This is a genomic window from Streptomyces sp. NPDC127084 (assembly GCF_042724175.1).
In the GTDB taxonomy this organism is placed as follows: Bacteria; Actinomycetota; Actinomycetes; order Streptomycetales; family Streptomycetaceae; genus Streptomyces.
Genome location: NZ_JBHXFA010000002.1, coordinates 1 through 47,606 on the forward strand (window position 1 = coordinate 1; position 47,606 = coordinate 47,606).

Below are 47,606 nucleotides of genomic sequence, written 5' to 3' on the forward strand. Positions count from 1 at the left end.
GTCCATGTCCATGGACCGCGCACCGCCCCCTTGTGACGGCAGGCGCCCGTCAGTGGTGCTTCTCGCCGCCCAGGTGGTGCACCCGCACCATGTTGGTGGTGCCCGGGACGCCGGGAGGGGAGCCGGCGGTGATGATCATGGTGTCGCCCTGGTTGAAGCGCTGGAGCTTCAGCAGGGCCGCGTCGACCAGATCGACCATCGCGTCGGTGGTCTCCACGAACGGGGCGATGAAGGGCTCCACGCCCCAGCTCAGGGTGAGCTGGTTGCGGGTGTTCTCGTCCGTCGTGAAGGCGAGGATCGCCTGCTCGGCGCGGTAGCGGGAGAGGCGGCGGGCCGTGTCGCCGGACTGGGTGAAGGCGACCAGGGCGCGGCCGCCGAGGAAGTCGGCGATCTCGCAGGCGGCGCGGGCCACCGAACCGCCCTGGGTGCGGGGCTTCTTGCCGGGGACCAGGGGCTGGAGGCCCTTGGAGAGGAGCTCCTCCTCGGCGGCGGAGACGATCTTGGACATGGTCTTGACCGTCTCGATCGGGTACGCGCCCACGCTGGACTCGGCCGAGAGCATCACCGCGTCCGTGCCGTCCAGGATCGCGTTGGCGACATCGGACGCCTCGGCGCGGGTCGGACGGGAGTTGGTGATCATCGACTCCATCATCTGGGTCGCCACGATCACCGGCTTGGCATTGCGGCGGCACAGTTCGATGAGCCGCTTCTGCACCATCGGGACCCTTTCGAGCGGGTACTCGACGGCCAGGTCGCCGCGGGCCACCATCACGCCGTCGAAGGCCATCACGACGGCGTCCATGTTCTCGACCGCCTGCGGCTTCTCCACCTTGGCGATGACCGGGACCCGGCGGCCCTCGTCGTCCATCACCTTGTGGACGTCCTTGACATCGTCGGCGTCCCGTACGAAGGACAGCGCGACCAGGTCGCAGCCCATCCGCAGCGCGAACCGGAGGTCCTCCACGTCCTTCCCGGACAGGGCCGGGACGTTGACCGCGGCGCCGGGCAGGTTGATGCCCTTGTGGTCGGAGATGACACCGCCCTCGACGACGATCGTCTTCACCCGCGGGCCCTCGACCTCGACCACCCGCAGCTCGACGTTTCCGTCGTTGATCAGGATCTGGTCGCCCTTGGAGACATCGCCGGGCAGGCCCTTGTACGTGGTGCCGCAGATGGACTTGTCGCCGGGGACGTCCTCGGTGGTGATGGTGAACTCGTCACCGCGTACCAGTTCGACCGGTCCTTCGGCGAAGGTCTCCAGACGGATCTTGGGGCCCTGGAGGTCGGCGAGCACACCTACGGGGCGGCCGGTCTCGGCCGCCGCCCTGCGGAGGCGGTCGTACCGCTCCTGGTGCTCTGCCTGGGTCCCGTGGCTCATGTTGAAACGGGCCACGTTCATGCCGGCCTCGATGAGCGCTTTCAGCTGCTCGTAGGAGTCGACGGCGGGGCCCAGTGTGCAGACGATTTTGGAACGGCGCATAAGGCGATCCTATCGGTTTGTTTCTAGCCGGAATATTCCGTCTGGTGAAAAGTACAAATGGGCACTGTGCCGCTCAGGCGTGAAACTCTCCAGTAGCTGTGTTCCCGGTGGCTGAGTTCCTGGTGGACGTGTTCCCGATAGACGTGTTCCCGATCAGGGCGAAGGTCTGCCGGGCGATTTCCAGCTCCTCGTCCGTCGGCACCACCGCGACCGCGACCCGTGCGTGGGCCGGCGAGACAAGCCTCGGCTCACCGGACCGTAGGGCGTTCAGCTCCGCGTCCAGCACAAGCCCCAGCTCCTCCAGGCCGGCGATGGCAGCCTCCCGCACCTCGGCCGCGTTCTCACCGACCCCCGCCGTGAACACCACCGCGTCCACCCGGCCGAGTACCGCGTAATAGGCGCCGATGTATTTCCGCAGCCGGTGCGCGTAGATCTCGAAGGCGAGCAGCGCGGCCCGGTCCCCTTCGCCGATCCGGCGGCGGATCTCCCGCATGTCGTTGTCGCCGCACAGCCCGACCAGACCGCTCTTCTTGTTGAGCAGGGTGTCGATCTCGTCCAGGGACATTCCGGCGACCCGGCCCAGATGGAAGATCACGGCCGGATCGAGATCACCCGAGCGGGTGCCCATGACCAGCCCCTCCAGTGGGGTCAGCCCCATCGAGGTGTCCACGCAGCGACCGCCCGAGACCGCCGAGGCCGAGGCACCGTTGCCCAGGTGCAGCACGATGACGTTGACGTCTTCCGGGGCCCTGCCGAGCAGCTCGGCGGCCTTGCGCGAGACATAGGCGTGTGAGGTGCCGTGGAAGCCGTAGCGGCGGATCCGGTACGCGTCCGCTGTCGCTACGTCGATGGCGTACCGCGCCGCGTGCTCCGGCATCGTCGTGTGGAAGGCGGTGTCGAACACCGCGACCTGCGGCAGATCCGGGCGCAGCGCCCGGGCGGTGCGGATGCCGGTGATGTTCGCCGGGTTGTGCAGTGGAGCAACGGGTACGAGGCGCTCGATCTCGGCCAGCACCTCGTCGTCCACCACGGTGGGGGTGGTGAACCGCTGTCCGCCGTGCACCACCCGGTGGCCGATGGCGGCGAGCTTGGGGGAATCCAGGCCGAGGCCGTCCTGCGCCAGCTCCGCGCCCATGGCCTTCAGCGCCGCACCGTGGTCCGGGACCGGGTCGGTACGCTCGCGAGTCCCGGCGTTCGGGCCCGCGGGCACGGTGTGGACCAGCCGGGAGGTCCGCTCGCCGATGCGCTCGACCAGGCCGACGGCGAGCCGGGAGCCGTCGCGCATGTCGAGCAGCTGGTACTTGACCGAGGAGGAGCCGGAGTTGAGGACCAGGACATGGGAGGCGCGGTCGAGGGTCATACGGGCAGCTCCTGGGCCTGGGCCTGGATCGCGGTGATCGCGACCGTGTTGACGATGTCGCTGACCAGAGCGCCACGGGAGAGGTCGTTGACCGGCTTGCGCAGCCCCTGGAGCACCGGTCCGACGGCCACCGCCCCGGCCGAACGCTGCACCGCCTTGTACGTGTTGTTCCCGGTGTTCAGGTCGGGGAAGATCAGCACCGTGGCCTGGCCGGCCACTTCGGATCCGGGCAGCTTGGTGGCGGCGACGGACGGTGCCACCGCGGCGTCGTACTGGATGGGGCCCTCGATCTTCAGTTCGGGATGCCGCTCGCGCACCAGCTTGGTGGCCTTGCGCACCTTGTCCACATCGGCTCCCGAACCCGAGCTGCCGGTGGAGTACGACAGCATGGCGATCCGCGGTTCGACGCCGAAGCGCGCCGCGGTGGCCGCCGACTGCACCGCGATGTCCGCGAGTTGTTCGGCGTCCGGGTCCGGGTTGACCGCACAGTCCCCGTACACGAGCACCTTGTCGGCGAGGCACATGAAGAAGACGGAGGACACGATCCCGGCCCCCGGCTCTGTCTTGATGATCTCGAAGGCGGGCCGGATCGTCGCCGCCGTGGAGTGCACCGAGCCAGACACCATGCCGTCGGCCAGGCCCTCCTGGACCATCAGCGTGCCGAAGTAGTTGACGTCCGACACGAGGTCGTACGCCAGTTCCACGGAGATTCCGCGGTGGGCGCGCAGCTCCGCGTACCGCTCGGCGAAACGCTCGCGCAACTCGGAGTGCAGCGGATCGACGATCTGGACGTCGCCGAGGTCGATACCGAGGTCCGCCGCCTTCTTGCGGATCGCCTCGGCGTCGCCGAGCAGGGTGAGGTCGCAGACATCGCGGCGCGACAGCACGTCGGCGGCGCGCAGCACGCGCTCCTCGGTGCCCTCGGGCAGCACGACCCGGCGCCGGATGGCGCGGGCCTGCTCCAGCAGATCGTGCTCGAACATCATCGGGGTGACCCGCCCGGTGCGTGCGACCTCCACCCGGGCGAGCAGGCCCGCCGAGTCGACATGGCGCTCGAACAGCCCGATCGCGGTCTCCGCCTTGCGGGGGGTGGCCGCGCTCAACCTGGCCTCCATCGCGAAGAGTTCGGCAGCGGTGGGGAAGGAGCCGCCGGGAACCGAGATCACCGGGGTGCCGGGCGCCAGCCGGGAGGCCAGGGTCAGGATCGAGTCGGCGGGCCGCTCGTCCAGGGTGAGCAGCAGACCCGCGATCGGCGGGGTGCCGGCGGAGTGTGCCGCGAGCGCGCCGACCACCAGGTCGGCGCGGTCACCCGGGGTGACGACCATGCACCCGGGGGTCAGGGCCTTCAGCAGGTTCGGCAGCATCGCGCCGCCGAACACGAAGCCGAGCGCGTCCCGGGCGAGTCCGGAATCGTCCCCGAGCAGCACCTTCGCACCCAGGGCCTGGGAGACCTGGGCGACCGTGGGGGCCGCCAGAGCCGGTTCGTCGGGGATCGCATAGCAGGGGACGGGTACGCGGGCGGCGAGTCGCTCGGCGATGACCTCGCGGTCCTGCGGCGCCACCCGGTTCACCACCATCGCGAGGACGTCGCAGCCCAGCACCTCGTAGGCGCGGTGGGCATTGCGGGTCTCGGCGCGGACTGACTCGGCGTTCTGGCCCTTGCCGCCCACCACGACGATCACGGACGCGCCGAACTCGTTGGCCAGCCGGGCGTTCAGCGCCAGCTCATCGGGGAGTTGGGTCTCGTGGAAGTCCGTGCCGAGCACGAGCACGACCTCGTACTCCCGCGCCACTGCGAGGAACCGCTCGACCAGCCGGGACACCAGCTCGTCGGGACCCTTCTCGGCCTGGAGCGCGGCGGCCTCGGCGTATGTCATGCCGTACACGGACGCCGGATCCTGGGACAGCCGGTAGCGGACACGCAGCAGATCGAACAGCCGGTCGGGACCGTCGTGCATCAGGGGCCGGAACACACCCACCCGGTCCACCTGCCGGGTCAGGAGCTCCATCACCCCCAGCTCCACCACCTGGCGGCCGTCGCCGCGGTCGATCCCGGTCACGTACACGCTGCGCGTCACGCGTGGTCTCCTGTTCCTGCTTCGAGCGCGGTGGTCGTCCAGGGCGTGTGCCACCGGCAATCTGGCGTGCAGAATTACCCCCGATAGGGTGGCATTGCCCTCTTGACAGTACCCCCGGGGGTGGGTAGAGCGCCTGCCGCATGCCACTGAAGTGCGCCGGGGGCCCCGCGTCGCGGAACGTGGAAGAATCGGCAGTGGCGCTATGTGGCCCTATAGCCGTATGCACGAGTGATGCCGCGTGTACCGGCGATATGTACCGGCGATCGGAAGGTCGGAAGGGCCGGAAGGTCGGGAGATCGGGAGACACGGCACGATGCGTATCGGAGTCCTCACCGCCGGCGGCGACTGTCCGGGCCTGAACGCAGTGATCCGGTCCGTCGTACACCGCGCCATGGCCGGGTACGGCGATGAAGTCATCGGATTCGAAGACGGGTTCAAGGGCCTGCTCGACGGCCACTGCCGCCCCCTCGACCTCGACGCCGTCAGCGGCATCCTGGCCCGCGGCGGCACCATACTCGGCTCGGCCCGCCTCGAACGCGCCCGACTCCGCGAAGCCGCTGAGAACTGCGCCGAGTTGGCACTGCGGTACGGCATCGACGTGCTGATCCCGATCGGCGGCGAAGGCACCCTCACAGCCGCCCGGATGCTGTCCGAGGCAGGGATGCCCGTCGTCGGTGTGCCGAAGACCATCGACAACGACATCTCGGCCACCGACCGCACCTTCGGCTTCGACACCGCTGTCACGGTCGCCACCGAGGCGATCGACCGCCTCAAGACCACCGCCGAATCCCACCAGCGGGTCATGGTGGTCGAGGTGATGGGACGGCACGCCGGCTGGATCGCCCTGGAGTCCGGAATGGCGGGCGGCGCCCACGGGATCTGCCTGCCCGAACGCCCTTTCGAGGTCGACGACCTGGTGAAGATGGTCGAGGAACGCTTCGCCCGCGGCAAGAAGTTCGCCGTCATCTGCGTCGCCGAGGGCGCCCACCCCGTCCAGGGCTCCATGGACTACCGCAGGGGCGAGATCGACCAGTACGGCCATGAGCGCTTCCTGGGCATCGGCGGACGCCTCGCGATGGAACTGGAACACAGGCTCGGCAAGGAGGCCAAGCCCGTCATCCTGGGGCATGTCCAGCGCGGCGGTGTGCCGACCGCGTACGACAGGGTGCTCGCGACCCGCTTCGGCTGGCACGCCGTGGAGGCGGCGCACCAGGGCGAGTTCGGCAAGATGACGGCGCTGCGCGGCACCCAGGTGGTGCTGGTGCCGCTGGCGGAAGCGGTCACCCGGCTGAAGACGGTGCCGCACGACAGGGTGTACGAAGCAGAATCGGTCTTCTGAGCGGTCCGCCCGCCCTTTGACGTGCCGATCTCCACCTTTTCTCGGCGTTCCCGGCCAGGCCCCGGCCGGGCAAGCGTGTCAGCGGCCGGACGGGAGCCAGCGGTACTGGAGCTCGGGGCGGCCGATCTGCCCGTACTGGGGACTGCGGTCAGCCCGCCCGGTCGACACCAGATGCTCCAGATAGCGGCGTGCGGTGATCCGGGAGATCCCCAGCGCCGCCCCTGCTTCGGCGGCCGTGAGCCCGTCAGGGGAGCCGCGCAGCGCACGGGTCACCGCCTCCAGCGTGGGGCCGCTCAACCCCTTCGGGAGTGCGGCGGGTTGCGGTGTACGGAGAGTCGCGAGTGCCCGGTCCACGTCGTCCTGGCCTGATGCCTCGCCCGCGGTGGCGTGGAACTCGGCGTATCGGACGAGGCGGTCGCGCAGGGTGGCGAAGGTGAACGGCTTGAGCACGTACTGCACCACCCCGAGCGACACGCCTTCGCGCACGATGGCCAGATCACGGGCCGAGGTGACGGCGATGACATCCGCCGCATGCCCGCCCGCGCGCAGCGACCGCAGCAGCCGGAGCCCGTGCCCGTCGGGCAGGTACAGGTCCAGCAGGATCAGGTCGACGGGTGTCCGCTCAAGCAGCCGGTGTGCCTCGGCGAGCGAGTGCGCCACCCCGGCGACACCGAAGCCGTGGACGCGTCCGACATAGAGCGCGTGCGCGTCGGCCGCGACCGGATCGTCCTCCACAACGAGCACACGCACGTGCTGGGCACTCATCCGCGCACCCTTTCGCCCGCCCCTTTGGCCGTCTCTTCGGACGGTTCTTCCGTACGCAGCGGCAGCCGCACGGTGAACCGGGCACCGCCGTCCGGCGCCTGGGCGAGTTCCACGGCGCCATGGGCCCGGTGCACGGCCTGCCGTACGAGGGCGAGGCCGAGGCCCCTGCCGGGACCACGGGTCGACCAACCGCGCTCGAACACGGCGTCCACGTCCTCCGGGCGCACCCCCGGGCCGCTGTCGCCGACGCACAGGACGAGGTCGCGGCCGACGACGCGGGCGGAGACGGTGACCCGCGACCGTGCCGGCGGAGACGTGCCCGCGCCGGTCATGGTCGCCGCCTCTACCGCGTTGTCGATGAGATTGCCCAGGATCGTCACCAGATCGCGCGCGGGCAGCCACGGCGGCAGTACTCCGTCGTCGATCCGGCTGTCACCGGTCAGGACCAGCTCCACACCGCTCTCATTGGCCTGAGCGGCCTTGCCCAGCAGCAGCGCGGCCAGCACCGGTTCGCCGACCGCGCTCACCACCCGGTCCGTGAGCGCCTGCGCCAGCTCCAGTTCGGCGGTGGCGAACCGGACCGCCTCGTCCGTACGGTCCAGTTCGATCAGCGAGACCACGGTGTGCAGACGGTTCGCGGCCTCATGGGCCTGGGCGCGCAGCGCCTGGCTGAAGCCGCGCTCCGAGTCCAGCTCGCCGGTGAGCGACTGGAGTTCGGTGTGGTCCCGCAGGGTCACCACCGTGCCCCGGCGCTCTCCGCCGACCACCGGCTGGGTCGACACGACCAGCACGCGGTCCGCGGTCAGATGCAGTTCGTCCACCCGCGGCTCACTGGCCAGCAGGGCGCCCGTGAGCCCCGGCGGCAGGCCGAGTTCGGCCGCGCCGCGCCCCACGGCGTCGGGACCGAGCCCCAGCAGCTCCCGTGCGCCGTCGTTGATCAGCGCGATCCGCCGCTGACCGTCCAGCATCAGCAGCCCCTCGCGCAGCGCGTGCAGGGTTGCCTCGTGGTAGGCGTGCATCCGGCTGAGCTCGGCCGCGTTCATCCCGTGCGTATGCCGCCGCAGCCGGGCGTTGACCACGTACGTGCCCGCGCCACCGAGCACCAGCGCGGCTCCCGCCATCCCCAGCAGCGCGGTGAGCTGCTGCCGAACCTGCGCGCTGATCCGGTCGATGGTGATGCCCGCGCTGACCAGGGCGACGATCCGGTCGCCGTCCCGCACCGGAGTGATCGTCCGCACCGAAAGTCCGAGCACGCCCTTGTGCGTCTCGGAGAAGGTCCGGCCGCGCAGCGCCTCGCCGGTGTGCCCGATATAGGTGCGGCCGATCTGCTGCGGCTCCGGATGGGTCCAGCGGGTCCCGTTCGGCGCCATGATCACCACGAAGTCGACGCCGGAGTCCTGGCGTACCCGTTCCGCGTAGGGCTGGAGGACCGCACTGGTCCGCGTGATCCCGTTGGCGGCGCGGCCTGCCGCCCCGTCCGCCGTCCGCCCGCCACCGCTGGTCCCCGCCGCCGTGCCCGTGCGCGCCGCCTCGATGACCGACGGCGAGTCGGCCACCGCCGTGGCGGTCGCCACCGTCTGCCGCCGGGCGGTCTCCTCCGCCTGGTCCCGGTCGGTGAGGTACGCGAAGACCGCGCACCCGGCCACGACCGCGGCGACCAGCACGACCTGCATCGCGAAGAGCTGGCCGGCGAGGCTCCGGGGCCGGGGGCGCCTTATGTGCATGCCGTCAGTCTGCACGTCCGCTTTCGTATGAACGAAACGTACGCAAGGGTGACCGGCGTCACAGCGTGGTGGATAGTCGCGGCAGTCCAACGGGACGTGGACGACATGGACGTTTCACCAGGCCGAGGAGGAATCCCCGTGGCAACCGCACCAGCAGCAGCCGCACGGCGGGACCGTACGCACTATCTGTATCTCGCCGTCATCGGTGCCGTCGCCCTCGGTATCGCCGTGGGCTTCGCGGCCCCCGGTGTCGCCGTCGAGCTCAAGCCACTGGGCACCGGCTTTGTGAACCTGATCAAGATGATGATCTCGCCGATCATCTTCTGCACGATCGTGCTCGGCGTGGGCTCGGTCCGCAAAGCCGCCAAGGTCGGTGCGGTCGGCGGGCTCGCCCTCGGCTACTTCCTGGTGATGTCCACCATCGCCCTCGGGATCGGCCTGGTCGTCGGCAACATCCTGGAGCCCGGTTCCGGCCTCCATCTCACGGAGGCCGCGAAGGCGGCGGGCGAGAAGCAGGCGGCCGGGGCCAGCGAGGGCACCGTGGACTTCCTGCTGGGGGTCATCCCCAAGACCCTGGTGTCGGCCTTCACCGAGGGCGAGGTCCTCCAGACGCTGCTGGTCGCCCTGCTGGCGGGCTTCGCGCTCCAGGCCATGGGCAGCGCCGGGGAGCCGGTCCTGCGCGGAATCGGCCACATCCAGCGCCTGGTCTTCCGCATCCTCGCGATGATCATGTGGGCCGCTCCGGTCGGCGCCTTCGGCGCGATCGCCGCCGTGGTGGGCGAGACCGGTGTCGACGCGCTCAAGTCGCTCGCGGTCATCATGATCGGCTTCTATGTCACCTGCGCGCTGTTCGTCCTGGTGGTTCTGGGCACGCTGCTGCGGCTGGCCGCCGGCGTGAACCTGTTCGCGTTGCTCAGGTACCTGGGCCGGGAGTTCCTGCTGATCCTCTCCACCTCGTCGTCGGAGTCCGCGCTGCCGCGGCTGATCGCGAAGATGGAGCACCTGGGCGTCTCGAAGCCCGTGGTCGGCATCACCGTACCGACCGGCTACTCCTTCAACCTGGACGGCACCGCGATCTATCTGACGATGGGCTCCCTGTTCGTAGCCGAGGCGATGGGCACCCCGCTGTCGGTGGGCGAGCAGATCTCGCTGCTGATCTTCATGATCATCGCGTCCAAGGGCGCGGCGGGTGTCACCGGAGCCGGACTCGCGACGCTCGCCGGTGGCCTCCAGTCGCACAAGCCCGCGCTGGTGGACGGGGTCGGTCTGATCGTCGGCATCGACCGCTTCATGAGCGAGGCCCGGGCCCTGACCAACTTCGCGGGCAACGCCGTCGCGACCGTGCTCATCGGCACCTGGACCAAGGAGATCGACAGGGAGCGGGTCGCCGAGGTCCTTGCCGGGCGGGTCCCGTTCGACGAGCGGACCCTGCTCGACGAGGCGGACGAGCATGTGCCCGCGAGGGCCGGGAGCGACGTACCGGAACCGCGGGAGCAGCCCGTGAAGGTCTGATCCCCGCTGGCTCCGCACGGGCCCCGGCGCCATCCGCGCCGGGGCCCGCAGAGCTTTGTCCGTCCCTTCCGCTGAATCTCACGTCATGGAAAATATCGACGGAAACGCAAGGGGTCCGAGCAACCTGGCTGGTATGCCGCGAAGACCGCCGTGTCCACCTCCCCTCGGGTATGGAAGAGGACGCGATTCTCGTCCCCGAGATCACCCCTGCGTCGCTCGACGCAGCTACCTCGCAGCGATAGGGAGCCCCCTCCCGCCCCCGGTCATCGCTCCCCGCGTGGGGTACGCGCCCACTGCTGCGCACCCGCGGCGCCGGCACCACGGCCACCCGTCTGCGCGGCCGAGCCTGAGTGGCCGGCCGGCCACTCGTGCCCGAAGGTGAATCCGAGGTCACGCCGCCCAGCGCGGTACCGGACAACAGGAGTGTCGGATGCCCAAGTACCTGATCCAGTCGAGCTACACCGCCGAAGGCGCCAAGGGTCTGATGGCCGAGGGCGGCACAGGCCGGAAGGAGGCTGTGGAGCGGACCCTCAGATCCTGCGGCGGCAGCCTCGAATGGATGTACTACGCCATCGGTACCGACGATCTGTACGTCGTCGCCGACATGCCCGACGAGATCTCCTTGGTCGCCACCTCCATGGCCGCCCGCGCCTCGGGCGCCGTGACCTCCCGGGCGGTGCCTCTGCTGAGTCCCGAGGACATGGACGCGGCCGTGAGGAAGACCGTGGACTTCCGCGCACCGGGTGCCTGATTCGCGGTGCTGTCCGCATGCTCGGGATCGCTCGGTCGGATGGCCACCCGACCGACGCGGATCGGCTGAGGACCGGCCCGTAAAGGACACCCAGCCGATCCCGTCCTCGGACGACTCACGGCCGACACCTTGCCCGGGGGCAGCGGGCCTTGCCGCGTCGGCAGCCCTGGTCACCGCACTGGCTGTGGGTGAGTATCTGTCGCAGGGGGTGCCCGAGTGTGTTCGTGAGGGAGGCCAGTTCCTCGTCGGTCAGCCACCCCCGGTTCGGATACAGGACCTCGATCCTGAATCGGGCGAACCCCGTCGGCCAGTCGTACACCAGCTCGTTGAGCGACGTCTCGGCATCACAACAGGGCACCGCCACCATGAGCGTGGAGAAGCCCCCGTCGTAGCGCGCCGAGACGACGTCACCCCACTAGCCCCGGGCGAACTCCGCACCGCAGTGCGGGCACGAGACCGACTCCAGGCCGGCGCCGCTGACGACCACTTCCACGGTGACGTGCCATCTGGCTTCCAGACCACTGCGGGCGTCGTCGTCGGGAAGCATCCCGGACAGCACGGCCGCGGCACGATCCGCCGCGTCCTGACTCGGCTGCCAGTACGGATCGGTCGGAATCACCGTCAGGTAGTTGTCACCCATCGCCCGCACCCGCCGTGTCCGCCACGGACCGCTCCTTGTCCACCGATCCGGCCGAGCTGTCCGGGGGCGGCGGCGGTGACTCGGTGCCGGTCAGTCCGAGCAGCTCCTTCTCCCTCTCCTCCAGTACGAGCTCGGCAGCCGCTGCCGAGTCCCGTACCGACTCAGGCCGGCTCGCTCCCGGAATGGGGACGACCACGGGCGAGCGTGCCAGCAGCCAGGCCAGTGCCACGCGCTGCGGGCTCACCCCGCGCTCCCGGGCCACCTGGTGGAACGCGGCGAACGCCGGATCCGCGCCCTGCTCCGAGACACCGTCCAAGGAACTGCGGGAGATTCCGCCGAGAGGGCTCCAGGGCAGGAAGGCCAAGCCCAGTTCGGCGCACAGGCGCAATTCCGCTTCGCTGTCGCGGATGGCGGGTGAGTAGCGGTTCTGCACCGAGACGAGTCGGTCGCCGAGGATCTCCCGCGCCTGGTGGATCTGTGCCGTGTCCACGTTGGAGATCCCGGCCAGGCGGATCGTGCCGTCGTCCAGCAACTCGCGTATGGCGCCCAGGGATTCCGCGTACGGCACCGCCGGGTCCGGCTTGTGCAGCTGGTAGAGCCCGATCGACTCGACGCCCAGCCGGTTCGCCGACTCCTGTGCCGCGCGCTTGAGGTGCCCGGGATCGGCGTTGACCGACCAGTCGCCGTCGGGTGTGCGGCCACGGCCGCCCTTGGTGGCGATCAGGACATCGTCGGTGGCTCCGGAATACGAGGCGAGCGCTCGCGCCACCAACTCCTCTCCCAGCCCCCTGCGTTCGCCCGGAGGATGGTACGAATCGGCGGTGTCGACCAGTGTCACACCGGCGTCGAGCGCGGCGTGGATCGTGGCCATCGCCCGTGCCTCGCCGGGATGGCCCTCGATGGAGAGCGGCATCGCTCCCAGGCCGATGGGCCAGACACGCAGGTCACCGAGTGCACGTGTCCGCATCGCGATCACACCTCCGCACCGCGCGTGCCGACGGTCTCCGCGACCGCCCGTGCGAGCCATTCGCTGCTGTCGCTGAAGCGGAAACCGAGCTGCTCCGCCCGGGAGTTGTCCATGCCGTACGAGCGTGTGAACGAGAACGGGGAGAGCCCCCCGGACGCCACCTCGAACCGGGCCGTCCCGCCGATCGCCCCGGTCACCGCCGCGCAGATGTCGGCCGTGCCGAGCCGCCCGTGTGCCGCCGCGTTCACCGGGCCGGTGAAGTCGGCGCGTAGCGCCCAGTCCAGGAAGGCGGCGATCTCCTCCACGTACACATACGTGGCGGTTCGGTTCACGGGCGGCACGGCGATCGGCTCGCCCGCGCGTACGCGCTCCGCGTAGTGGTCGAGCCGACCGGTGAAGTCGTCGGCGCCGCCCAGCACATGGGCCACCCGCACCGCCGCGTACGGGAACGCAGGCTCCGCCGCGAACACGGCTTCCGCCTGCCGCTTCCCCTCGCCGTAGTTGGCCTCCCGGAACCGTGTGTCGTCCCAGGGGAGCGTGAGATCCACGGCGACCGTACGCGGATCGACGGCCTCCTCGCTGACAAGGCCGGCGGAGTCCTGGTGCTCGTACACCTCGACCGTCGACGTCATGACATAGCGGCCGGTACGCCCGGCGAAAACCCGTCGTGCGATCTCCGCCTGCCGTGGTGTGTAGCAGACCTGGTCGACCACGGCGTCGAAGCTCCGTTCGCCGAGTGCCGCTGCCAGGGACGCCTCGTCGTCCCGGTCCGCGACCAGGTGCTCGGTCCCGGTGGGCGGTGCGGAGGAGCCTCGGTTGACGACGGTGACGCGTACACCCGCGTCCAGCAGCCGCTGGATCAACCGCTTTCCGAAGTACCGGTTGCCGCCGATGACGCACACATGCCCGATGCCCATCCTGTCCCCCTGTCACTCCCGTCGCCCGCTTCGCTCCGGGATCACCAGTGTTACGTTGACCGACCGCTTCATAAAGGGGGAGACATGGGAGTTCCGGCCTCCGCGCCGAAAGAACAACGGCATTCGCGCGCGGGCACCGAGGAAACCGCGGGGGGTGCCTTCGACCGGATCGACCGGCGCATTCTGGAGATCGTCCAGGCCGACGGCCGGATCACCCTGAGCGAACTCGGCCGGCGGGTCAGTCTGAGCCCGGCCGCCGTCGCGGAGCGGGTACGGCGGCTGGAGGCGGGCGGCGCGATCACCGGCTATGGCGCGCATGTCTCACCGGCGCGGCTCGGCTACGGCATCCAGGCGTTCATCCGGATCAGCCCGTACGGCGGCTACGGCGTCGGCCACCCGCGCTCCCAGGAACTGTTCGCCAGGCCGGAGGTCCTGGAGGTGCACCATGTCGTCGGCGAGGACTGTTGGATCCTCAGGGTCGCCACGACGGACACCGTGCATCTGGAGGACGTCCTGGAGCAGGCCTCCGCGCTGGGGCGTACGACGACGTCGATCGTGCTCTCCTCACCGCTGGAGCGCCGGCCCCTGCTGCCCGCCGACCGGAGTTGACGGTGCCCCGGTCGAAGCAACTGCTGCCGCGGGACCTTGGTGAGGGGGACCTGGTGAGCTGGCGGACTCTGGAACCGGACTGAACCGGACTGGACCGGATCTGAAACAGCCCTGAATCCGCCCTGAATCAAAAATGCCCCGGCCGAAGCGACGGCCGGGGCATTTCTTCGCGTATATTGGATGGTTCCGTGTGCGGGCACGCCAAAAACGCGGGAAACTCGAATAGTCGAACCCTATCGCGTCGGGAGCTGAATTGTCAACTGAGGAATTGCGGCAGGAGCAGCAATTCGTCTCCGTCGTCCATGAGCGGCTGGATCAGCTCAGGGCGGAGGCCGAGGCCGCCGCGTCCGCCGCCGTCAAGCAGACCGGCACCGGGCGGCAGGCGCGCGTCGAGCGCGACATCGCGGTGATCGAGCACTCCGCCACGCTCGCCGCGCTCGACGCCGCCGACACCGGACTGTGCTTCGGGCGGATCGATCACCGGGACGGTGTGACGTACCACATCGGCCGCACCGGCATCCGGCGCGACGACCGCGAGCGCACTCCGCTGCTGATCGACTGGCGGGCGCCGGTGGCGCGGCCGTTCTACCTCGCGACCGGTTACCAGCCCATGGGGCTGCGCCGGCGCCGGCACATCACCACCGAAGGGCGCACTGTCACCGCCCTGCACGACGAGATCATGGACCTCAGCGACTCCACCCGCACCGGGTACGAGGCGCATGACGCCGACGAGGTGCTGCTGGCCTCCCTCAACAGCGCCCGCACCGGGCGGATGGCGGACATCGTCGCCACCATCCAGGCCGAGCAGGACCGGATCATCCGTGCCCCTCAGCACGGGGTACTCGTGGTCGAGGGCGGGCCCGGCACCGGAAAGACCGCCGTGGCGCTGCACCGGGCCGCGTATCTGCTGTACGCGTACCGGGAGCAGCTCGCCAAGCGGGCGGTGCTGATCGTCGGGCCCAACCCCGCGTTCCTCGGCTACATCGGCGAGGTGCTGCCCTCGCTCGGTGAGACCGGCGTGCTGCTCGCGACCATCGGCGAGCTGTTCCCCGGGGTGCACGCCACCGGCACCGAAAGCGCCGCCGCCGCGGCCGTGAAGGGCCGGGCCCACATGGCGGGCGTACTCGCCGAAGCGGTCCGGGACCGGCAGCGGGTGCCCGAGAAGGGCGAGCCGATCGTCATCCCGCATGACGACGGCGACCTGGTCCTCGACTGGGACATGGCCGTCGAAGCCCGCCACAAGGCCCGCGAGACCGGGCTGCCGCACAACCTCGCCCGCCCCTACTTCGTGTTCCACCTCATCGACGACCTCACCGCCCAGCTCGTGGACCGGATCGGCGCCGACCCCTACGGCGGGCCCAACTTCCTGGGACCCGACGACATCGCCCAACTGGGCAAGGCCGTCGCCGCCAGCTCCGAGGTGCACTCCGCCATCGCCTCGCTGTGGCCGCCGCTCACACCCCGGGAGTTCCTCGCCGACTTCCTCGCCGACCCGGTGCACCTGGACGACGACGAGGCGGCGCTGATCCGCCGGGGCCACGGTGAGCGGACGGTATGGACACCCGCCGACGTACCCCTGCTGGACGAGGCGGCCGAGCTGCTCGGTGAGGACGACTCCGCCGCCCGCGCTGCCGCGGAGGCCGAGCGGTCCCGGCAGATCGCCTACGCGCAGGGGGTGCTCGATGTCTCGTTCGCGTCCCGCACCTATGAGTTCGAGGACAAGGAGGAGCTCGACGCCGACGCCTCCGAGGTGCTGTCCGCGCACGACATCATCGACGCCGAGCGGATGGCCGAGCGGCACGAGGAACGCGACCACCGCAGCGCGGCCGAGCGGGCCGCCGCCGACCGCACCTGGGCCTTCGGGCACATCATCGTGGACGAGGCCCAGGAGCTGTCCGCCATGGCCTGGCGGCTGCTGATGCGGCGCAGCCCCAGCCGCTCGATGACCCTGGTCGGCGACCCGGCGCAGACCGCCGACGCGGCCGGGTGCGGCTCCTGGCAGGACATCCTCGGACCGTACGTCCAGGACCGCTGGCAGCACACCAGACTCGGGGTCAACTACCGTACGCCCGCCGAGATCATGGAGCTGGCGGCAGTCGCCCGGCAGGCGAAGCACCCCGGCTTCGAACCGCCGAGGTCGGTACGCTCGACCGGGGTCGCGCCCTGGACCGAACGGGTCGCCGAGCGGGGCCTGACCGCCGCGGTGCTCGCGGCCGTGGAGCGCGAGAAGCCCGTCGACGGACGGCTGGCGGTGATCGCGCCACCCGAGCTGCACGGGGAGCTGAGCGGACTGCGAGGGCCTGGCGACGCGGGGACCGTCGATCTGACCCGGACCGTCGTGCTGCTGGACCCGCGGCAGGCGAAGGGGCTGGAGTTCGACGCGGTGATCGTGGTGGAGCCGGGTCGCTTCGCGGACAGCGACCTGTATGTGGCCCTGACCCGGGCCACCCAGCGGCTCGGACTGGTGCACACGGAGGAGCTGCCCGCCGGACTCGGGGGACAGCCGGCGCGGTGAACGGACCGGGGGCGGGCCGACCGGCTCGCCCCAGGGTCCTGTCCCGAACACGCCTCGGGCCCCTTCACATGACTTCGGGTCTCACCAGGCGGGTACGCCCGCGACCTGGTAGGGGTCGCCGCTGATGGCGCGCGACGTGGCGCCGGAGGGTCCCACGGCGGGTTCGCCGGCGACGAACACCCGGTACATCGCGCGTTCCTGCCCCAGTTTCTCGTGATCCGTGGGCGCGACGTGGATGGTGGCACGGTTGTCCCACATGGCCACGTCGCCTGCCGTCCAGCGGTGCCGGAAGGTCAGGTCGCTGTGTGTGGTGTGCGTGAAGAGCAGGTCGAGGATCCGCCGGCTCTCCGCCGGTGTCAGCTCGTTGATGTGGCTGGTGAAGCCGGGGCTCACGAACAGGCAGCGCTTGCCGGAGTCCGGCAGGGCGCGTACGACGGGGTGGTGCGCGACAAGGGCGGCCTCGACGCTGGTGCGGGTGAACGCGTCACTGACACCGAAGGGCACGTAGCCGACCAGGTAGCGGTGTTCCGCGGTCAAGTCGTCGGTGAACCGGCGCAGCGGGGCGGACAGGCGTTCGTAGGCGGTGACCATGTCGGCCCAGATGGTGTCGCCGCCGTGCGACGGGACCTTTTCCGCGCGCAGGACGCAGAACGCGGGAGGGTCGACGGCGGCCGTGATGTCGCTGTGCCAGCCGGACAGGAAGTCGGGATTGCGCCAGAGCGCCGCGTGCCGCTGCTCCTCGGTCATCTCCGGATTCTCACCGTGCCCGGTGATGAGGGCGTGTACGTACGGGTGCCCTGCGACATGGGGAACCCAGGGGTGGGAGGGGGCGGGGGGACCGAACTGCCCGGCGTACGCGATCTGCTGGTCGTGGGTGAGGTGCTGGTCGCGGAAGATGAGCACTCTGTGGTCTTCCAGGGCCCGTCGGACGGCGGCGACGAGGCGCGGGCTGAGAGGAACAGCGAGATCCACACCCCCGACTTCCGCACCGATACAGCCGGCGAGCGGCGTGATGCGGATGAAGCTGCCGTCTTCCATGGGCTCCTCATCCCCTTCCTCGATAATCCGTGCTGCACCAAGAATGCCCTTATCCACATAACCACGGAATAAGACGCATCGAATATCCTGCTGCAGTGCGTGACGCTGCGCGGACGGCCTGCACCCGGCATTGTGATCGCTCATAATGCGCCGTGCTCCAGGTCGCCAGCCCTTGGCAGAAGCCCTTGGCGCAGACTTGGTAAAGGCTTGGCACTCGCCCGAATGTGGGGCCCCAGGATCGCCTTTATTCTCGAATCGCACGACCCGTGTGGATGCGAACGACCGATTTGACAACCCTATGCGGCGTTGATTCCCTGGGGTCAAGGTCTCACCAGGTACTTCTGCGGTCCCGACCCACGGTGCCACGGGTTCGTACGGGAAGAGGCGAGATGAAGGCCTTGCTTTTGTGCGGGGGAAGGGCGACGCGGTTGCGTCCCCTCAGTTTTTCCATGCCCAAACAACTCGTTCCCGTGGCGAACAAGCCCGTCATCTCCCACGGTTTGGAGACGGTCAGGGGATTCGGCGTCACGGAAGTCGGCATCGTCGTCGGCACTTGGGCGGACGCCATTGCCGAGGAGGTGGGCGACGGATCGGATTACGGTCTGCGCGTCACCTACCTGAAGCAGAACGAACCGTTGGGCTTGGCGCACGGCGTGGTGGTGGCCAGGGATTTCCTGGGCGACGACGACTTCGTCATGTATCTCGGCGACAACGTCATCATGGGAGACCTCAGCGAGGCCGCCGCGGACTTCGAGCGCAACCACCCCGACGCCCAACTCGTCGTCACCCACGTGCCCAATCCTTCGGCGCACGGGCTGGCGGAGGTCACCCCGGACGGGCAGGTACTGTGCCTTCCGGAAAAGCCCGCGGTGCCCACAACGGACCTGGCCGTGATGGGCGTCTTCTTCTTCACGTCCGCCATCCACAAAGCCGTACGCTCCATCCAGCCGAGTGAGCGCGGCGAACTGGAGATCACCCACGCGATCGAATGGCTCATCGACGGCGGCAGCTGCGTGCGGGCGACGACCTTCTCCGGGTACTGGAAGGACACCGGGACCGTCGAAGGGCTGCTGGACTGCAACACGGTGATGCTCGACACCCTGGAGCGCCGGATCCTGGGCTCGGTCGACTCCCTGAGTGAAGCGACGGGACGGGTGGTCGTGGAACGGGGCGCCCGGATCAGGAGCTCGCAGATCGTGGGCCCTGCGGTGGTCGGGGCGTCGAGCCTCGTGGAGGACTCCCGGATCGGGCCGTACACCAGCCTGGGCGCGAGCTGTGTGGTGACCGGCACCGGCATCGAGCGGTCGATTGTCTGCGACGGCGGCCGCCTCAAGGGGATCGGGCCGCTCCACGACTCGCTGATCGGCCCCTTCGCAGAGGTCCGCGGGGTGGACCCTCAGGGGGCCGGCCACCGGTTGATCGTGGGCGAGTGGACGACGGTGGACATCGCCGGCGGGCCGATCCGGACGGCGGATCGCGGCTCGTGGTCATGACCGGCGAACTCGCGAGCCCCGGAACCCGGCTGCGCCGCCTGCTGGCCGAGCCGCAGCCGACCCCGCTCGTGGGAGCCCATGACGGGCTGAGCGCACGCATCGCGGCGGAGGCCGGCTTCCCCGCCCTGTGGGCGTCGGGCTTGTGTATGTCCACCGCGCTGGGCGTCCGCGACAGCGACGAGGCGTCCTGGAGCGACCTGCTCGGTCTGGTGACCCGCGTCGTGGAAGCGACAGAGCTCCCCGTCCTGGTGGATGGCGACACCGGTTACGGCAACTTCAACACCGCGCGCACCTTCACCGCCCGAGCGGAACGGATCGGAGCGGCGGGCGTCTGCCTTGAGGACAAGGTGTTCCCGAAGATGAACTCCTTCTTCGGGGACAGCCACGCGCTCGCCCCTGTCGACGAGTTCAGCGGAAAGATCAGAGCCTGCCGGGACATCCTGCGCGACCCGGAATTCGTCATCGTAGCCCGCACGGAAGCACTCGTGGCGGATGCGGGGATGGAGGAAGCCCTCAGGCGAGCCGAGGCATACCGCAAAGCGGGTGCCGATGCCGTCTTCATCCATTCGCGCAGCGAATCCGTCGACGAGATCGCGCAGTTCGTGGAGATGTGGCGCGATCAGCTCCCGCTCGTCATCGCACCCACCACCTACTACCGCACGCCGCCCGAGGTGTTCGCGACCCTCGGCATCAGCGGTGTGATCTGGGCCAACCAGAGCCTGCGGTCCGCCGTCGCGGCGATGCGCCGAGCCTGCCGCCTGCTGCGGACGGAGGGGCCCGTCCCCTTGGAGGAGGAGATCGCGCCCCTCGATGTCGTCTTCCGGCTCATGGACTACCAGGGGCTCGCCGCGGACCAGGAGCGGTACAGCGCGTGATCGCGGCCGGTCTGCTCCTGGACGAACTGGCCACCCGGAGCGTGGCCGAAGTGACGGGCGTGCCCTGTTCCTTTCTGACACCGCTGATCAACAAGGTGGCGTCGGATCCCTCGGTGCGCTACCTGCCCGCCACCCACGAGGGCGAGGCCGTGGCGATAGCCACCGGAGCGTGGCTGGCCGGGGCGACGACGTGTGTCATCGCCCAGAACTCCGGACTGGGCAACATGGTCAATCCGCTGACCTCGCTCAACCACCCCTGTCGGATCCCGGTGCCGCTGATCGTCACCTGGCGCGGTGAGCCGGGCCGGCCGGACGAACCGCAGCACGAGTTGCTCGGCGCGGTCACCGCCGACCTGTTGACGATGGTCGGGGTCAGCCACTCGCTACTCCCCCCCGACCCCGAGGGTCTCGGTCCCGTGCTCGACCAGGGCTGGGACGCGATGCGCGGGCGGGAACTTCCGCACGCGTTCGTCGTGCGGAAGGGGACGATCGCGCCGGAGGAACTGAGCGAACCGCGGCCGCGGCCGTCACCGCATTCAAGGGTGGTCCGCCTCGGGGATCCGGGCCGCGGTCAGGCCCCCTGCCGGATCGAGGCACTGGAATCCCTGCTCGGCGCCATCGACGACCAGACCGCTGTCATCTCGACCACCGGGAAGTGCAGCCGGGAACTGTTCACCCTCGCCGACCGGCCACAGCACTTCTACCTGGTCGGGGCGATGGGCTCGGCCTCGGCCGTGGGGTTGGGCGTCGCCCGCCACTCGGCCCGCCGGGTCGTCGTCGTCGACGGCGACGGCGCCGCACTGATGCGCCTGGGCACGCTGGCGGCCGTGGGCGCGCAGCCGCCGTTGGCGCTGACGCACGTGCTCCTGGACAACCAGGTCCACGATTCCACCGGTGGCCAGCGCAGCCTCGCCGCAGGCACCGACTTCCCCGCGGTGGCGGCTGCCTGCGGCTACCCACGCGTCTTCGACTGCGCCGACCTGGCAGGTCTGCGTGACGCGCTGCGGGAGGCGGCGAACGAGCCTGGGCCCTGCTTCGTCTACGCGCGCATCCAGCCCGGATCGCTGGAGCCACTGGGACGACCGACCCTCCACCCTTCCGAAGTGGCCCGCAGGTTCCGGTCGTTCGTCACCCGGAGCGACCGAGCGGAGGCGACGCCCCGTCCAGGATGAGACCGGGAAGAGCGGGACGGCGGACGGGGCAGGAAGGCCCCGGCAGGCCCTCCGGGCAGCTGTCACGGCTGGTGCGCTCGTACCCCCCGGACTCCGCGGCGCCGCGACAATCGGGAGTCAGGGATGTCCCGGGCGGGTTCCGGTGCCCCAGGCGTCGGCGTTCCAGTAGGTGTGCCGGGAGCTGATGTCGAGGAAGCCCGGTCCGAGGTCGCAGCCGAAGGCCGTGTAGCGGGCTTCGCCGATGCCGAGGCCCACGGTGATGTGGACCTCGTCTCCGCGCAGGTGCTCGGCGGCGGCTTCCTCCACGTGCTGGGCCGGGTCCCCGGGCGGGGCGGGGTGGACGGGCGTTCCGCCGATGCTGATGGTGACGCGGCCTGGATCGATGTCGGTGTCGTCGTGGCACTTGCCCACCGCTACGGCGATGCGCAGCCAGTTGGGGTCGGCGCCGGCTACACCGGTCTTGACCAGCGGGGAATTGACCACGGTCTTGGCCACGCGTTTGGCCTGCGCGCTGTCCCGGGCCCCTGTCACGGTGACCTCGATGAGCGTGGAGGCGCCCTCCCCGTCCTTGGCGATCATCTTCGCCAGGGGGAGGGCGACGGAGTGCAGCGCGCGTTCGAAGTCCCCGAGGGCGACGGGCCCGGCCAGTCCGTTCGCGAAGACCGCCGCCATGTCGGCGATGGAGGTGTCGGTGTCCACGGACACGGCGTTGAAGGTCGCGTCCACCACCCTTCTGAAGATCGCGTCGAGAGCGGGGCGGGGGATGTCGGCGTCGGTGAGGAAGAAGGCCAGGAGCGTGGCCATGTCCGGCTCGATCATCCCGACGCCCTTGGCGATGCCGAGGACGGTGGCGGGACCGCAGGCCGCCGTGGCTGTCTTGGGCCGGGTGTCGGTGGTCATGATGGCCCGAGCCGCACGCTCCGGCCAGCCACCGTCATCCGCGGGCGGCCATTCGAGCGACGACAGATGGGCCAGGATCTCGCCCATGGGGTACGGCCTGCCGATGACGCCGGTGGACGCGATCAGCAACTCCGTCTCGGGCACCGCGCAGGCCCGTGCCGCGGACGCGCGCAGTTCCCGGGCGTCCCGCAGCCCCTGGGGCCCGTTGGCCACATTGCCGTTGCGGGCGGTGACGACGACTCCACGCGCCGCCGCCACCCGGGTCTCGTCCCTGGACACCACGATGCTGGGTCCCGCGAAGAGCGAGCGCGTGAAGACCGCGCCGCACACCGTCGGATGGAGGGACAGCAGGACGGCGAAGTCGTCACCCCCACCCTCGCCGAGACCGACCGGCGCGGTATGGGCGAGGAATCCACGAGGCACCGCCGCTCCCCTCATACCGGTCTCCTTTCCACCCGCCCCAGGGCAGCACCGCTGATCCCGCTGGTCCCGCGGCGCATCATCGGACCACGTCGTCGGTATGGGTGTCCCGGCCGGCGGGTGACACGCCTTCCCGTCGGCCGGAATCCCTCGTTCGGTGGACGCCCGGCGTTTGCGACCGCCGGGACAGGACCTGCGGCTGGACGGCGCTCCGCCGTGATCAGGCCGGCTTCAGCCACACCGTCGCCAGCGGCGGCAGCGTCAGCTGGATGCTGGTGCGCCGTCCGTGCGCGCCCACCTGCTCGGGCTTCAGCGGCTCCGAGTTGAGCACGTCACCACCGCCGAAGCGGGCGGCGTCCGTGTTCAGCACCTCCGCCCAGGCGGAGACTGCGGGCGGCACGCCGAGCCGGTAGGCGTCCCGGACCACGGGCGAGAAGTTGGACACCGCGAGCAGTGGGCCGCCCTGCGCGTCGAAGCGCAGGAAGGAGAATACGTTGTCCTCGGCGGCGCCGCCGTCCACCCACGCGAAGCCGTCCGGCAGGGTGTCCCGCTGCCACAGTGCCGGGGTCGCCGTGTACACCGTGTTCAGCTCGCGCACCAGGTCCCGTACACCCCGGTGGTCGCCCGCGGAGTGGTAGGTCTCGTCCATCAGCCACCACTCGGGACCGTGCTCGTGCGACCACTCGGCGCCCTGGGCGAACTCCTGTCCCATGAAGAGCAGTTGCTTGCCCGGATGGGCCCACATGAAGCCGAGGTAGGCCCGGTGGTTGGCTCGCCGCTGCCACCAGTCGCCGGGCATCTTCGACACCAGCGCCTGCTTGCCGTGCACCACTTCGTCATGCGAGATCGGCAGGACGTAGTTCTCGCTGTACGCGTACACCATCGAGAAGGTCATCTCGTCGTGGTGGTACTTGCGGTGCACCGGCTCGTGCGCGACATAGCCGAGCGAGTCGTGCATCCAGCCCATGTTCCACTTCAGCCCGAAGCCGAGACCGCCGAAACCGGCCGGTCCGGCATGGTGCGTCGCCCGAGTCACCCCGTCCCAGGCCGTGGACTCCTCGGCGATGGTGACCACCCCCGGGCAGCGCCGGTAGACCGTCGCATTCATCTCCTGGAGGAAAGCCACCGCGTCCAGGTTCTCCCGCCCGCCGTGCTCGTTCGGGCTCCACTGGCCGTACTCCCGCGAGTAGTCCAGGTAGAGCATGGAGGCCACGGCGTCCACCCGCAGCCCGTCGATATGGAACTCCTCGCACCAGTACACGGCGTTGGCGACCAGGAAGTTGCGTACCTCCTTGCGGCCGTAGTCGAACTCCAGCGTGCCCCAGTCGGGGTGCGCGGCACGGGCCGGGTCGGTGTGCTCGTACAGCGGGCGCCCGTCGAACTCCGCCAGCGCCCAGTCGTCCCGGGGGAAGTGCGCCGGGACCCAGTCCATGATCACGCCGATGCCGGCCCGGTGCAGGGAGTCGACCAGGTACCGGAAGTCGTCCGGGGTGCCCATCCGGGCCGTGGGGGCGTAGAAGCCGGTGACCTGGTAGCCCCAGGAACCGCCGAAGGGGTGTTCGGCGACCGGCATGAACTCCACATGGGTGAAGCCCATGTCCCTTACATACGCCGGGAGCTGCTCCGCCAGTTGGCGGTAGCTCAGACCGGGACGCCAGGATAGAAGATGGACCTCGTAGACGGAGAACGGGGCCTCGTGCACAGGCCGTTCACCGCGCCGGGCCATCCACTCCCCGTCGCCCCACATATGCCGGGACGCTGTCACGACGGAGGCGTTGGCGGGCGGGACCTCGGTGCGGCGGGCCATGGGGTCGGCACGCACGGTGTGCGAGCCGTCGGGCCGGGTGATGTCGAACTTGTAGAGCGCGCCCTCGCCCACCTCCGGTACGAACAGCTCCCACACCCCGGACGAGCCGAGCGAGCGCAGCGGGAAGGCCGTGCCGTCCCAGTAGTTGAAGTCCCCTACGAGCCGCACGCCTTGGGCGTTCGGGGCCCACACCGTGAAGCGGGTGCCGGTCACTCCCTGGTGGACCATCGGATGGGCGCCGAGCGCCCCCCACAGCTCCTCGTGCCGCCCTTCGCCGATCAGATGCAGGTCCAGCTCGCCGAGCGCGGGGAGGAAACGGTACGGGTCGGCGAACTCGACCGCTGTGTCGTCGTCGTACCGGACCTGGAGCGAGTACTCGGGCACCTGCCGCATCGGCAGCACGCCCGAGTAGAAGCCGTCGCCCTCTTCGTGCAGTTCGGCCCGCAGGCCCTTGCCGACCACGGTGACCGACCGGGCGTACGGGCGCAGTACCCGGAACACCACTCCGATCCGGGTCAGATGGGCGCCGAGCAGCGCGTGCGGATCGTGGTGGGTGCCGCGCAGCAGCCGTTCGCGGTCGGCGCCGGACAGGGGCTTGGCGGGCCGCACACCGTGGCTGCCCGTCGCCGGCTGCCGGGTGGCGGGTGAATGGGCGGTGGGCGGCTGATCGGGCGGTGACGCGGCCGGTCGGGAGGACGCGGTACCGGCTGAGGCGGTGTGGTCGGCTGGCGTGCGGGGGGTCACGGGGACGGCCTCCTAGGTGCGTTGGGGGTGTGGGCAGTGGGCGGGCGTCATTGCCCCGGTCCGGCCAGCCGTTCGATCGCCGCCATGGGGACCGGTAGCCAGTCCGGCCGGTGGCGGGCCTCGTACACGACCTCGTACACCGCTTTGTCCGTCTCATAGGCCCGCAGTAGCTCGGGCTCCGCCCGGGGGTCGGTGCCGGACGCCTCCGCGTAGCCCTCGCAGTAGGCCGCGCGGCAGCGGGCCGCCCACGCCGGGTTCCAGGGGCGGTGCGAGCGGGCCGCGTAGTCGAAGGAGCGCAGTATCCCGGCGATGTCGCGGACCGGTGGCTGCATCCGGCGGCGCTCGGCCGGTGGGCGGGCAGGCTCGCCCTCGAAGTCGATCACCGACCAGAGCCCGTCGGGGGTGCGCAGGGCCTGGCCGAGGTGCAGATCGCCGTGGATGCGCTGGGCGTGTCCGCCGCGGCAGAGCTCGGCCTTGTTGATCGCGTCGAAGGCGTCGCGCAGCCCGCGCGCGTACGGGAGCAGTGCGGGCACCGCACGTACCGCGGCGTCCAGCCGTTCGTTCATCGCCGTCGCGAGGTGCCAGGTCTGGGCCCGGCTCAGGGTCATCACCGGCAGTGCCGCGGCCAGGGCGGTGTGCACCTCGGCGGTGGCCCGGCCGAGTGCCTGGGCCTCCTCGGTGAAGTCGCGGTCGGCGGCGAGCGCTTTCAGGGCGAGCTGCCAGCCGTCCTGCGAGCCGCGCAGGTAGGGCTGGAGCACCCCGAGCGTCGCGGGCTCGGGCGTCGCCGTCTCATACCAGGCGACGGGGGCGGGCACCCGCTCGCAGCCCGCGCGGGCGAGAGCGAGCGGCAGCTCCAGATCGGGGTTGATCCCCGGATACACCCGGCGGAAGATCTTGAGGATGTACGAATCCCCGTAGACGAGCGACGAGTTGGACTGCTCGGCGTCCAGGATCCGGGCGGGCAGGCCGCCGACCACCGGGACCGCCTGGTCGAAGCGGAGCGTGCCGAACCGGCCGGGGGTGCGCAGCCGCTCCAGCAGCAGCGCGGCGAGCCGGGGGTCGTGCAGCCCCTCGTAGACGGTACGGCCGGCCAGCGGGCCTTCGTCCACCCGGCCGATCAGCGCGGACGCGAGACGGGGCGGCAGGGTCGTACGCACCCCGAGCAGCAGCTGGTAGCAGTCGGCGCTCTCGCGGCCCGCCGCCTTGCCGCCCGCGGGCCCGGGGTGCTGGACGCGGACCAGCAGATGCAGCAGTCCGGGACTCGTGGAGTCGACCGGCAGCAGCTCGGCGGCCGACACCAGGGAGAAGCCGGTGACGGGCCGTCCCTTGCCCGCGAACCAGCGCTGCCGGGGCAGCCACTGATGGAGCAGGGGGGTGAGTGAGGGAAGCAGAGCCACGGGGGTCCGGGTGGATGCAGCCTCCGACATGGCATCGCGTCCTTTCCCCGGGCACACCACAGGATGCGAAGAGTGTCCCGGATTGCGGTAAATATAGGCTGTCCGGGCTGTGCGTGGGGGTCCCCCCGCCGAAGGGAGGGGGGAATGTCGAGCGAGGATGGTCCGTACGGACTCGGTGCGCCCGCACGGACGCGGGTACGGCGCGGGTATGAGGGGGAGCGTGCCCCGTGCGGGGCGGTACAACCGCCCCGCACCCGAGATGGCATGTGCCTCGGTCACACCTGCTTCGGCATGGTCCCCTTGACAACTGCCTCCGGGGCATCGCCCCGGTGCTCAGGCTCCCCGGCGTGCGGCCCGGCGGGCGCCGTCGCCGCCAGGTCCTTCGGCGGCTCCTTCGCGGGCTCCTTGCGCAGCCGGAACCAGTAGAAGCCGTGCCCGGCCAGGGTCAGCAGATACGGCCACTCGCCGATCGCGGGGAATCGCACCCCGCCGATCAGCTCCACCGGATGGCGGCCGTTGTAGCGCCGCAGATCGAGCTCGGTGGGCTGGGCGAACCGCGAGAAGTTGTTGACGCACAGCACCAGGTCGTCACCACCCCCGTCGGTGGCCGGCATCTCCCGCAGGAAGGCCAGTACGGCGGGGTTGGACGAGGGCAGCTCGGTGTAGGAACCGAGCCCGAAGGCCGGGTTCTGCTTGCGGATCTCGATCATCCGCCGGGTCCAGTGCAGCAGCGACGACGGCGAGGCCATCGACGCCTCGACATTGGTCACCTGGTAGCCGTAGACCGGGTCCATGATGGTCGGCAGATACAGTCGGCCGGGATCGCAGGAGGAGAATCCGGCGTTGCGGTCCGGCGTCCACTGCATCGGGGTGCGCACCGCGTCCCGGTCGCCGAGCCAGATGTTGTCGCCCATCCCGATCTCGTCGCCGTAATACAGGATCGGTGAACCGGGCAGTGACAGCAGCAGGGCGGTGAACAGCTCGATCTGGTTGCGGTCGTTGTCCAGCAGCGGGGCGAGTCGGCGCCTGATACCGATGTTGGCGCGCATCCGCGGGTCCTTGGCGTACTCCGCGTACATGTAGTCGCGCTCTTCGTCGGTGACCATTTCGAGGGTGAGCTCGTCATGGTTGCGTAGGAAGATGCCCCACTGGCAGTTGTCCGGGATCTCGGGGGTCTTGGCCAGGATCTCGGAGACCGGATAGCGCGACTCCCGCCGCACCGCCATGAAGATCCGCGGCATCACGGGGAAATGGAACGCCATATGGCATTCGTCGCCGCCCGCCGAGTAGTCCCCGAAGTAGTCGACCACGTCCTCGGGCCACTGGTTCGCCTCCGCCAGCAGCACCGTGTCCGGGTAGTGGGCGTCGATCTCCTTGCGTACCCGCTTCAGGAACTCGTGCGTGGCCGGGAGGTTCTCGCAGTTGGTGCCCTCCTCCTGGTACAGGTACGGCACTGCGTCGAGGCGGAAGCCGTCGATGCCGAGGTCGAGCCAGAAGCGCAGGGCCGCCATGATCTCGTCCTGGACGGCCGGGTTCTCGTAGTTGAGGTCCGGCTGGTGGGAGAAGAAGCGGTGCCAGTAGTACTGCTTGCGGACCGGGTCGAAGGTCCAGTTGGAGGTCTCGGTGTCGATGAAGATGATCCGGGCGTCCTGGTACTGCTTGTCGTTGTCCGCCCAGACGTAGTAGTCCCCGTACGGCCCTTCCGGGTACTTGCGCGACTCCAGGAACCACGGGTGCTGGTCGCTGGTGTGGTTCATGACGAAGTCGATGATGACCCGCATCCCGCGCTGGTGCGCGGCGTCCACGAACTCCACGAAGTCGGCGAGGTCGCCGAAGTCGGGGAGCACGGACGTGTAGTCGGCGACGTCGTAACCGCCGTCGCGCAGGGGTGACTTGAAGAACGGCGGGAGCCACAGGCAGTCGACGCCCAGCCACTGGAGGTAGTCCAGCTTGCCGGTGATGCCCTTGAGGTCGCCGATGCCGTCGCCGTTGCTGTCGTGGAAGGACCGTACGAGCACCTCGTAGAACACGGCGCGTTTGAACCAGTCGGGGTCCCGGTCCTTCGCGGGGGTGTCCTCGAAGAGGTCGTGGACGGGCTCGTTGACGATCATGATGTGGGTGACCCTCCGGTCAGCGGGGACGGTCGCAGGACCACGATGTGCGCGGGCGTGACGCCCGGCTCAAGGCGCACATAGGCGGTCCTGCCCCAGTGATAGGTCTCGCCGGTGAGCTCGTCGCGCACCGGTACGGACTCGTGCCAGTCGAGGCCGAGTTCCGGCATGTCAAACGAGACCGTTGCCTCCTGGGTGTGGTGGGGGTCGAGATTGACGACCACCAGGACGGTGTTCGAACCGGAGCGCTTGCTGTAAGCGATCACGGCGTCGTTGTCGGCGTGATGGAAGCGCAGATTCCGCAGTTGCCGGAGCGCGGGGTGGCGGCGCCTGATCCGGTTGAGCTCGGTGATCAGGGGCGCGATACCGCGGCCTTCGCGCGCGGCCGACTCCCAGTCCCGCGGCCGTAGTTGGTACTTCTCCGAGTCCAGGTACTCCTCACTGCCCGGCGTCAGGGGGGTGTTCTCGCACAGCTCGTATCCCGCGTAGACGCCCCAGGTGGGGGAGAGGGTCGCGGCGAGCACCGCGCGCGCCTCGAAGGCGGGACGGCCACCCTCCTGGAGATAGGCGTGCAGGATGTCCGGGGTGTTCACGAAGAAGTTGGGGCGCATCCAGGCGGCGGTGTCGCCGGTGAGCTCCGTCAGGTAATCGGTGAGCTCGTGCTTGGTGTTGCGCCAGGTGAAGTACGTGTACGACTGCTGGAATCCCACCGCGGCCAGGGTGCGCATCATCGCCGGCCGGGTGAACGCCTCGGCCAGGAACAGCACGTCGGGGTCGGAGCGGTTGATCTGCCCGATCACCGACTCCCAGAAGACCACCGGCTTGGTGTGCGGGTTGTCGACCCGGAAGATCCGCACTCCGTGGGCCATCCAGTGCCGCAGCACCCGGACGGTCTCCCTGACCAGTCCCTCCATGTCGCGGTCGAAGGCGATCGGATAGATGTCCTGGTACTTCTTCGGCGGATTCTCGGCGTAGGCGATGGTGCCGTCCGGACGGTGGTGGAACCACTCGGGGTGCTTTTCCACCCACGGGTGGTCGGGGGAGCACTGGAGCGCGAAGTCCAGGGCGACCTCCAGGCGCAACTCCCGGGCGCAGCGTACGAAGGCGTCGAAGTCCTCGATCGTGCCGAGGTCCGGGTGCACCGCGTCATGGCCGCCTTCCGGGGAGCCGATCGCCCAGGGCACCCCCACATCGCCGGGGCCGGCCTCCAGGCTGTTGTTGGGTCCCTTGCGGAAGGTGGTGCCGATGGGGTGGATGGGTGGCAGATAGACCACGTCGAAACCCATTGCGGCAATGGCCGGAAGGCGCTGGGCCGCTGTCCGGAAAGTGCCGGACACCGGCTTTCCGTGCTCTCCATCCGCCGGCCGTGCGCCCTCGGAGCGCGGGAAGAACTCGTACCACGAACCGAACAGCGCGCGTTGCCGCTCCACCTGGAGCGGCAAGGGCCCGCCGGTGGTGACCAGTTCGCGCAGCGGATGGCGGGCGAGCACCTCGGCGACCTCGGCGGCGAGCGCGGCGGCGAGCCGCTCCCCGGGCGCGCGGCACTCGTCGCGCAGCGTGTCGGCGGCGGCGAGCACCGCCTCCCGCCCGTCCGTCTTCGGCACCCCGGCGGCGGCACGTTCATGCAGCTCGGCGCCCTCGGCGAGGACCAGCTCGACATCGATACCGGCCGGGATCTTGATGCTCGCGTGCCGCCGCCAGGTGGTCAGCGGATCGCTCCAGGCCTCGACGGAGTACGTCCAGCGGCCCTCGCTGCCGGGGGTGACATCGGCCCCCCAGCGGTCGCTGCCGGGCGCCAGCTCGCGCATCGGCGTCCAGGGGCCCGGCCGTCCGTGCGGGTCCACCAGGACCACGTTGGCGGCGACCGCGTCATGGCCTTCCCTGAAGACGGTGGCGGAGACCTGGAAGGTCTCTCCGGCCACGGCCTTGGCGGGCCTTCTGCCGAGGTCGACGAGGGGGCGTACGTCCAGGACGGGAATGCGGCCAATCAGCGGTTTCACGGCATCACCTGGGGGCTGGGCGGGCGTGGCTGGTCGAGGTAGGGGGTCCGCGCGCGGGCGGGGGGTGGGGGTCTGCGTGCGCGTGCCCTTTGTGCGGATGCTGTTCTTTGTAACCGCTCGGTCGCCGACTGACGGGCTGCGGGCATGGCCGCTCCTGTCCGCGTTCACTCGAATAGCTGTGTGGTCGCTTGTGATCGCCGTTTGGGGAAGCGCGCGCCGGTGCGTACCGGGGGAGCCTTCCCCAGCCTGTGGTTGCTTAACTACTAGGAGTCAGTGAAGGGGGCAAGAACGCCGACAGCACGACGCACCGCCCGGGGGCGGGTGCCCCCGGGCGGTGCGCCGGATGGGTGTCGCTCGGTTCGCCTGTCGCTGAGGTGCTGTCAGCCGGCCTACGGGAAGGTCAGCTTGAAGTTGTTGATGTACCCGGTGTCGTAGCGGGCGACATCCTGGACCTTCAGGCCCCAGGTGCCGTTCGCGACCTCGCTGGACGCGTTCACCGTGTAGGTGGCGACCACGTTGTCCGCCGAGTCGCTGCCGCTGGAGTTCTTCAGGCGGTAGGTCGAACCGTCCGGGGCCACCAGGTCGATGACCAGGTCGCCGCGCCAGGTGTGGACGATGTCGACATCGACCTTGAGGGCGGACGGCGCGTTGCCGGTGATGCCGGTGACGTTGACCGTGGACGTGGCGGTGCTCAGGTCCGCGATGTTCACGTTGGTGGAGTTCTCGAAGGTCTTGCCGGTGCCCGGGTCGCCGCCGCCGTAGCGGGCGCCGACGTTGATGCCGGCCCAGGCGTTGGTCACGGCCTGCGTCTCGGCGCTGGTGGCGCCGTACAGCTCGGTGGCGACGGCTATGGTGCCGGTGCGCGCGGCCGCGTAGTTGGTCGACGAGGTGAACTTGGTCGTGAGCGCCTTGAACCAGATCAGGGACGCCTTGTCACGGCCGATACCGGTGACCGGCAGCCCGTCGGAGGTCGGCGAGTCGTAGTTCACGCCGTTGATGGTCTTGGCGCCGCTGCCCTCGGAGAGCAGGTAGTACCAGTGGTTCGCCGGGCCCGACGAGTAGTGGACGTCGATGTTGCCGATGCCCGAGTACCAGGCGTCCTTGGACGCGCCGTCCTTGCTCGGCTTGTCCATGTAACGCAGCGGGGTGCCGTCCCCGTTGATGTCGATCTTCTCGCCGACGAGGTAGTCGCCCTTGTCCTGGGCGTTGTTGGCGTAGAACTCGACCGCGGCGGCGAAGATGTCGGACGTCGCCTCGTTGAGGCCGCCCGACTCGCCGCTGTAGACCAGCTTCGCGGTGTTGGCGGTGACGCCGTGCGTCATCTCGTGCGCGGCCACGTCGATCGACGTCAGCGGCTTGGCGTTGCCGGAGCCGTCGCCGTAGGTCATGCAGAAGCAGCTGTCGGACCAGAAGGCGTTGACGTAGTTGTTGCCGTAGTGGACCCGGGAGTACGCGCCGACGCCGTCGCCCTTGATGCCGCTGCGGCCCTGCACGTTCTTGTAGTAGTCCCAGGTGAGCGCCGCGCCGAAGTGGGCGTCCGCGCCCGCGGTCTCCATGTTCGACGCGGTGCCGTCGCCCCAGATGTCGTCGCTGCCGGAGAACAGCGTTCCGGTGCCGGACGTACCGCGGTTGAGGTTGTTGGTCTTGTGGTTGCCGCGTGTGGTGTCGGTCAGTGTGTACGACGGCGCGGTGCCCAGTGTGACCTGGCCGCTGTACTGCGTGTTGCCGGTGCCGGTGTTGACGGCCTGCCACTCGTAGAGCTTCTTGCCGGTGGCGGCGTCGGTGACCACGTGCAGCTCGTTCGGGGTGCCGTCGTGCTGGAGCCCGCCGACGACGGTCTCGTACGCGAGGACCGGCGTGCCCTGGCCCATCCAGACCACCTTGCGCGGGGCGCGGTCGGCGGTGGTGCTCTTCGAGCCCTCGGCGCGCGCGGCGGCGATCGCCTGCTTCTCGGCCGTGGCCGGGGCGACGTCGGCAGTGGTGGCGATGTTCTTGAGCGCCGACTGGGAGGCCCTGGAGACCGACGCGGTCGCCCCGGCCTTCGTCTCGGCGACCACGAGGTCGCCACCGAGCACCGGCAGCCCGGCGTAGGTGCGCTCGTACCGCGTGTGGGTGGTGCCGTCGCGGTCCTGGGTGACATCGCGGACGACCAGCTTCTCCTGGGCGGTGAGGCCCAGTTCCTTGGCGGTGGCCGCCGTGGTGGCGGTGGCCTTGCTGATCAGCTCGGCCCGCTGGGCAGGGGTGAGCTGGGCCGGCAGGGCGCCGGTGTTGCGGGCCAGGGAGGTCTGGCCGGCTGCTGCTGCCCGGTCGTCGGCGGCGGTGGCGGAACCGGTCTGGATGCCGACGGTGAGCATGGCGGCGGTGGCGAGCAGCGCGCCGGTGGCGGTGGCACGGCGGCGTCTGGGCATGGGTCTCACGCGAGACTCCTTCTGCGAGGGGGGTACCGGACGGCTGGGTAGGCCGTTCGGGCAGAGCAGCTGAGCACATGAGTTGTGAAGGCTGTGAAGCTGCGGTGCATGCAGAGCGTTCGGAGCTTGTCGTGCGTGGATCGGGGGAAGCGTGGCAGGTATCACTGGCTCCTGTCAGGGGCCTGTCAACAGATTGGCCGGAAACCGTCCGTTCCCCGAAACTTCATGTTCGTTAAGCGGACGTTTCGGTGGTGATCACCGCTAGGTCATCGCGGCAGGTCGACGCCCTCCTTTACGCCCGGCGGTGCCGTATACGGTGCCGGCCCGTCCGAATGGCGGGCAGAGGATACGGGCCACCCGGCAGTAGGTATGCATGAAGTGGCTGAATCGCTGCCGGGTGGCGGGTGGTGCGCCGGGGCAGCGGCGCCGGAGGCGGCGCCAGGGGCGGCCGTGGTTCGGCCGCCCGCCCGCCCGCGCCGCGGGCTCAGGGCCTCAGGTCCTGGGATCGACCCAGAGAGCCTGGGACACGGCGCACAGCTCCCCCTCGGCCGTGCTCACGGCGACGGCCATCGTGTGCTTGCGGCCCGACTCCGAGAGCAGCCAGGCGTACGAGATGTAGCGCTCCCCGGCCACCACCGGGCGCAGCAGAGTCCCGGTGAGCGAAGCAGTGACCGCGCCTGCCTGCTGTGTACCCAGCGACCGGCCCGCCGCAAAGCCCGGGCAGTCCAGGGCCCCCCACACCAACTCGGCGGGCAGCGTTCCGTCATCCGCCGCGAGAACCGGGGACGGCACCCATGCGGTCGCCACCAGCTCGCGTCCCGGCACCAGGGTGCAGTGCTGGCGAAGCCCACGCTCCGGTGTACGTTCCGGGCCGCATCCGAAGCAGTCCACCGACCCCGGCGGAGGGCCCGCGCGATACGCCTCGGCCGCCGCGATCGCCTCGTCCCAGGAGGGCGCTTCCGGTAGGGCGAGGGCGTGAAGCGAGACCGCGTCGACCGGGACCGCCGTCGTCAGTGGCTTCTCCGGGTCCCCCAACTCGGCGTCCCCGGCGTCCGTCACGGCGATCCGCACCTCGGACCCCACGGGTACCGGCCCCCGGAAGTCCACCCGCACCGCCTTCGCCCCGGAGCGCTGTGCGAGTACCCCGGCGACATAGCCGCCGAAGGCGACCCCCGGATAGCCGCTGTACAGCGGCGGAACCACGATCACGTCAGTCGTCATGACGCACACTCCACCACGCCGTGGTGCGGGCACCCGAACGGTTTTCCGTCTGTCGTGGATGGGCGAGGGCAATTCGGTGACAGGGCCTCAGTGCCATGAGGAAAATCCTTCTATTCCTTCATGTCTTCCGTTCGTTCTTCCGGCTCCTTTCGCCATTCCCCTCGCAGAGGTGAAGGCGTGGTCCTATGGCCGGCGGATGCAGCGCGCAACAACTGCGCGGTCCGCGTGAAGGAGTTGATCCATGGCCAACGGGGACTCGGGTCAAAGTGCCAGGTCATGCCAAGCGGCCCGGTTTCTTCGGCGCTGAGCCACCTATAGGGAGGCTGTGTATTCGGGTAATCCGCTGGATGATCCAGCCTTGGTGAAGCGGGTCCAGGAGACCTGCGATCCACTCAGGGCCGCGGCACTCCCCGGTTGCTTCCCTGACCCTGATCGAGTCGGCGGCGAAGGACCACAGACAATGCACCAGCACCATCTGACCGAGGCGTGCTGGCGCAAGAGTGGTTACAGCGACGACAACGGCGGCGACTGCCTCGAAATCCTCGAAGGCATTCCCGGCGTCATCCCTGTCCGCGACAGCAAGATGCCCGACGGCCCGGTGCTCGCCGTCCCAGCTGCCGCCTGGAGCGCGTTCGTCGCCGGTGCGGTCACCGGGGGCTGAGCATCGGGAGGGCGCCGCAGTGTCGGCGCGGCCCCCCGGCCGCTCAGCGGGTCACACCAGACTGTCCCGCCACGCCTGGTGCAGATCCGCGAAGCGGCCCGCCCCGCTGATCAGTTCGGCCGGGCTGCCGTCCTCCACGATCCGCCCGTGCTCCATCACCAGCACCCGGTCCGCGATCTCCACCGTCGACAACCGGTGGGCGATCACCACGGCCGTACGGCCGCGCAGCACGGTGTCCATGGCCCGCTGCACCGCGCGCTCACCGGGGATGTCCAGCGAGCTGGTCGCCTCGTCCAGGATCAGCACGGCGGGATCGGCGAGCAGCGCTCGGGCGAACGCCACCAGTTGGCGCTGGCCCGCCGAGATGCGGCCACCCCGTTTGCGGACGTCCGTGTCGTAGCCGTCGGGCAGCGCGCTGATGAAGTCATGCGCGCCGATCGCCTTGGCCGCCTGCTCGACCTCCGCACGGCTCGCGTCCGGGCGGCCGATCGCGATGTTGTCGGCGATCGTGCCGGTGAACAGGAACGCCTCCTGGGTCACCATCACCACCCCGCGCCGCAGTTCGGGGAGGGACAGTTCGCGCAGATCGACCCCGTCGAGCAGCACCCGTCCGTCGGTCGGGTCGTAGAACCGGGCGAGCAGCTTGGCCAGGGTGGACTTGCCCGCGCCGGTCGAGCCGACGACCGCCAGCGTCTGCCCGGCCGGGACGGTCAGGCCGAAGTGGGGGAGCACCTCGCCTCCGGTGCGGTACGCGAAGCGCACGTCCTCGAAGACGACCGCCCGACCAGGGGCGGCGTCGCCACCGGTGCGAGCCGGCAGCTCCCTCGGGTGCTCCGGCTCCGGGACGCTCGGGGTCTGGGCCAGCAGACCCGCGATCTTCGCCAGTGAGGCCGCCGCCGACTCGTACGAGTTCAGGAACATGCCCAGCCGGTCGATCGGGTCGTACAGCCGCCGCACGTACAGCACCGCGGCGGCGAGCACCCCCAGCGCCAGGGTGCCGACGCTCACCCGGTACGCGCCCCACAGCACCATGCCGGCGACGGCCGTGTTGGCGACCAGCCGGGAGCCGACCACATAGCGGGCCATCTCCAGGAGCGCCTCACCGTTGCTTCGGGCGTGCTGCTGGTTCAGCGCCTGGAAGCGGTCCTCGTTGGCGCGCTCCCTGCGGAACGCCCGTACCGGCCTGATGCCGTTCATCGTCTCGGCGAACTTCACGATGACGGCCGCGATCGCCGTGGAGCGGTCGGCGTACACCGCCGCCGCGCGCCGCTGGTAGAGCCGGACAAGCAGGTACAGCGGCACGAAGCTCGCCACGGCCACCGCGCCGATGCCGAAGTCCAGCCAGAGCAGCATGGCCGAGATGTAGACGAAGGAGAGGACGACGCCGATCAGCTCCTGGAGGCCCTCGCTGAGCAGTTCCCGCAGGGACTCGACATCGCTCGTGGAGCGTGAGATCAACCGGCCCGAGGTATAGCGCTCGTGGAAGTCCACGCTGAGGACCTGCGCGTGCCGGAAGATCCTGCCGCGCAGATCCAGCAGCACGTCCTGGCTGACGCGGGCCGCCGCGCGGATGAAGCCGTACTGGAACAACCCGGACGCGACCGCGCACACCGTGTACGCCACGGCGACGGCCACCAGTGGTCCGTGGTCGCCGCGCCCGATGGCCGGTACCGCGGTGTCGATCGCGTAGGCGACGAGCAGCGGTCCGGCCTGGGCGGCGGCCTGCTGGAGCAGCAACAGCAGGACAGCACCGGCCGTCGCGGTGCGGCAGGGCGCCAGCAGCGATCTCAGCAGGGCCCCGGTGGCGCCTTTCGGCGCGGGAAGGGCGTCATGGTCGAAGGGGTCGCGGTCGGGTGCTTGCGGGCGGTCCGAGGGGACCGGGTGAGTCCCGCCGGCGCGGTCTTCGACATCCTTGGCCTTACCGGCCCCCGGCGGTGTGGCGGTCGATGAGCTCATCGGACGTGCTCCTCGGCGTGGCTGCCCGACATCAGCCAGGCGTATTCGGCGTTGTCGCGCAGCAGTTCATGGTGGGTGCCCACGGCGGTGATCCGGCCGCCCGACAGCAGCGCCACCCGGTCGGCGAGCAGCACCGTCGAGGGCCGGTGCGCCACGACGAGCGCGGTCGTGTCGCGCAGCACGCGCCGGAGCGCGGCCTCCACCAGAGCCTCGGTGTGCACGTCCAGCGCTGACAGCGGGTCGTCGAGCACCAGGAACCGGGGCTCGCCCACGACCGCCCGGGCGAGCGCGAGCCGCTGGCGCTGGCCACCGGACAGGCTCAGCCCCTGCTCGCCCACCTCGGTGTGGACTCCCTGCGGCAGCGCGTCCACGAAGTCGGCCTGCGCCACCTCCAGGGCACGTCGCAACTGCTCGTCCCCGGCCTCGCCACCGGTGCCCATCAGCACGTTCTCGGCGACACTCGCCGAGAACAGTGTGGGTTCCTCGAAGGCCATGGACACCAGTCGGCGCAGCTCGTCGCGCGGCATGGCGGCGATATCCCGCCCGTCGAGCGTGATCCGCCCACCGGTCACCTCGTACAGCCGCGGCACCAGCGCCGTCAGGGTGGTCTTCCCCGATCCGGTGGCGCCGACCAGGGCCATCGTCTCCCCGGGACGTACCTGGAGGTCGATCCGCTCCAACGCGGGTGGCGAGGCGGGATCGGCGTCCGGGTAGCGGAACTCGACCGCGTCGAAGACCAGGCCACCGGCAGGCCGCGCAGTGGTCGCCCCAGCCTGCGCCCCCCGCTCCCCGGCCCGCGTCCCGGGCACCTCCGGCTCCTCGATTGCCTCTGCCTCCGGTTTCGCCCGGACCTCGGGCTCCTCGTGCTCCTCCTGCGCGTCCAGCACCTCGAAGAAGCGGTCCGTCGCCGTCGCCGCCTCCTGGCTCATGGCCAGCAGGAAGCCGATCGACTCGATCGGCCACCGCAGCGCGAGGGCTATCGACAGGAAGGCAACGAGCGTGCCCGCGGAGAGGGCGCCGTCGGAGACCTGGAAGGTGCCGAGCACCAGGGCCGCGCCGATGGCCAGTTCGGGCGCCGCCATGATGACGGCCCAGATGCCTGCCAGCAGCCGGGCCTTGAGCAGCTCGGTGCCCCGCAGCCGTTCGGCCAGGGCCCGGAAGGCGGCGGCCTGGGTGCGGTGCCGTCCGAAGCCCTTGATGACGCGGATGCCGAGCACACTCTCCTCGACCACCGTCGTCAGATCGCCCACCTGGTCCTGAGCTGTGCGCGCCGCACTCGAGAACCGCTTCTCGAACAGGGACAGAAGCACCATCAGCGGGGCCGCGGGCACCAGCAGGATCAGGCCGAGCGCCCAGTCCTGCGCCAGCAGGATCACGGCACCGGCCAGGATCGTCACGCCGTTGACCAGCAGGAAGGTCAGCGGGAAGGCCAGGAACATGCGCACCAGCATCAGGTCCGTCGTCCCGCGCGACAGCAGCTGGCCCGAGGGCCAGCGGTCATGGAAGGCCACCGGAAGCCGTTGCAGATGCCGGAACAGATCGGCTCGCATCTCCGCTTCCACACCGGCCAGCGGCCGCGCGACCATCCAGCGCCGGAAGCCGAAGAGCACCGCTTCGGCGATGCCCAGCAGCAGTACGTACAGCGCCCCGAGCCACACCCCGCTTGTGTCCCGGTCGGCGACCGGCCCGTCCACCAGCCACTTGAGGACGAGCGGGATCACCAGGCTCAGACAGGACGCGATGATCGCGATCACCGCGGCGGTGAACAGCCGGGCCCGTACCGGCCGCACGTAGGGCCACAGCCGCAGCAGGGAACGTACGACGGACCGGTCATCGGAGGTGGTGTGTGTGGTGGGCATCAGGTGCGAGCCTACGGTTCACCACTGACACTGCCCACCGAGTTTTTCCCGACCTCCTCAGCACCCCCGCCCCTGCCCCCCGCTTCCGTCTCCTTCCCCGCCAAGGGCCGCTGCCACCAGCACCTTCAGCAGCAGTACGGACCGCTCGGGCACCCTCATCCGCCGACCGCCCCGGTGCACCGCCCCCGGAGCCCCCGACTGGTCCTCCAGCGAGGTGTCCACGACCACCTCGTACGCCTCGCCCCAGGGCGGGCCAGGCAGCCGGAAGTCCACCGGAGCGGCGCCCGCGTGCAGCACGACCAGGAAGCTGTCGTCGGCCACCGGCACGCCGCGGGCGTCGCGGCCCGGGATGTCACGTCCCGAGAGGTAGTACGCGACCGTCGACGCGGGCGCGTACCAGTCCCGCTCGCTCATCTCGGTGCCGTCCGGGGTGAACCAGGCCAGGTCCCGCAGCCCGTCCGGGGCCTGTGGGCGGCCCGAGAAGAACGCCTTGCGGCGCAGCACCGGATGTGCCGCGCGCAGGGCGAGCAGCCGGGCGGTCAGAGCCAGCAGCCCGGCCGCTCCCGGCTCTTCGCGCAACGACCAGTCGACCCAGCTGACCTCGTTGTCCTGGCAGTAGGCGTTGTTGTTGCCGCCCTGGGTACGGCCCATCTCGTCGCCCGCGACCAGCATCGGCACCCCGGTGGACAGCAGCAGGGTGCTGAGCAGAGCGCGCGACTGCCTGCGTCGCACGGCGTTGATCGCGGGATCGTCCGTCTCGCCCTCCGTCCCGCAGTTCCAGGCGCGGTTGTCATGGGTTCCGTCCCGATTTCCCTCCCCGTTGGCCTCGTTGTGCTTGTGCTCGTAGCTGACCAGGTCCCGCAGGGTGAAGCCGTCGTGGGCGGTCAGGAAGTTGACCGAGGCATACGGGCGGCGCCCGCCCCAGGCGTACAGGTCGCTGGAGCCGGAGAGCCGGTAGCCGAGATCCCGAACATCGGGCAGCGCACCGCGCCAGAAGTCCCGTACCGCGTCGCGGTAGTGGTCGTTCCACTCCGTCCACAGCGGTGGGAAGGCCCCTACCTGGTAGCCGCCGCTGCCCACGTCCCACGGCTCGGCGATCAGCTTCACCCGGCGCAGCACCGGGTCCTGGGCGATCACGGCGAGGAACGGCGAGAGCATGTCGACGTCGTGCATGGAACGGGCGAGCGCCGCCGCGAGGTCGAAGCGGAAGCCGTCGACGCCCATCTCGGTGACCCAGTAGCGCAGTGAGTCGGTGATCAGCCGCAGCACCTGGGGCTGGACCACATGCAGGGTGTTGCCGCAGCCCGTGTAGTCGGTGTAGCGGCGGGCATCGGGCTGGAGGCGGTAGTAGCCGCGGTTGTCGATGCCCTTGAGGCTGAGGGTCGGGCCCAGCTCGCCGGCCTCCGCGGTGTGGTTGTAGACCACGTCGAGGATGACCTCGATGCCCGCCGCGTGCAGCGCCCGCACCATCCGCTTGAACTCGCCGACCTGCTGCCCCGCCGTTCCCGACGCGCTGTAGGCGGCGTGCGGGGCGAAGTACCCGATCGAGTTGTAGCCCCAGTAGTTCCGCAGCCCGCGCCTCAGCAGATGGTCCTCGTGCGCGAATTGGTGCACCGGCAGCAGTTCCACCGCCGTCACCCCGAGCCTCACCAGATGGTCGATCGCGGCAGGATGCGCGAGCCCCGCGTAGGTGCCGCGCAGCGGCTCCGGGATGTCCGGGTGCAGCCGGGTGAAGCCGCGGACATGCAGTTCGTAGATGACCGAGTCCGCCCACGGGGTCTTGGGGCGGCGGTCGTCGGCCCACTCGTCCCCGGGCGCCTCATCGTGCACCACGACCCCTTTGGGTACGTACGGAGCCGAATCGCGGTCATCGCGCACGGTGTCGGCGACATGCTGCTCGGGCCAGTCCCGCACATGGCCGTAGAGCTGCGGAGCACGCCCCGACGGTCCGAAGTCGCCGTCCACGGCGCGTGCGTACGGGTCGAGCAGCAGCTTCGCCGGGTTCCAGCGGGCGCCGGTCCACGGGTCCCAGCGGCCGTGCACCCGGAAGCCGTACCGGCGGCCCGGCCGCACCCCCGGCACGAAGCCGTGCCAGATTTCGTGGGTCAGCTCGGTCAGCGGCAGGCGCAGCTCGCCGCCCACCTCGTCGAACAGACACACCTCCACGGCCTCGGCACCCCCCGCCCAGAGCGCGAAGTTGGTGCCCGCCACCCCGTCGGGACCGACCCGGAACCGCGCGCCGAGCGGGGTCGGCGCGCCGGGCCAGACCGCGGCGACGTCATGCCCGTCGCGGGCGTCCGAATCCCCAGCTTCCCCGGGCCGGTGGCGCCGCCCGTTCAGCGCCGGGCGACGCTGAACTTCAGGGGACGGCGCCCCTCCCTCCCGCACTGCCTCCTGCCCGGCTGCGCTCGACACCTGTCGGCCTCCCGCGGCTCAGCGGTCCCATACGCCGGGCCGGACCGGCCGGACAGGGCGCACGCGTGGTCCTCCCACCTGTTCTGCCCGCGCGGACCTCGTCCCAACATGAGGGCGCTCACGTACCCACACGCGGGGGCCGGTCGTTGGGCGGGACGTGCCGTGTCTCTGCGACCCGACGAGGTGGACGACCAGGTGTATGAGCAGGTGAACGACGAGGTGAGCCCTGTGGGCAGCACGCTGAGGCGGCGGACGAGGACCGCCTTGGCCGCCGCCCTTGTATGGACGGGACTGCTGGCCGTGCTCAGCGGCTGCACCCCGAGACCCCCGGCCGACGCCGGCAGCAAACCGCGTCCCCCGGCCGACACCATCAGGATCACCCCAGACGACGGGGCCAAGGGCGTGGCTGCGGACAGCAAGCTCGAAGTGAAGCTGGCCAGCGGACGCTTGGAGCGGGTCAAGGTGACCCGGATTGAGGACGCCCAGGCCATCGACGTACCAGGCTCGATCTCCGAGGACGGGCTGCGCTGGCGGCCCCGGGCCGGCACCCGGCTCGCCCTCGCCGCCCAGTACCGGGTCGACGCGGTGGCGCTCGACGCCCACGGCCGCCGCACCGCCAGCAACGCCACCTTCACCACCCTGGTGCCCGAGCACCGCTTCATCGGCTACTTCAACCCCGAGAACCGCTCGACCGTGGGCACCGGAATGATCGTCTCGTTCGTCTTCAACCAGAAGATCAAGGAGCGCGCGGCGGTCCAGCGCGCCATCCGCGTCACGGCGCATCCGCCGGTGGAGGTCGTGGGCCACTGGTTCGACTCGCAGCGCCTCGACTTCCGCCCCCGTACGTACTGGCAGCCGGGCACCAAGGTGAGCATCGATCTGCGGCTGCGCGATGTCGAGGGCGCGCCGGACGTGTACGGAATCCAGCACAAGACCACTACCTTCACGGTGGGCCGCTCGCAGATCTCCACCGTCGACGTCCTGAACCACACGATGGAGGTACGCCGGGGGGAACGGCTGCTGGCGACCCTTCCGGTGACGGCCGGGGCGCGGGAGACCACGACGTACAACGGCAAGATGGTCGTCAGTGAGATGTTCGACGTGACCCGCATGGACGGTGCGACGGTCGGCTTCCGCAACGAGACCGGCAAGAGCGAATACGACATCAAGGACGTACCGCACGCGATGCGGCTCACCACGTCGGGCACCTTCCTGCACGGGAACTACTGGGCGCACCCCTCGGTGTTCGGATCGGCCAACACCAGCCACGGCTGCGTGGGGCTGCGGGACGAGAAGGGCGGCAGCCAGAGCAGTCCCGCCGGCTGGTTCTTCGACCGGACCCTCGTCGGGGACGTCATCGAGGTGGTCAACTCTCCTGACCGGGAGGTCGACCCCTGGAACGGGCTGAGCGGCTGGAACATGGACTGGGCGGACTGGAAGGCCGGTTCGGCGCTGGGGTGACCACACCGGCCGCCCTCGACCCTCCCGCCATGCCGACCGGTCCGGCCGTCCAAGGCACGCTGACCGGCTCCGACCGGCCTTGGCCGCCTCCCGCACCCTGGCTGGCCGGCCCTGATCGGCCCGGGCTGCCTCCCGCACCGCCGGCGAATCCTCGCCGACTCGCATGACACGCCCCAGTCCTGGACATCTTGGGACTGAACGGTGACATCCGTGGGGAGTCTCCATGGCTCGCGGTGTGATTATCTATCGCCAGGCGTGCGCAGGTAGCGCGCGCGGGGGTAGTGGTCCGGCTCGGGCCGGACTCCACGGGCCGTGGCGGGGCCAGGCCGTGCGAGGGGAGAAGACCGATCGTGAACGGGCAGCCGATATCGGGGGCATCGGCCGGGGCATACGGCAGAAACGGGCGTGCGGGCAGGGGTGTGCTCGCCCTGCTGCTGGGCGCGTTGTTGCTGCTGCTGACAGCGTGCGGAGGCGGGGGTTCGGGCGGGAGCGGCGGCGATAAGGGCGGCGACAAGGACGGCGCCGGAAAGGCCGACACCACCGCCTCACAGGCGGTGGTCACCATCGCGCCCAAGGACGGCGCCGACGACGTGGCCACCAGCGGAGCCCTGAAGGTGACCGCCGAGAAGGGCAAGCTGACCGCCGTCAGCGTCAAGGACGACAAGGGCAACGCGATCGAGGGCAAGCTGAGCGCGGACGGTGCCGCCTGGCAGCCGCTCGCCCACCTCGCCGCCGCCACCACGTACAAGGTGCACGCGGTCGCCAAGGACTCCGAGGGCCGCGAGTCCGCGAAGGACACCACCTTCACCACGCTGGTCCCCAAGAACACCTTCATCGGCCGGTACAACCCCGAGGACGGTTCCACCGTCGGCGTCGGGATGCCGGTCCGGTTCGACTTCAGCCGGGGCATCACCAACCCCGAGGCCGTCGAGAACGCCATCAAGGTGACCGCCGAGCCTTCGGTCCCGATCGAGGGCCACTGGTTCGGCAACGACCGGCTGGACTTCCGCCCCGAGAAGTACTGGACACCGGGCACCAAGGTGACGGTCAAGCTCAACCTGAACGGCGTCGAGGGCCGGCCCGGGGTGTACGGCAAGCAGTCGAAGACGGTGACGTTCACCATCGGCCGCAGTCAGATCTCGACCGTCGACGCGAGCGAGCACACCATGGAGGTCGTACGGGACGGCAAGCTGCTCAAGACCCTCCCGATCACCGCGGGCGCGCCGTCCACGACGACGTACAACGGGCAGATGGTCATCAGCGAGAAGTACAAGGTGACCCGGATGAACGGTGCCACCGTCGGCTTCGGCGGCGAGTACGACATCAAGGACGTGCCGCACGCGATGCGCCTGTCGGACTCGGGCACCTTCATGCACGGCAACTACTGGGCCTCCTCCGGCACCTTCGGCTCGGCCAACGTCAGCCACGGCTGCGTCGGACTGCGCGATGTGCGGGGCGGCTGGGACGAGAAGGCGCCCGCGGCCTGGATGTACGAGAACTCGATCATCGGCGATGTGGTGATCGTGAAGAACTCCAAGGACAAGCAGATCGCCCCGAGCAACGGGCTCAACGGCTGGAACATGTCCTGGGACGAGTGGGTCGCGTAGCGCTGCGACACCCGCGCGGACGCGGACCCGGTGCTGTGACCGACGGCACCGGGTCCGTCCGCGTTAACGGGGGCTAACCTCCCCGTATGACAGTCAATCTCGAAGTCTCCGAAGGCGTCGGCACCATCCGCCTGGACCGCCCCCCGATGAACGCCCTGGACATCGCCACCCAGGACGGGCTGCGCGAGCTCGCCGCCGAGGCGACCGACCGCGATGACGTCCGGGCCGTGATCCTCTACGGCGGCGAGAAGGTGTTCGCGGCGGGTGCGGACATCAAGGAGATGCAGCGGATGGACCACGCCGCGATGGTGAAGCGGTCCAAGGGCCTTCAGGACGCGTTCACCGCCGTCGCCCGCATCCCCAAGCCGGTGGTCGCGGCCGTCACCGGCTACGCCCTGGGCGGCGGCTGCGAGTTGGCGCTCTGCGCGGACTACCGGATCGCCGCCGACAACGCGAAGCTGGGCCAGCCGGAGATCCTGCTGGGGCTGATCCCGGGCGCCGGCGGCACCCAGCGGCTCGCCCGGCTGGTCGGGCCCTCCAAGGCCAAGGACCTCATCTTCACCGGCCGTCATGTGAAGGCCGACGAGGCGCTGGCGATCGGCCTGGTGGACCGTGTCGTACCGGCCGCCGAGGTCTACGAGCAGGCGCACGCCTGGGCGGCGAAGCTGGCCCAGGGGCCGGCGCTGGCGCTGCGGGCGGCGAAGGAGTCCGTGGACGCGGGTCTGGAGACGGACATCGACACGGGTCTCGCGATCGAGCGGAACTGGTTCGCCGGGCTGTTCGCGACCGAGGACCGGGAGCGCGGGATGCGCAGCTTCGTGGAGGAGGGGCCGGGCAAGGCCAAGTTCCTCTGAGCACCGCCGAGTACTCACGAGTACCTCCCGAATACCCCTGGGGGCGCTGGGGGTTGCGCCGGGTTGCAGCGAGGGTTTCCGCCTTAAGGGAACCTTAAGAGAGCCATGGGACGCCGACCTGTCGGAGCGCTTCGCGATCATTCGTATGCGGTGCGTCAGGGCTGGTCAGGGGGTCATATGAGGCATCTCTGCCGCTGGCATATGCGGAATCCGTGCCCCCGGGGCCTCGTCCCCGGGGGCGTGGATTCCCTGGGAACGGCCCCGGGGTGGCGTCCGAGCAGCCATCATGGTGGCCATGGCGGGGCTGGATGGTGTGGAGCAACCACGGCAGCGCGGCGGTGCGACCGCCGAGCGATGGAGGCCGTTGGCGGACGATGACCGGGTCTTCAAGGCCCTGGAGTCGTTCGGCAACCCGGCCGACGGTGAGGTGGAGCTGCCGTCCCTCCCGGAGTCGGCCGCCATCGCCCGCCGACTGACCCAGTACGTGCTGCTGCGCCAGTGGGCTCTGTCCCCGCAGCTCGCCGAGGACGTGATCCTGCTCGTCTCCGAGCTCGTCGGCAACGCGGTCCAGCACACCGGTGCCCGGGCCTTCGGGCTGCACCTGCTGCGCCGGCCCGGCAGGATCAAGGTGGAGGTGCGGGACCCCTCGCGGGGCTTGCCGTGTCTGCTGCCGGTGCGCGATCTGGACACCAGCGGCCGCGGTCTGACCCTCGTGGACAAGCTGTCCACCCGCTGGGGAGTCGATCTGCTGCCGCGCGGCAAGACGACCTGGTTCGAGATGCGGGTCTCCGACCGCTGATTCCGACCGCCGCACCCCGGCCCCTCGGTGATACGCGAAGGCCCCCTGTCGCCGTCGTGGGGCGCTTGGGGGCTTCACGCGTGCGGTCGTGGACAGGAGGGGTGTGGTCCACGACCGCTGGAGACGACCTGGCCCGGGTCAATGGGGGTCGTGCCACGACTATGGCAGACAGGCGGCCCTGTCGCCAAAAGTCTCTACCGGGCCAAAGTGGGGCATTTATGGGTAGCGGCCGGGTGAATCCAAGGTGAAATCAGTCAGCCCCCTTGCAAACTGTGAGCAAATATAAGCGGGCCTGGGTGATTCATGGAATCTTTCGCCGGTCCGGGTGACTACTCACCCGCTGGGGAGGAGCAGCGCTTCCGAGCCGACCGGCCGGAACCCCGCCAGCTGGAAGGTCCGCACACTGCGGGCGTTACCCGGGGCCTGCTGGGCCCAGACATGCCTGCCGTCGGGGACCAGATGCCGGGCCGCGTCCGCGAGCCGTGCCCCGAGCCCGGCCCCGCGGGCTTCCAGGTCGACCTCGATCGCCGCCTCCCAGCGCCCGGCCACCCCGCGGCCCAGCACCAGTACACCCCCGTGGGTGGCCCACACCCGGACGTCGTCACGGAAGTGGCGGGCTCTGGCCACCCGGGGATGCTCCGGATCGTCGATCTCGCGCAGCGGCAGCTCGGGCGGTCCCGGCCGCGACGGGGCGACCGTGAGCAGGTCGATGGTGTTCATGGACCGCCCTGTCCGCGCCATCAGGGCGCCCAGGAAGCCGGGGTTCATACTCGCCGCGAGCGGATCGCTGGAGACCGACGCGAGGGCGGCCCGTACCCACTCCGGATCCTCGTCCGTGAACACCACCGAGTGCGCGGTGAACGCCAGCACACCCGCGTCCCGCCCGCTCGGCTGGGGCACCACCGTGGTCGTCCCGTCCGGCGGCGGGAACTCACCGCGCTCGGCCGCCGCCAGGATCCTCGCCAGCGCATCGCTCATACCTTCATGATCCCCCCACCCGCGCGGGTGGTCTCGGCTGCCCCGCGGAGACGGTCCACGGCCTCGCGGATACCCTGCATCCATCAGTAAGGCACCAAGAAGGGGTGGACCAGTGGCGGACATCGAGTCGGCGCGCAAGGCCTTCGATCGTTACGACATGAACGGCGACGGGCTGATCTCGGCCGCCGAGTACAAGAGCGTGATGGCGCAGCTGGGCGACTTCCACGTGACGGAGGCCGTCGCCGAGGCCGTCATCAAGTCGAAGGACGGCAACGGCGACGGCCTGCTGACCTTCGACGAGTTCTGGGCCTCGCTCGACAAGAGCTGACGCACGCGGTAGCACGACATACGCGCCACGGCCCCCGACCGGGGGCCGTGGGCGGCGGCTCAGATCCTCACCACGGCAACGCCGGCGCCGCAGAGCACGCGGAGGTCCTCGGGGTCCGAGGTCAGGATGGTGACAGGGGCGGGCGACGCAAGGGCGGTGGCGGCCACCGTGGCGTCGAGGGCGTACTTGTGGCCGTGCAGACCGGCGGCGGCGAGGAGCTTGCAGGCGTGGCGGGCGATCTTCGCAGTCGACACCGGCACCAACATGCCGACGTACGACGACTCCATCAGCACCCGTCCCACGCCGGGCACGAACGACTTCGGCTGATGCCGGACCGGTCTGACGACAAAGGGTGTGCCCCCGGCGGCCGCACCGGGGCCACCCAGTGTGAGGGCGGGACGTGGCGACGAGCAAACGGTGGTTGTGGTAGCGGGGGCTCCCCCGG

At 70.1% G+C, this 47,606-nt stretch carries 34 protein-coding genes and 1 pseudogene; 14 read left to right on the forward strand and 21 right to left on the reverse strand.

The features are described 5' to 3' along the window. Nucleotides 1-49 precede the first annotated feature (49 nt). From pyk to pta, 3 genes are all read right to left on the reverse strand, one after another. Entirely contained in the window at nucleotides 50-1,480 is a 1,431-nt protein-coding gene (gene pyk, locus ACFWI9_RS00900; protein WP_387157999.1) for a pyruvate kinase, read from the reverse strand. Nucleotides 1,481-1,553: 73 nt separating this feature from the next. Then, nucleotides 1,554-2,840, reverse strand: coding sequence for an acetate kinase (locus tag ACFWI9_RS00905; protein WP_387158001.1), 1,287 nt, complete (start codon nucleotides 2,838-2,840; stop codon nucleotides 1,554-1,556). Further along, nucleotides 2,837-4,918, reverse strand: coding sequence for a phosphate acetyltransferase (pta, locus tag ACFWI9_RS00910; protein WP_387158002.1), 2,082 nt, complete (start codon nucleotides 4,916-4,918; stop codon nucleotides 2,837-2,839). The genes ACFWI9_RS00905 and pta overlap by 4 nt, the downstream gene beginning before the upstream one ends. 313 nt (nucleotides 4,919-5,231) lie before the next feature. Between pta and ACFWI9_RS00915 the strand changes: the two genes are divergently transcribed. Next, on the forward strand, nucleotides 5,232-6,257 hold the full coding sequence (locus ACFWI9_RS00915; protein ID WP_387158004.1) for an ATP-dependent 6-phosphofructokinase: 1,026 nt from the start codon (nucleotides 5,232-5,234) through the stop codon (nucleotides 6,255-6,257). A gap of 78 nt (nucleotides 6,258-6,335) precedes the next feature. Here ACFWI9_RS00915 and ACFWI9_RS00920 read toward each other — a convergent pair whose 3' ends face one another. Beyond that, nucleotides 6,336-7,022 carry a response regulator gene (locus tag ACFWI9_RS00920; protein ID WP_387158006.1) on the reverse strand — a complete coding sequence of 229 codons (687 nt, stop codon included), beginning with the start codon at nucleotides 7,020-7,022 and terminating at the stop codon, nucleotides 6,336-6,338. Beyond that, the gene (locus ACFWI9_RS00925) at nucleotides 7,019-8,740 is read right to left on the reverse strand and encodes an ATP-binding protein (protein WP_387158135.1); all 1,722 of its coding nucleotides are present in this window, start codon (nucleotides 8,738-8,740) and stop codon (nucleotides 7,019-7,021) included. Before ACFWI9_RS00925 ends, ACFWI9_RS00920 begins: the two co-directional genes overlap by 4 nt. A 144-nt stretch (nucleotides 8,741-8,884) precedes the next feature. Between ACFWI9_RS00925 and ACFWI9_RS00930 the strand changes: the two genes are divergently transcribed. Together ACFWI9_RS00930 and ACFWI9_RS00935 are read left to right on the forward strand one after the other, a co-directional pair. Beyond that, complete coding sequence (locus tag ACFWI9_RS00930; RefSeq protein WP_387158008.1) at nucleotides 8,885-10,258, forward strand: cation:dicarboxylate symporter family transporter; 1,374 nt, start codon at nucleotides 8,885-8,887, stop codon at nucleotides 10,256-10,258. A gap of 430 nt (nucleotides 10,259-10,688) precedes the next feature. Beyond that, on the forward strand, nucleotides 10,689-11,009 hold the full coding sequence (locus ACFWI9_RS00935) for a GYD domain-containing protein (RefSeq protein WP_387158010.1): 321 nt from the start codon (nucleotides 10,689-10,691) through the stop codon (nucleotides 11,007-11,009). A gap of 415 nt (nucleotides 11,010-11,424) precedes the next feature. On the opposite strand, the gene ACFWI9_RS00940 is transcribed toward ACFWI9_RS00935, so the two are convergent. Genes ACFWI9_RS00940 through ACFWI9_RS00950 form a run of 3 tightly spaced genes read right to left on the reverse strand, consistent with a single transcriptional unit; the run spans nucleotide 11,425 to nucleotide 13,533 of the window. After that, nucleotides 11,425-11,649: a hypothetical protein gene (locus tag ACFWI9_RS00940; protein ID WP_387158012.1), complete on the reverse strand. Its 225-nt coding sequence runs from the start codon at nucleotides 11,647-11,649 to the stop codon at nucleotides 11,425-11,427. After that, nucleotides 11,642-12,616, reverse strand: coding sequence for an aldo/keto reductase (locus tag ACFWI9_RS00945; RefSeq protein ID WP_387158013.1), 975 nt, complete (start codon nucleotides 12,614-12,616; stop codon nucleotides 11,642-11,644). Before ACFWI9_RS00945 ends, ACFWI9_RS00940 begins: the two co-directional genes overlap by 8 nt. A gap of 5 nt (nucleotides 12,617-12,621) precedes the next feature. Continuing rightward, a complete protein-coding gene (locus ACFWI9_RS00950) occupies nucleotides 12,622-13,533 on the reverse strand; it encodes an NAD-dependent epimerase/dehydratase family protein (RefSeq protein ID WP_387158015.1) in 912 nt (303 codons plus the stop codon). 84 nt (nucleotides 13,534-13,617) lie between these two features. Between ACFWI9_RS00950 and ACFWI9_RS00955 the strand changes: the two genes are divergently transcribed. Further along, nucleotides 13,618-14,142: an Lrp/AsnC family transcriptional regulator gene (locus tag ACFWI9_RS00955; RefSeq protein WP_387158017.1), complete on the forward strand. Its 525-nt coding sequence runs from the start codon at nucleotides 13,618-13,620 to the stop codon at nucleotides 14,140-14,142. Between the two features lie 253 nt (nucleotides 14,143-14,395). Beyond that, nucleotides 14,396-16,657, forward strand: a complete 2,262-nt coding sequence (locus tag ACFWI9_RS00960; protein ID WP_387158019.1) for a HelD family protein — start codon at nucleotides 14,396-14,398, stop codon at nucleotides 16,655-16,657. Nucleotides 16,658-16,738: 81 nt separating this feature from the next. Here ACFWI9_RS00960 and ACFWI9_RS00965 read toward each other — a convergent pair whose 3' ends face one another. Then, nucleotides 16,739-17,695, reverse strand: a complete 957-nt coding sequence (locus ACFWI9_RS00965) for a TauD/TfdA dioxygenase family protein (RefSeq protein WP_387158021.1) — start codon at nucleotides 17,693-17,695, stop codon at nucleotides 16,739-16,741. Nucleotides 17,696-18,084: 389 nt separating this feature from the next. Between ACFWI9_RS00965 and ACFWI9_RS00970 the strand changes: the two genes are divergently transcribed. From ACFWI9_RS00970 to aepY, 3 genes are read left to right on the forward strand one after another with little or no spacing between them, the layout of a single operon-like run. Continuing rightward, complete coding sequence (locus ACFWI9_RS00970) at nucleotides 18,085-19,188, forward strand: glucose-1-phosphate thymidylyltransferase (RefSeq protein ID WP_387158023.1); 1,104 nt, start codon at nucleotides 18,085-18,087, stop codon at nucleotides 19,186-19,188. Continuing rightward, nucleotides 19,185-20,063 (forward strand): phosphoenolpyruvate mutase, encoded by an 879-nt coding sequence (aepX, locus tag ACFWI9_RS00975; protein ID WP_387158025.1) that lies wholly within the window; start codon nucleotides 19,185-19,187, stop codon nucleotides 20,061-20,063. The genes ACFWI9_RS00970 and aepX overlap by 4 nt, the downstream gene beginning before the upstream one ends. Then, entirely contained in the window at nucleotides 20,060-21,235 is a 1,176-nt protein-coding gene (gene aepY / locus ACFWI9_RS00980; protein ID WP_387158027.1) for a phosphonopyruvate decarboxylase, read from the forward strand. The genes aepX and aepY overlap by 4 nt, the downstream gene beginning before the upstream one ends. Before the next feature lie 117 nt (nucleotides 21,236-21,352). On the opposite strand, the gene argJ is transcribed toward aepY, so the two are convergent. The 7 genes from argJ to ACFWI9_RS01015 form a co-directional block, all read right to left on the reverse strand. Next, nucleotides 21,353-22,573 (reverse strand): bifunctional glutamate N-acetyltransferase/amino-acid acetyltransferase ArgJ, encoded by a 1,221-nt coding sequence (gene argJ, locus ACFWI9_RS00985; protein ID WP_387158029.1) that lies wholly within the window; start codon nucleotides 22,571-22,573, stop codon nucleotides 21,353-21,355. 202 nt (nucleotides 22,574-22,775) lie between these two features. Next, nucleotides 22,776-25,106, reverse strand: coding sequence for a 1,4-alpha-glucan branching enzyme (gene glgB / locus ACFWI9_RS00990; RefSeq protein ID WP_387158031.1), 2,331 nt, complete (start codon nucleotides 25,104-25,106; stop codon nucleotides 22,776-22,778). 47 nt (nucleotides 25,107-25,153) lie between these two features. Continuing rightward, nucleotides 25,154-26,533, reverse strand: a complete 1,380-nt coding sequence (locus ACFWI9_RS00995; RefSeq protein WP_387158032.1) for a maltokinase — start codon at nucleotides 26,531-26,533, stop codon at nucleotides 25,154-25,156. A 245-nt stretch (nucleotides 26,534-26,778) separates the two neighbouring features. Continuing rightward, nucleotides 26,779-28,614, reverse strand: coding sequence for a maltose alpha-D-glucosyltransferase (treS, locus tag ACFWI9_RS01000; RefSeq protein WP_387158034.1), 1,836 nt, complete (start codon nucleotides 28,612-28,614; stop codon nucleotides 26,779-26,781). Then, nucleotides 28,611-30,605 carry an alpha-1,4-glucan--maltose-1-phosphate maltosyltransferase gene (locus ACFWI9_RS01005; protein ID WP_387158137.1) on the reverse strand — a complete coding sequence of 665 codons (1,995 nt, stop codon included), beginning with the start codon at nucleotides 30,603-30,605 and terminating at the stop codon, nucleotides 28,611-28,613. Before ACFWI9_RS01005 ends, treS begins: the two co-directional genes overlap by 4 nt. A gap of 398 nt (nucleotides 30,606-31,003) precedes the next feature. Continuing rightward, nucleotides 31,004-33,022 (reverse strand): M4 family metallopeptidase, encoded by a 2,019-nt coding sequence (locus ACFWI9_RS01010; protein ID WP_387158138.1) that lies wholly within the window; start codon nucleotides 33,020-33,022, stop codon nucleotides 31,004-31,006. Between the two features lie 492 nt (nucleotides 33,023-33,514). Then, entirely contained in the window at nucleotides 33,515-34,243 is a 729-nt protein-coding gene (locus ACFWI9_RS01015; RefSeq protein WP_387158035.1) for a hypothetical protein, read from the reverse strand. A gap of 460 nt (nucleotides 34,244-34,703) precedes the next feature. On the opposite strand from ACFWI9_RS01015, the gene ACFWI9_RS01020 reads away from it, so the two are divergent. Beyond that, nucleotides 34,704-34,904, forward strand: a complete 201-nt coding sequence (locus tag ACFWI9_RS01020; protein WP_387158037.1) for a DUF397 domain-containing protein — start codon at nucleotides 34,704-34,706, stop codon at nucleotides 34,902-34,904. Nucleotides 34,905-34,955: 51 nt separating this feature from the next. Here the strand turns inward: ACFWI9_RS01020 and ACFWI9_RS01025 are convergent, their stop codons facing one another. Genes ACFWI9_RS01025 through glgX form a run of 3 tightly spaced genes read right to left on the reverse strand, consistent with a single transcriptional unit; the run spans nucleotide 34,956 to nucleotide 41,134 of the window. Then, on the reverse strand, nucleotides 34,956-36,860 hold the full coding sequence (locus tag ACFWI9_RS01025; protein WP_387158038.1) for an ABC transporter ATP-binding protein: 1,905 nt from the start codon (nucleotides 36,858-36,860) through the stop codon (nucleotides 34,956-34,958). Beyond that, nucleotides 36,857-38,719 (reverse strand): ABC transporter ATP-binding protein, encoded by a 1,863-nt coding sequence (locus tag ACFWI9_RS01030; protein WP_387158040.1) that lies wholly within the window; start codon nucleotides 38,717-38,719, stop codon nucleotides 36,857-36,859. Before ACFWI9_RS01030 ends, ACFWI9_RS01025 begins: the two co-directional genes overlap by 4 nt. 57 nt (nucleotides 38,720-38,776) lie before the next feature. Further along, nucleotides 38,777-41,134, reverse strand: a complete 2,358-nt coding sequence (gene glgX, locus ACFWI9_RS01035) for a glycogen debranching protein GlgX (RefSeq protein WP_387158041.1) — start codon at nucleotides 41,132-41,134, stop codon at nucleotides 38,777-38,779. Between the two features lie 240 nt (nucleotides 41,135-41,374). Between glgX and ACFWI9_RS01040 the strand changes: the two genes are divergently transcribed. The 4 genes from ACFWI9_RS01040 (at nucleotide 41,375) to ACFWI9_RS01055 (ending at nucleotide 45,855) form a co-directional block, all read left to right on the forward strand. Then, nucleotides 41,375-42,595, forward strand: coding sequence for an Ig-like domain-containing protein (locus tag ACFWI9_RS01040; protein ID WP_387158140.1), 1,221 nt, complete (start codon nucleotides 41,375-41,377; stop codon nucleotides 42,593-42,595). A 350-nt stretch (nucleotides 42,596-42,945) separates the two neighbouring features. Next, the gene (locus ACFWI9_RS01045) at nucleotides 42,946-44,202 is read left to right on the forward strand and encodes an Ig-like domain-containing protein (protein WP_387158043.1); all 1,257 of its coding nucleotides are present in this window, start codon (nucleotides 42,946-42,948) and stop codon (nucleotides 44,200-44,202) included. A gap of 86 nt (nucleotides 44,203-44,288) precedes the next feature. Next, nucleotides 44,289-45,056 (forward strand): enoyl-CoA hydratase/isomerase family protein, encoded by a 768-nt coding sequence (locus tag ACFWI9_RS01050; protein WP_387158044.1) that lies wholly within the window; start codon nucleotides 44,289-44,291, stop codon nucleotides 45,054-45,056. A 295-nt stretch (nucleotides 45,057-45,351) separates the two neighbouring features. Continuing rightward, nucleotides 45,352-45,855 (forward strand): ATP-binding protein, encoded by a 504-nt coding sequence (locus ACFWI9_RS01055; RefSeq protein WP_387158046.1) that lies wholly within the window; start codon nucleotides 45,352-45,354, stop codon nucleotides 45,853-45,855. A gap of 333 nt (nucleotides 45,856-46,188) precedes the next feature. Here the strand turns inward: ACFWI9_RS01055 and ACFWI9_RS01060 are convergent, their stop codons facing one another. After that, on the reverse strand, nucleotides 46,189-46,833 hold the full coding sequence (locus tag ACFWI9_RS01060) for a GNAT family N-acetyltransferase (RefSeq protein ID WP_387158047.1): 645 nt from the start codon (nucleotides 46,831-46,833) through the stop codon (nucleotides 46,189-46,191). Between the two features lie 112 nt (nucleotides 46,834-46,945). Between ACFWI9_RS01060 and ACFWI9_RS01065 the strand changes: the two genes are divergently transcribed. Next, a complete protein-coding gene (locus ACFWI9_RS01065; RefSeq protein WP_387158049.1) occupies nucleotides 46,946-47,161 on the forward strand; it encodes an EF-hand domain-containing protein in 216 nt (71 codons plus the stop codon). 59 nt (nucleotides 47,162-47,220) lie between these two features. On the opposite strand, the pseudogene ACFWI9_RS01070 reads toward ACFWI9_RS01065, so the two are convergent. Next, a pseudogene (locus ACFWI9_RS01070) lies at nucleotides 47,221-47,409 on the reverse strand (DNA-binding protein); the annotation flags it as partial. Nucleotides 47,410-47,606: the final 197 nt, after the last annotated feature.

Excerpts from the sequence above, each read along its gene's own strand:
- pyk (WP_387157999.1), bottom strand. The coding sequence starts at position 1,480 with ATGCGCCGTTCCAAAATCGTCTGCACACTGGGCCCCGCCGTCGACTCC.
- ACFWI9_RS00905 (WP_387158001.1), bottom strand. The coding sequence starts at position 2,840 with ATGACCCTCGACCGCGCCTCCCATGTCCTGGTCCTCAACTCCGGCTCC.
- ACFWI9_RS00915 (WP_387158004.1), top strand. The coding sequence starts at position 5,232 with ATGCGTATCGGAGTCCTCACCGCCGGCGGCGACTGTCCGGGCCTGAAC.
- ACFWI9_RS00920 (WP_387158006.1), bottom strand. The coding sequence starts at position 7,022 with ATGAGTGCCCAGCACGTGCGTGTGCTCGTTGTGGAGGACGATCCGGTC.
- ACFWI9_RS00935 (WP_387158010.1), top strand. The coding sequence starts at position 10,689 with ATGCCCAAGTACCTGATCCAGTCGAGCTACACCGCCGAAGGCGCCAAG.
- ACFWI9_RS00940 (WP_387158012.1), bottom strand. The coding sequence starts at position 11,649 with ATGGGTGACAACTACCTGACGGTGATTCCGACCGATCCGTACTGGCAG.
- ACFWI9_RS00945 (WP_387158013.1), bottom strand. The coding sequence starts at position 12,616 with ATGCGGACACGTGCACTCGGTGACCTGCGTGTCTGGCCCATCGGCCTG.
- ACFWI9_RS00950 (WP_387158015.1), bottom strand. The coding sequence starts at position 13,533 with ATGGGCATCGGGCATGTGTGCGTCATCGGCGGCAACCGGTACTTCGGA.
- ACFWI9_RS00955 (WP_387158017.1), top strand. The coding sequence starts at position 13,618 with ATGGGAGTTCCGGCCTCCGCGCCGAAAGAACAACGGCATTCGCGCGCG.
- ACFWI9_RS00965 (WP_387158021.1), bottom strand. The coding sequence starts at position 17,695 with ATGGAAGACGGCAGCTTCATCCGCATCACGCCGCTCGCCGGCTGTATC.
- ACFWI9_RS00970 (WP_387158023.1), top strand. The coding sequence starts at position 18,085 with ATGAAGGCCTTGCTTTTGTGCGGGGGAAGGGCGACGCGGTTGCGTCCC.
- aepX (WP_387158025.1), top strand. The coding sequence starts at position 19,185 with ATGACCGGCGAACTCGCGAGCCCCGGAACCCGGCTGCGCCGCCTGCTG.
- argJ (WP_387158029.1), bottom strand. The coding sequence starts at position 22,573 with ATGAGGGGAGCGGCGGTGCCTCGTGGATTCCTCGCCCATACCGCGCCG.
- ACFWI9_RS00995 (WP_387158032.1), bottom strand. The coding sequence starts at position 26,533 with ATGTCGGAGGCTGCATCCACCCGGACCCCCGTGGCTCTGCTTCCCTCA.
- treS (WP_387158034.1), bottom strand. The coding sequence starts at position 28,614 with ATGATCGTCAACGAGCCCGTCCACGACCTCTTCGAGGACACCCCCGCG.
- ACFWI9_RS01010 (WP_387158138.1), bottom strand. The coding sequence starts at position 33,022 with ATGCCCAGACGCCGCCGTGCCACCGCCACCGGCGCGCTGCTCGCCACC.
- ACFWI9_RS01015 (WP_387158035.1), bottom strand. The coding sequence starts at position 34,243 with ATGACGACTGACGTGATCGTGGTTCCGCCGCTGTACAGCGGCTATCCG.
- ACFWI9_RS01020 (WP_387158037.1), top strand. The coding sequence starts at position 34,704 with ATGCACCAGCACCATCTGACCGAGGCGTGCTGGCGCAAGAGTGGTTAC.
- ACFWI9_RS01025 (WP_387158038.1), bottom strand. The coding sequence starts at position 36,860 with ATGAGCTCATCGACCGCCACACCGCCGGGGGCCGGTAAGGCCAAGGAT.
- ACFWI9_RS01030 (WP_387158040.1), bottom strand. The coding sequence starts at position 38,719 with ATGCCCACCACACACACCACCTCCGATGACCGGTCCGTCGTACGTTCC.
- ACFWI9_RS01050 (WP_387158044.1), top strand. The coding sequence starts at position 44,289 with ATGACAGTCAATCTCGAAGTCTCCGAAGGCGTCGGCACCATCCGCCTG.
- ACFWI9_RS01055 (WP_387158046.1), top strand. The coding sequence starts at position 45,352 with ATGGCGGGGCTGGATGGTGTGGAGCAACCACGGCAGCGCGGCGGTGCG.
- ACFWI9_RS01060 (WP_387158047.1), bottom strand. The coding sequence starts at position 46,833 with ATGAGCGATGCGCTGGCGAGGATCCTGGCGGCGGCCGAGCGCGGTGAG.